Annotated in this window: 44 protein-coding genes; 20 read left to right on the plus strand and 24 right to left on the minus strand. The window is 64.5% G+C overall.

Annotated features, from left to right (window positions below; all coding sequences use genetic code 11):
• Window positions 1-35 precede the first annotated feature (35 nt).
• Window positions 36-1,712, plus strand: a complete 1,677-nt coding sequence (glgA, locus tag ACYPXD_RS21235) for a glycogen synthase GlgA (protein WP_459715798.1) — start codon at window positions 36-38, stop codon at window positions 1,710-1,712.
• 100 nt (window positions 1,713-1,812) lie between these two features.
• Here glgA and glgX read toward each other — a convergent pair whose 3' ends face one another.
• A complete protein-coding gene (glgX, locus tag ACYPXD_RS21240; protein ID WP_459715482.1) occupies window positions 1,813-4,068 on the minus strand; it encodes a glycogen debranching protein GlgX in 2,256 nt (751 codons plus the stop codon).
• Between the two features lie 479 nt (window positions 4,069-4,547).
• On the opposite strand from glgX, the gene ACYPXD_RS21245 reads away from it, so the two are divergent.
• Window positions 4,548-4,964: a response regulator gene (locus ACYPXD_RS21245; protein WP_459715484.1), complete on the plus strand. Its 417-nt coding sequence runs from the start codon at window positions 4,548-4,550 to the stop codon at window positions 4,962-4,964.
• Between the two features lie 50 nt (window positions 4,965-5,014).
• Here the strand turns inward: ACYPXD_RS21245 and ACYPXD_RS21250 are convergent, their stop codons facing one another.
• The 4 genes from ACYPXD_RS21250 to ACYPXD_RS21265 all read right to left on the minus strand — a co-directional run bounded on the left by ACYPXD_RS21250 (window position 5,015) and on the right by ACYPXD_RS21265 (window position 9,094).
• Complete coding sequence (locus tag ACYPXD_RS21250) at window positions 5,015-6,403, minus strand: hypothetical protein (protein WP_459715486.1); 1,389 nt, start codon at window positions 6,401-6,403, stop codon at window positions 5,015-5,017.
• Between the two features lie 401 nt (window positions 6,404-6,804).
• On the minus strand, window positions 6,805-8,043 hold the full coding sequence (locus tag ACYPXD_RS21255) for a patatin-like phospholipase family protein (protein WP_459715490.1): 1,239 nt from the start codon (window positions 8,041-8,043) through the stop codon (window positions 6,805-6,807).
• A gap of 116 nt (window positions 8,044-8,159) precedes the next feature.
• On the minus strand, window positions 8,160-8,435 hold the full coding sequence (locus ACYPXD_RS21260) for a hypothetical protein (protein ID WP_459715493.1): 276 nt from the start codon (window positions 8,433-8,435) through the stop codon (window positions 8,160-8,162).
• 284 nt (window positions 8,436-8,719) lie between these two features.
• Complete coding sequence (locus tag ACYPXD_RS21265; RefSeq protein WP_459715495.1) at window positions 8,720-9,094, minus strand: hypothetical protein; 375 nt, start codon at window positions 9,092-9,094, stop codon at window positions 8,720-8,722.
• 1,035 nt (window positions 9,095-10,129) lie between these two features.
• On the opposite strand from ACYPXD_RS21265, the gene ACYPXD_RS21270 reads away from it, so the two are divergent.
• The 3 genes from ACYPXD_RS21270 (at window position 10,130) to ACYPXD_RS21280 (ending at window position 16,549) form a co-directional block, all read left to right on the plus strand.
• Window positions 10,130-11,620: a sigma 54-interacting transcriptional regulator gene (locus ACYPXD_RS21270; RefSeq protein WP_459715498.1), complete on the plus strand. Its 1,491-nt coding sequence runs from the start codon at window positions 10,130-10,132 to the stop codon at window positions 11,618-11,620.
• Window positions 11,621-11,823: 203 nt separating this feature from the next.
• Window positions 11,824-13,506, plus strand: coding sequence for an MFS transporter (locus ACYPXD_RS21275; protein ID WP_459715501.1), 1,683 nt, complete (start codon window positions 11,824-11,826; stop codon window positions 13,504-13,506).
• A 220-nt stretch (window positions 13,507-13,726) separates the two neighbouring features.
• Window positions 13,727-16,549 (plus strand): mechanosensitive ion channel family protein, encoded by a 2,823-nt coding sequence (locus ACYPXD_RS21280; protein ID WP_459715503.1) that lies wholly within the window; start codon window positions 13,727-13,729, stop codon window positions 16,547-16,549.
• A 25-nt stretch (window positions 16,550-16,574) separates the two neighbouring features.
• Here the strand turns inward: ACYPXD_RS21280 and ACYPXD_RS21285 are convergent, their stop codons facing one another.
• Both ACYPXD_RS21285 and ACYPXD_RS21290 read right to left on the minus strand, forming a co-directional pair.
• Window positions 16,575-17,990: an ATP-binding protein gene (locus ACYPXD_RS21285; protein ID WP_459715507.1), complete on the minus strand. Its 1,416-nt coding sequence runs from the start codon at window positions 17,988-17,990 to the stop codon at window positions 16,575-16,577.
• A gap of 49 nt (window positions 17,991-18,039) precedes the next feature.
• Entirely contained in the window at window positions 18,040-18,756 is a 717-nt protein-coding gene (locus ACYPXD_RS21290) for a response regulator (RefSeq protein ID WP_459715510.1), read from the minus strand.
• Between the two features lie 191 nt (window positions 18,757-18,947).
• On the opposite strand from ACYPXD_RS21290, the gene ACYPXD_RS21295 reads away from it, so the two are divergent.
• From ACYPXD_RS21295 to ACYPXD_RS21305, 3 genes are all read left to right on the plus strand, one after another.
• Window positions 18,948-20,084 (plus strand): porin, encoded by a 1,137-nt coding sequence (locus ACYPXD_RS21295; protein WP_459715513.1) that lies wholly within the window; start codon window positions 18,948-18,950, stop codon window positions 20,082-20,084.
• Window positions 20,085-20,182: 98 nt separating this feature from the next.
• Window positions 20,183-20,335, plus strand: coding sequence for a DUF3563 family protein (locus tag ACYPXD_RS21300; protein ID WP_459715515.1), 153 nt, complete (start codon window positions 20,183-20,185; stop codon window positions 20,333-20,335).
• Between the two features lie 88 nt (window positions 20,336-20,423).
• Window positions 20,424-20,576: a hypothetical protein gene (locus tag ACYPXD_RS21305; protein WP_459715518.1), complete on the plus strand. Its 153-nt coding sequence runs from the start codon at window positions 20,424-20,426 to the stop codon at window positions 20,574-20,576.
• Window positions 20,577-20,637: 61 nt separating this feature from the next.
• Here the strand turns inward: ACYPXD_RS21305 and ACYPXD_RS21310 are convergent, their stop codons facing one another.
• Complete coding sequence (locus tag ACYPXD_RS21310) at window positions 20,638-21,054, minus strand: DUF3597 domain-containing protein (protein ID WP_459715521.1); 417 nt, start codon at window positions 21,052-21,054, stop codon at window positions 20,638-20,640.
• 183 nt (window positions 21,055-21,237) lie between these two features.
• On the opposite strand from ACYPXD_RS21310, the gene ACYPXD_RS21315 reads away from it, so the two are divergent.
• On the plus strand, window positions 21,238-22,413 hold the full coding sequence (locus tag ACYPXD_RS21315; RefSeq protein ID WP_459715524.1) for a phytoene/squalene synthase family protein: 1,176 nt from the start codon (window positions 21,238-21,240) through the stop codon (window positions 22,411-22,413).
• 154 nt (window positions 22,414-22,567) lie between these two features.
• On the opposite strand, the gene ACYPXD_RS21320 is transcribed toward ACYPXD_RS21315, so the two are convergent.
• The 9 genes from ACYPXD_RS21320 to ACYPXD_RS21360 all read right to left on the minus strand — a co-directional run bounded on the left by ACYPXD_RS21320 (window position 22,568) and on the right by ACYPXD_RS21360 (window position 36,017).
• Window positions 22,568-23,821 (minus strand): DUF3734 domain-containing protein, encoded by a 1,254-nt coding sequence (locus tag ACYPXD_RS21320; protein ID WP_459715526.1) that lies wholly within the window; start codon window positions 23,819-23,821, stop codon window positions 22,568-22,570.
• 13 nt (window positions 23,822-23,834) lie between these two features.
• A complete protein-coding gene (locus tag ACYPXD_RS21325; protein WP_459715528.1) occupies window positions 23,835-24,617 on the minus strand; it encodes a 3-hydroxybutyrate dehydrogenase in 783 nt (260 codons plus the stop codon).
• A 66-nt stretch (window positions 24,618-24,683) separates the two neighbouring features.
• Window positions 24,684-25,463 carry an acetoacetate decarboxylase gene (locus tag ACYPXD_RS21330; RefSeq protein ID WP_459715531.1) on the minus strand — a complete coding sequence of 260 codons (780 nt, stop codon included), beginning with the start codon at window positions 25,461-25,463 and terminating at the stop codon, window positions 24,684-24,686.
• 285 nt (window positions 25,464-25,748) lie between these two features.
• Window positions 25,749-26,240, minus strand: coding sequence for an SRPBCC family protein (locus tag ACYPXD_RS21335; protein WP_459715534.1), 492 nt, complete (start codon window positions 26,238-26,240; stop codon window positions 25,749-25,751).
• Window positions 26,241-26,296: 56 nt separating this feature from the next.
• Window positions 26,297-28,585 carry an ATP-dependent DNA helicase gene (locus ACYPXD_RS21340; protein WP_459715536.1) on the minus strand — a complete coding sequence of 763 codons (2,289 nt, stop codon included), beginning with the start codon at window positions 28,583-28,585 and terminating at the stop codon, window positions 26,297-26,299.
• Window positions 28,582-30,366 carry a VRR-NUC domain-containing protein gene (locus ACYPXD_RS21345; RefSeq protein ID WP_459715539.1) on the minus strand — a complete coding sequence of 595 codons (1,785 nt, stop codon included), beginning with the start codon at window positions 30,364-30,366 and terminating at the stop codon, window positions 28,582-28,584. Before ACYPXD_RS21345 ends, ACYPXD_RS21340 begins: the two co-directional genes overlap by 4 nt.
• 122 nt (window positions 30,367-30,488) lie before the next feature.
• The gene (locus ACYPXD_RS21350) at window positions 30,489-32,165 is read right to left on the minus strand and encodes an MFS transporter (RefSeq protein WP_459715542.1); all 1,677 of its coding nucleotides are present in this window, start codon (window positions 32,163-32,165) and stop codon (window positions 30,489-30,491) included.
• A 276-nt stretch (window positions 32,166-32,441) separates the two neighbouring features.
• A complete protein-coding gene (locus tag ACYPXD_RS21355; protein WP_459715545.1) occupies window positions 32,442-34,127 on the minus strand; it encodes a methyl-accepting chemotaxis protein in 1,686 nt (561 codons plus the stop codon).
• 312 nt (window positions 34,128-34,439) lie between these two features.
• Window positions 34,440-36,017, minus strand: coding sequence for a complex I subunit 4 family protein (locus ACYPXD_RS21360; RefSeq protein ID WP_459715548.1), 1,578 nt, complete (start codon window positions 36,015-36,017; stop codon window positions 34,440-34,442).
• 453 nt (window positions 36,018-36,470) lie between these two features.
• Here ACYPXD_RS21360 and ACYPXD_RS21365 point away from each other — a divergent pair, with 453 nt between their 5' ends.
• From ACYPXD_RS21365 to oxlT, 3 genes are all read left to right on the plus strand, one after another.
• On the plus strand, window positions 36,471-36,719 hold the full coding sequence (locus tag ACYPXD_RS21365; protein ID WP_459715553.1) for a hypothetical protein: 249 nt from the start codon (window positions 36,471-36,473) through the stop codon (window positions 36,717-36,719).
• 139 nt (window positions 36,720-36,858) lie between these two features.
• Window positions 36,859-37,809, plus strand: coding sequence for a S66 peptidase family protein (locus ACYPXD_RS21370; protein ID WP_459715555.1), 951 nt, complete (start codon window positions 36,859-36,861; stop codon window positions 37,807-37,809).
• 408 nt (window positions 37,810-38,217) lie between these two features.
• A complete protein-coding gene (gene oxlT / locus ACYPXD_RS21375; protein ID WP_459715802.1) occupies window positions 38,218-39,456 on the plus strand; it encodes an oxalate/formate MFS antiporter in 1,239 nt (412 codons plus the stop codon).
• Here the strand turns inward: oxlT and ACYPXD_RS21380 are convergent.
• Complete coding sequence (locus ACYPXD_RS21380; protein ID WP_459715557.1) at window positions 39,453-39,788, minus strand: DUF4148 domain-containing protein; 336 nt, start codon at window positions 39,786-39,788, stop codon at window positions 39,453-39,455. The genes oxlT and ACYPXD_RS21380 overlap by 4 nt on opposite strands.
• Before the next feature lie 201 nt (window positions 39,789-39,989).
• Between ACYPXD_RS21380 and ACYPXD_RS21385 the strand changes: the two genes are divergently transcribed.
• From ACYPXD_RS21385 to ACYPXD_RS21415, 7 genes are all read left to right on the plus strand, one after another.
• Complete coding sequence (locus ACYPXD_RS21385) at window positions 39,990-40,364, plus strand: hypothetical protein (RefSeq protein ID WP_459715559.1); 375 nt, start codon at window positions 39,990-39,992, stop codon at window positions 40,362-40,364.
• A 337-nt stretch (window positions 40,365-40,701) separates the two neighbouring features.
• On the plus strand, window positions 40,702-41,625 hold the full coding sequence (locus ACYPXD_RS21390; protein ID WP_459715562.1) for a LysR family transcriptional regulator: 924 nt from the start codon (window positions 40,702-40,704) through the stop codon (window positions 41,623-41,625).
• Window positions 41,626-41,655: 30 nt separating this feature from the next.
• Window positions 41,656-42,330 carry a response regulator transcription factor gene (locus ACYPXD_RS21395; protein ID WP_459715564.1) on the plus strand — a complete coding sequence of 225 codons (675 nt, stop codon included), beginning with the start codon at window positions 41,656-41,658 and terminating at the stop codon, window positions 42,328-42,330.
• Between the two features lie 46 nt (window positions 42,331-42,376).
• Window positions 42,377-45,712: an efflux RND transporter permease subunit gene (locus ACYPXD_RS21400; RefSeq protein ID WP_459715566.1), complete on the plus strand. Its 3,336-nt coding sequence runs from the start codon at window positions 42,377-42,379 to the stop codon at window positions 45,710-45,712.
• Entirely contained in the window at window positions 45,702-46,952 is a 1,251-nt protein-coding gene (locus ACYPXD_RS21405) for an efflux RND transporter periplasmic adaptor subunit (RefSeq protein ID WP_459715568.1), read from the plus strand. Before ACYPXD_RS21400 ends, ACYPXD_RS21405 begins: the two co-directional genes overlap by 11 nt.
• Complete coding sequence (locus ACYPXD_RS21410) at window positions 46,945-48,516, plus strand: efflux transporter outer membrane subunit (protein WP_459715571.1); 1,572 nt, start codon at window positions 46,945-46,947, stop codon at window positions 48,514-48,516. Before ACYPXD_RS21405 ends, ACYPXD_RS21410 begins: the two co-directional genes overlap by 8 nt.
• Before the next feature lie 140 nt (window positions 48,517-48,656).
• Complete coding sequence (locus ACYPXD_RS21415) at window positions 48,657-48,935, plus strand: DUF4148 domain-containing protein (protein WP_459715575.1); 279 nt, start codon at window positions 48,657-48,659, stop codon at window positions 48,933-48,935.
• A 23-nt stretch (window positions 48,936-48,958) separates the two neighbouring features.
• On the opposite strand, the gene ACYPXD_RS21420 is transcribed toward ACYPXD_RS21415, so the two are convergent.
• The 3 genes from ACYPXD_RS21420 to ACYPXD_RS21430 form a co-directional block, all read right to left on the minus strand.
• On the minus strand, window positions 48,959-49,702 hold the full coding sequence (locus ACYPXD_RS21420) for a response regulator transcription factor (RefSeq protein ID WP_459715578.1): 744 nt from the start codon (window positions 49,700-49,702) through the stop codon (window positions 48,959-48,961).
• A 75-nt stretch (window positions 49,703-49,777) separates the two neighbouring features.
• The gene (locus ACYPXD_RS21425; RefSeq protein ID WP_459715804.1) at window positions 49,778-51,121 is read right to left on the minus strand and encodes a sensor histidine kinase; all 1,344 of its coding nucleotides are present in this window, start codon (window positions 51,119-51,121) and stop codon (window positions 49,778-49,780) included.
• An 89-nt stretch (window positions 51,122-51,210) separates the two neighbouring features.
• Window positions 51,211-51,900: a response regulator transcription factor gene (locus tag ACYPXD_RS21430; RefSeq protein ID WP_459715581.1), complete on the minus strand. Its 690-nt coding sequence runs from the start codon at window positions 51,898-51,900 to the stop codon at window positions 51,211-51,213.
• 338 nt (window positions 51,901-52,238) lie between these two features.
• Between ACYPXD_RS21430 and ACYPXD_RS21435 the strand changes: the two genes are divergently transcribed.
• Window positions 52,239-53,525, plus strand: coding sequence for a porin (locus tag ACYPXD_RS21435; RefSeq protein ID WP_459715584.1), 1,287 nt, complete (start codon window positions 52,239-52,241; stop codon window positions 53,523-53,525).
• An 8-nt stretch (window positions 53,526-53,533) separates the two neighbouring features.
• Here ACYPXD_RS21435 and ACYPXD_RS21440 read toward each other — a convergent pair whose 3' ends face one another.
• The 3 genes from ACYPXD_RS21440 to ACYPXD_RS21450 all read right to left on the minus strand — a co-directional run bounded on the left by ACYPXD_RS21440 (window position 53,534) and on the right by ACYPXD_RS21450 (window position 56,977).
• Window positions 53,534-55,270, minus strand: coding sequence for a hypothetical protein (locus ACYPXD_RS21440; protein ID WP_459715587.1), 1,737 nt, complete (start codon window positions 55,268-55,270; stop codon window positions 53,534-53,536).
• A 36-nt stretch (window positions 55,271-55,306) separates the two neighbouring features.
• Window positions 55,307-56,548 (minus strand): hypothetical protein, encoded by a 1,242-nt coding sequence (locus ACYPXD_RS21445; protein WP_459715589.1) that lies wholly within the window; start codon window positions 56,546-56,548, stop codon window positions 55,307-55,309.
• Window positions 56,549-56,665: 117 nt separating this feature from the next.
• A complete protein-coding gene (locus ACYPXD_RS21450; protein WP_459715592.1) occupies window positions 56,666-56,977 on the minus strand; it encodes a DUF4148 domain-containing protein in 312 nt (103 codons plus the stop codon).
• Between the last annotated feature and the right edge of the window lie 166 nt (window positions 56,978-57,143).

The raw sequence follows: 57,143 nt of genomic DNA on the forward strand, positions 1-57,143 counted from the left end.
GTCCCCTACTGAATTTCTTTCGCGCGGAGTCGATCTTGACGCTGAATGTTCTTCTCGTCGCCTCGGAGGCGATGCCGCTCGCCAAATCCGGCGGGCTCGGCGATATGGTGAGCGCTTATGCGGCGGCCCTGCGCGACGCGGGCGTCGACGTGTCGATCCTGCTGCCCGCGTACCCGGGCGCACTCGACAAGGCGGTGGACGTCGCACCGCTTACGCGGATCGGCGGGCTGCCGGGTGGCGACGCGCGCCTTTTGCGTGCGCAGATGCCCGATACCGGTGTGCCGGTGCTGCTGTTGCAGATGGATCATCTGTTCAGGCGCGAGCAGTTGTATGTCGATCAGCGCGGCCGTGATTATCTCGACAACACCGTGCGTTTCGCCTCGCTGGCCGCAGCGGCCGCCCGCATTGCGCGCGGCGTGCGCGGCGTCAAGCGCCCCGATATCGTGCACGCGCACGACTGGCATGCAGGACTCACGCCGTTGCTGATGAAGCTCGCGGGCGTGCCCGCGAAAAGCGTGTTCACGATTCACAATCTCGCGTTCCAGGGCAACTGCCCGCTCGCGCTCGGCAGCTGGCTCGGCGTGCCCGACGAACTGCTCGCGCCCGCGCTTGCCGATGAGCGGAGCATCGAGTTCTACAACACGTTGAGCCCGATGAAGGCCGGCATCGTGCACGCCGACCGCGTCACGACCGTCAGCGACACCTACGCGCGCGAAATTCTCACACCGCATTTCGGACACCGGATGGAAGGCGTGCTGCAAGCGAATGCGCACAAGCTTTCCGGCATCACGAACGGGATCGACGAGCACGCGTGGAATCCGGCGAACGACGCGCATCTTGCGCGTCACTACTGCGCCGCCGACGTGCGCGGCAAGCAGGCCTGCAAGCGCGATCTGCAGCAACGCTTCGGCCTCTCGGTCGATCCGTTCGCGCCGCTCGTCGCAATCGGCAGCCGGCTGACGTCGCAAAAGCTCGCCGATGTCGTGGCCGCCGCCTTGCCGATGGCGCTTGCGCGGCATCCGCGGCTGCAGGTGGCGATTCTCGGCAAAGGCGACGCGCATCTCGAACAGGCGATGCGCGCGCTCGCCGCGCTGTGGCCGCAACGCGTCGGCGTGCAGGTCGGCTACGACGAAGCGACCGCGCACAAGCTGCATGCGGGCGCGGACATGCTGCTGCACGGCAGCCGCTTCGAGCCGTGCGGGCTCACGCAGATGTATGCGATGCGTTATGGCACGATTCCGATCGCGTCGCGCGTCGGCGGCCTGGCCGATACGATCGTCGATTACGAACCGGCGCGTTCGCCCGAGCTCGGTTTGCCCGAAGCGGGCGCGACCGGATTTCTGTTCGAAGGCGAAACCGCGGGCGATGTCGTCGCGGCGCTGGAGCGCGCGCTCGAGGCGTTTATGCGGCCGTCGTCGTGGCATGCGCTGCAACGTAATGCGATGCAGGGCCACTTCGGCTGGGCGCGGCCGGCTGCACGCTATCTGCAACTGTATGCGGAACTCACCGATGCGCGTCCGGCGCGGCGGCGCGATCTGTCCGAAGCGGCGCCTCATCAGGCACCGGCGGCAGTCGCGCATGCCGCGCACGAAGTCGACGTGGTCACGCAGCGGCGGCCGGCACGGCGGGCCGCGAACGCCGCGCAGAACGGCGCGTGGAACGGCAATGCTTCGGCGCAGACCGCGCACGAGGAGGTCGCGCGGCGCGCGTGACCATCTGCGTTATGCAGCATCTGCATCATGCAGCCGCGCGATACAGGTACGCGGCTGCATGATCGTTGTGCAAACAACGATATCGCTCACTACTCGCTCACTACTGCGTGAGCCGCTCCTCGAGCCGATCGAACACGTGCTGCGTCTCGCCTTGCGCATGCAGCGCGAACAGCAGCAGCGAACGTCCCGTCACCTGATACACATCGCCCGAACCGAACTCCGGCAATTCGTCGCGCTCGGGCGCGTTCGTATCGATCAGACAACTCCATTGATCGCTGCCCGGCACCTCGGGCAACGTGAAGTCCACCACGTCGTGATACGCGTTGACGATAACGAGCAGCGTCGCATCCGATGCCGGCCGGCGAATACCGCTCGCCTGCGCGCGACCGTCGATCACCAGACCGAAGCAGCGCATCGCCGGATCGCCCCACTGCTCGTCCATCAGTTCGACGCCGGCAGGGCTCAGCCACTTCACGTCCTTCACTTCGAGGTCGGCTTCGCTTTCGGCTTCGCCCGTATGTTCGCCCGCACCTTCGCTTTCGCCTTCCATCCGGCCCGGCAGTTTCAGCACGCGCGTCTCGCCGGTCAGGAAACGGCCGCGCCGCAGCACCGGCAACGCATGGCGCAACGCGGTGAGCTTGCGCACGAAGCCGATCAACGCACGGCCGCGTTCGTCGATGCCTTCCCAGTCGACCCAGCTGATCTCGTTGTCCTGGCAATACGCGTTGTTATTGCCCTGCTGCGTGCGGCCGAACTCGTCGCCGGCCAGCATCATCGGCGTGCCTTGCGAGAACAGCAGTGTGGCGAGCATATTGCGCTTCTGACGCTCGCGCAGCTCGATCACGTCCGCGTCATCGGTCGGTCCTTCCGCGCCGCAATTCCATGAGCGGTTATCGCTGTGGCCGTCATTGTTGTTCTCGCCGTTCGCGTCGTTGTGACGGTCGTTGTACGAAACCAGATCGTGCAGCGTGAAGCCGTCGTGCGCGGTCACGAAGTTCACGCTCGACCACGGACGCCTGCCGCGCCGGTTGAAGAAGTCGCCCGACGCGGTCAAACGCGTCGCGAGATCCGCTGCGCAATTTTCGTCGCCCTTCCAGAACGAGCGCGCCGTATCGCGAAAGCGGTCGTTCCATTCGGCCCAGCCCGGCGGGAAACCGCCGACCTGATAACCGCCGGGCCCGCAATCCCACGGCTCGGCAATCAGCTTGACGCTCGCGAGCACCGGGTCTTGCCGGCAACTGTCGAGAAAGCCGCCGCCTTCGTCGAAGCCGTACGGCTCGCGGCCGAGAATCGTCGCGAGATCGAAACGGAAGCCGTCGACGTTCATCTCGGTCACCCAGTAGCGCAAGCTGTCGGTCACCATCTGCAACACGCGCGGATGCGACAGGTTCAGCGTATTGCCGGTGCCCGTATCGTTGATGTAGTAGCGGTTCTGCTCCGGCATCAGCCGGTAGTACGACGCGTTGTCGATACCGCGAAACGACAGCGTCGGTCCGCGCTCGTTGCCTTCGGCCGTATGGTTGTAGACCACATCGAGTATCACCTCGAGCCCGGCGTCGTGCAGCCGGTCCACCATTTCCTTGAACTCGGCGACCACACCGGGGCCGCGCGCGAAGTAGCGCGGATCGGCCGCGAAAAAGCCGATCGTGTTGTAGCCCCAGTAGTTCGTGAGGCCTTTGTCGAGCAGATAGCTGTCGTTGACGAACGCGTGTATCGGCATCAGTTCGACGGTCGTGACGCCGAGCCGCCGGATATGATCGACCACCGCTTTCTGGGCAAGACCGTCGAACGTGCCGCGCATCTTCGCGGGCACGGCGGGGTGCCGCTTCGTGTAACCGCGCACGTGCGTCTCGTAGACGATCGTGCGGTCCCATGGCACGCGAATGCGCGTGGGGTGCGTCCAGTTGAACGTCTGATCGACGACCTGACACTTCGGCATATAAGCCGCGCTGTCACGCTTGTCGAACTCGAGATCGGGATCGTCGCCGGGTGCGTTCAACGTATAGCCGAACAGCGACGGATGCCATTTGAGCGCGCCGACGTGTGCCTTCGCATACGGGTCGAGCAGCAGCTTGTGCGGATTGAAGCGATGTCCCGCCTCCGGCTCGAACGGCCCGTGCACGCGATAGGCGTAGACCGTGCCCGCGGACAGTCCCGCGACATGCACGTGCCACACTTCGTCGGTGTATTCGGGCAGTTCGATGCGTTCGACTTCGCGCTTGCCTTTCGCGTCGAACAGACACAATTCGACCTTCGTCGCATGCGCGGAGAACAGCGCGAAATTCACGCCCTTGCCGTCCCATGTGGCGCCGAGCGGAAACGGCAGGCCTTCGGAGATGCGTCGATCGTATGCCATGGAAAGCCTTTGTTGATGAAATGCGTTGTGGAGGTGCGCGCGATGGTGCGCGAAAACCAAATAGATGAATGGCGGCCAGGAGGCGGATTAGCAAACCATGTGCCCGCGGTACGCGCATCGCCTTGTGGGCCCGATAGCAGGCCGCGCATCGTCACGCCATCCTTACTCAGACTTACAAACGAAGATAGATTTTGCGTGTTCGCCACACGCTTTTCAGGCCGCCGGCGCACGCGCGGCACGCTAAATGCATCGGCTCAGATAGCGAAACGTGTCATACCGCGGTCACATAAACTGGCACACGCGTCGCACGACGTCCCGCCCAGCGCCCCGCAGCGACAGCATGGGCCAATGCGGCGAGGCGTGCCGCGCGTGGCGTGGCGTCGCCATGCTGCGCCGATGGCATGGGTCATGCATGCGTGTGAAATATTTAAGCCACCCCCGACCGCGCATCGTTCGATGCACTCAATAGTTGACCGATGATGGATGCCACTGCACTTTCGGACACCCGCCTGCCCACTATTCTGCTTATCGACGACGAACATGAACTGCTCGTTGCATGGGCGCTTCTGCTCGAACTGGAAGGATTCCATGTGGTCACCACGGGCGAGGCGCGCGAAGGCGTCGAACTCGCGCATCGCCTGCACCCGGCCCTCGTCATTACCGACCTCATGATGCCGGAGATGAATGGCGTGGAAGTGTGCCTTGCGTTGAAGGCCGACCCGTCGCTCGACGATGTGCCGGTCATCTTGTGGAGCGCGTCGCCCGATATTCCCGACAACGTGATGTGCGAGTGCACGCTGCACAAGCCCGTTGCGCGCGAGACGCTGCTCGCCAACGTTCAAGGCTTGCTGCGCACGACATTCGACGCACGACAGCGCAGCGCGCCGGGGCAATAGCGCCGGCCCGGCGGTGTGCGACGGCGCAACGCAGCGGCGAGCCGCGCGCCTTACGTTAGCGCCTTACGCCGGTATTCGGGCGACGCGATAAACGCTTCGATCGCCGCTGGCGGAACCTCGGCATGCAAATGCATCGACAGGTACGTGGACAGACTGTCCGGCCTCATCCCTCGCGGAGCCCATTCGAGCACCACCGCCTTTTGCGCGTCCGTGAGGAACGCTTGCGATCCCGACGGCCCGGGCTGTGGCGACTGCTGCGCCCGCCCCGATGCGCAAGGCGAGGCAGCGGGCGGCGGCAGGTATCCGGCCGACCTCCTATACGCATCGATCACGAATGTGGGCATCTTCATCACGATGGCCAGATTCGTCGCGGACAGGAGGTCACCCCATTGCCTGATGAACTGCTTCGCACCGTCCGGCAGCAGCGCGCCAAGTTCCGGCCGGTTGTCCGCGATGTCCTGCTGGTAAATCGCGTTCCAGTCTGCCCGGATCGGCGCGAATTCGTGCCGAAGCGCCCTCACCCACGCTACTGGCAAGCGGTATTGCTCCGCGAGTTCTCTTGCTCCGGTGCCCGGAAAAAGCACGAAATCGTCGAACAGGTCGTCGCGTGCGTTCGCGGTCTGCGATTGCCTGTCGCGCAGCAAGCCATGCGCTCTGGCCACGCCAATCACGCTGCTGCAAGAAACCGAACAGGCCTTCGCGACTGCACTGTAAGACATCGTGGGATTGCTCGACAGCATGCGAACGACCCGCGCCTTCTTTGCGGGGATCATCTTCGCACCGCGTCGCGACCGAGCTTCAGCGATGTCCTGATTCGTCGAAGCCGCTTCTCCCGACGCGGCCGCAGGTCGAGATAAAGACGCCAATGCGCTGCGGTGTTCGTCGCTTTGCAGGTAAGTATCGATACGCCTGCGTGGATACTGCATCAACTCCGCAAAATTGTTCGCGCTCATCGAGTCCGCCCATCGGTCGATGAATGCCCTTTCGCCTGGCGTCAGCGGCGCATCCGCCAGCACCTGTGCCGGTGCGCCCAGCGTACCCGCCGCGCGCCAGGCGCGTCGTGCAGCGTCCACATCAGCCGCGATCTTCCGGATCGTGCTGATCGGCAGCGCGAGGCGGGCGGCCAGTACCGCTTCGGAGGCTGAAGGATGCCTGAGCATGCAGGTCGCCGCGTACTGGCGCTTCTGGGCGTCGCTTCGTACGGCGTCGAGGTCTGACGGACGCCCGGTTTGCGGCAAGGCGACATCCTCGCGTATCTCCCAGTCGCCGCGCGCATTGCGTGTGATCCGTTGTCCCATTTGCGAACGATCGCCGGGCGCCGCGAGCCGCCAGCTTGCGAGGGCAACGTCGAGCGCGACCGCATAGGCTTTGCCGCCATGCAGAACGAACGACTCCCCGCCATGCAGGTCCGAATATATGCCGCGGCGGTCGATGGACACATACTCGCCCGGAATCTGTGGGAACGCATAGGCGTCCGGCCACGCCGTCGGTCGTGCCGCGCCGAAGGACTCCGATGTTCGCCCCCGGGTCAAGACAGGCGCGGCCTGCACGGTCGAACTCGCCTGCGCCCGCGGCAGGCGCTCGAAGCGTTGCGATGTTTCCACCGGCGCGGGGACGCGAATCGGCGAGGGCTCGTTGCGAACTTCGGGCGCGGTGAGTGCCGGACGCGGGCGTATCGGCGGCAAGACCATTGGCTGTTCCCTCGGCGAAAGATGCGTGAGCATCGATGCACACGATGGTACGAAAGCGCCGTTTGCCGTTGGGATATCAGCGCACTACATTGCGCACTGCGTCGTGCATCAAGCGAGCACCGCGTCGCTCGCGCGGGCCGCGCGAGCCGTTACACCGACGCCGGATCCGATCGATGTATCGCAATGCCCTCCATCGGATCGAGCGCCGCAAGCCACGGTTCGCGCTCGATCATGTTGCGCGTGTCGTCGTAACCGGCTGTCCAGCGCCGCTCGATGCCGCTTGCGGAAAAGTCGATGTCCTTGTGCAGGTCGTGGCCGCACGAGCGCGGCGCATCGAGTTCGATCACCTGCATCGTCGTGCCGCAGCCCCAGTCGAGCAACTGCTTGATCGCGTCGTTTTCGCGCTGCTCCTGTGTCATATGCTTGCCCAGCTCGCGAATCACATGGCGCAGGTTGTGAATCTGCTTCTGCCGCTCGAGATGGCTTTCCGCGCGGCTCGAATACTGGATGTCGCGCTGGCGCGTCATCGCTTCGCGTATCGAGGCCGGCTCGGGCCCATGCACGGGCCATAACTGCACGGTGAAGATGATCGAATCGCGGCGCGGGCGGTCGTCGAGCACCGCTTCGAGCGGCGTATTCGAATAGATGCCGCCGTCCCAGAACGCCTCGCCGCCGATACGCACCGACGGAAAGCCGGGCGGAAACGCGGCGGACGCCATCACGTGATCAACCGCGAGCGGCATATCGCGATTCGTGAAGTAATGCATATGCCCGCTCGCCACGCCGACGGTGCCGACCGTCAAGCGCATCTGCCGCGCGTTGAGGAAATCGAAATCGACGAGCGACGTAAGCGTTTCGCGCAACGGCTCCGTATGATAAAACGCGGCACGTTCGGGGCCGACCGCGCCGTAGAGGCCGAACCATGCATCGGCGCGCGGCGTGAAGAACGACGGGATGCCGTGCGTGACGACCGACAGATCGCGCAGCCACTCGGCCACGCTCAAGGGCACGCCACACAAGCCCGGCGGCCATTCGCCGACGCCGGTGCCCGGGCCGCAGCCGCCCTGCCACGTGACACGCTGCCAGAATTCATGCAGCCGCTCGAGGCGTTTGCCGCCGGGGTTCCCGGCGATAATCGCGCCGTTGATCGCGCCGATCGACGTGCCGATCACCCAGTCGGGCTCGATACCGGCATCGTGCAACGCATGAAAGACGCCGGCCTGGTACGCGCCGAGCGCACCGCCGCCTTGCAACACGAGCACCACCTGCCCGGGAAGACCGGCGCGCCGCCGGGCAGGCGCCGCGTATTCCGCTTCATTCGGGCGTCCCGCCAATTCGGCATGCGCTCGCGGCGCACTGGCGCCGCTCCCCACTGCATGTTTTGCCATCGCGCTTCTCCGTCGACGAAACGTCGCCTTCAGCGAGGCAGTCACGATAGCGCACCTTCCTGTCCGACGCAGCGGGGGATGCCCGGCGTGGCCAGGCAGCGAGGCACGTGGCCGCGTCAGTGTCCGACGAGGCGGTAGGTAAAGAACAGCAGCGCGACAGCGGCAGCCGTGCAGGCAAATCCTTTCAGCAGCGCAATGCACGCCATGGCGGCGCGGTGCGAGCCGAACCGCGCGCGCCGCGGTTGCGCGGGGTTCAGCGAGTCTTCGGCAAGCAAGGTTGTGAAGCGCACCGTTTCGTCGATCATTCGCATGGTCCGTTTCTCCTCTGGGCGAGAGCCAAGGCTCGCGCTGTCTTCCCTGTTTTCGCTGTTTGCATTCTGCACGGCGGTCACCGTTTGCTTCGCTTGCATGTTTCGACTGGCTGCTTCAGTGGCGTACTTCGGTCGCGTACTTCGGTCGGCTACTTCGATATCCGCAGAATCTGCGAGGCGATCTGCGAATAGCAGGGTCTCAGGTCATCGGTCGTTGCTGCATAACGGTACACGCCGACCGGCTGCTTCGGGTTGTAGCAGCGCGACGGGCCATCCGGCACATTCGCGATGCATTTGACTGCCTGCTTGCCGGGTTGCGTCTCTCAGTTGCGTCTCTCAGTTGCGTCTCTGATTGCGCTCGCGGCCTACGCGGTCGCGAAGCGCCGGATCACATCGCCCGCATGCCCGGGCCGCGCCGGCCGCGTCTGTGGCGCGCCGCTGCTGTTGCCGCCGCTTGCGAAATAGCTGTTCCATGCGCGCTGCAGCGTGTCCGGGGTCGCGGCCGGCGGCTCTTCGCGATACGTTGCATGCGCAACCACCAGGCTCAGCAGATCGCGCGGATAGCACGCCAGCAACGGACGGCGTGCCGGCTGATGCAGCCGGTGCACGAGAAAATCGAAGGCGTCGTCGTCGCCGCGGATGCCGAGTCCGTCGCAGCATCGTGCGCGGCGGTATCGCGCAGCCCAACCTCGCCATCCCGAGAACCAGACGGACAGGCCATCGGCTGCGCCATGCAGCATCCCCTGCGTGGGCAACGCGGCGACGCAGAGTGAAGTGGAACTACCGTTAGCTGCCGCTGCGCCTGAAACGCCTCGGCAAAACCGCCTGTCAGACATGGGCTGCCACGACAACTCGCCCCGAGCAGGCAAAACGGCATCGCCATCCGGTTGCGCCGTCAAGGTGGTCGCGAATGGTCCGTACGGCGTACGAACCATTCGCTCCACTCTTCTTCGACGTTTGCCCCCCATTGGCTCCGCCGCCTTCCCGATTCGCGGCATGCCCCGACCGCGAACCACGAAGTCCCCCGTGTTGCCGCCCGGTATCTCTTCGGATCGATGTTTCCGGACAGCAACGAATCCGTTGTGGCCGATCTATCGCAATGGGTATGCCATGCGGGCGCAAAGCCTTGTCGCGCCGTGTTTCGTGCGCTGGCGAACACGTTGGAAACCCGCTTTCAGGTTGCCGACGTTTCGGGTTCGCAACATTTTTCGAGGACGGTTCGGCATGCGTCATGCGTACGGAAGCGCTGCCGCTCAACGGCAAAAAAGACGGCGCGTCGCGCGCAAACCCAGATTGGCCAAGGCTTTGCGATCAAAACTGCCGGATCGGATAAGGGCTAGGTTCGCCCGGCACGAGTTATGCCCAATGTGTCGCAACATTGAGACAAGACGCATATTGCGGATCCGGAAAGGCACGTCGCGCGATACCGGTCTGCTACGCCCCACGCGGCGAAGCCTTATCCAGCTTGACTTCGCCCCTGTTCGCCGATGAATCGTCAATGAACCGGCGCGTGCGCACGTCCACGCGAATCGTTTCTGCATCCTGATTTGTGCTTATACAAACGCGTGTTCGTTTCCTTTATTTTTTGATCACATGCCGTAATCATGCGACGATAGGACCGTCGCCCGTACGGCGACGGAATGTGCAGGACCGGGCCAATAAAAACCGCTGAGAACAAGGCTGAACTGCCGACGCTGAAACCGCTGTCGCTATCGAAGGATCACTGGCTTACGCGCTCGCGCTGCGCTGCGGCCACACATCCAACCGGGGGTACCATGCATTCCACCTCAACGTCGCCCGCCGCCGAACGCAGCGTGATTTTCGTGTCTTCGGCGCCAGACGGGCCGCTCGCCGAATTCCTGACCGCTGCCGGCTGGCATGTCGTCCATGCGAAAACGCCTGCGCTCGCCGAGCGCCTGCTCGACCGCGGCGATATCAAGGTCGGCCTCGTCGACCTGCCCGACGATTGCACCGCGCAACATCTGTCCGCGCTCGAGGCCTGCATGCGGCGCAGCGAGACGAACTGGGTCGCGCAAATCGCGCCGGGCCGCTCGGACGACGAGGTGACAAGCCGCTTTATCCTCGACTACTGCTTCGACTTCGTCACGAAGCCGTGTCTGAACGACCGGCTGATCTTCGCGCTCGGCCATGCGCATGGCCTGTCGAGCCTGCGGCGCACGAGCGTGAAACCCAGGCCATCGCTGGGCAAGCACGGCATGGTCGGCCACTGCGAGCCGATGGAGCGGCTCTACCGGCGCCTCGACAAGTGCGCGCAAACCGACGCGCCCGTCTTTATCGCCGGCGAATCGGGCACCGGCAAGGAACTCACCGCGCGCGCGGTGCACGACTGCTCGTCGCGCGACAAGCAACCGTTTGTCGCGATCAACTGCGCGGCGATTCCGCCCACGTTGTTGCAAGCCGAGTTGTTCGGCCACGAGCGCGGCGCGTTTACCGGCGCGCTGCAGAAGAAGATCGGCCGCATCGAGCACTCGGACGGCGGCACGCTCTTTCTCGATGAAATCGGCGACATGCCGCACGAGTGCCAGGCGGTGCTGTTGCGCTTCCTGCAGGAAGGAACGATCGAGCGCCTCGGCAGCAATACGCCGATCAAGGTCGATGTGCGCGTGATCTCCGCGACGCATGTGGACCTCGAAGCCGCGGTCAGCGACGGGCGCTTTCGCGCGGACCTCTATCACCGGCTCTGCGTGCTGCGGCTCGACGAACCGCCGCTGCGCGAGCGCGGCAGCGATATCCGTCTGCTTGCCGACTACGCGCTCAGCATGTACCGGCAGGACGGCACGCATAAGATTCGCGGCTTTTCGAGCGGTGCCGTGGTCGCGATGTCGAACTATGCGTGGCCCGGCAATGTGCGCGAACTGATCAACTGCGTGCGGCGCGCGGTCGTGATGGCCGAAGGGCGCTTCATTACCGAAGCGGACCTCGGCTTGCCGGCCGCAAGCAACGAGCGGCCGAAGACGCTTGCCGAAATTCGCATGCAAGCCGAGATCGAAGCGATCGAAGATGCGCTGCGACGGCATGGGCACAATCTCTCTTCGGCGGCCGCGGAGCTCGGCGTGTCGCGCGCGACGCTGTACCGGCTCATGAACGCAAACCGGATCCAGAGCGATATCAGCTCGATCCGGCAAGGGCGGCGGCAGACGCAAGGCGGCCATAGCGACGCCGAAGCGGACCCTGACGAGCCCGAGGCTGCAAACGAAGACGATACCCACGCGCGGACGCCGCCGCGGTCCGCTGTGGCGGTCTGAGCTAACGAGAGACCGCTGCGTTGGCTCGCGCGGGTTGTCGCGGGTTGTCGCTTTGGCGCGCGGTCTGCGCGGGTCTGCGCGGGTCTGCGCGGGTCTGCGCCCGGTACCCAAACGGCTCGCTGCTTCACCGTTTAAGTCCCTCCGCAACCGCGCGGGCGCATGCGCGCTGCCCTCGTCGCTGCAAGCGGCCCGCCGCCGTTGCTATGCTTGTCCGTGTTACCGGCACGGAAGCGAACTTGTCCCCTCCCCCTCTCTCCGACGCGCCCGCGCGACGCGCGCCCTATCCGCCGGCCGTGGCGGTCAGCGCGAGCCCCTGCGACGAAGTGGCGATCTGCGGCGCGCGCTGCTCCGCGTACGACCGGCCCAGCCGCTACAAGCGGCTCGCGCTTCTCGCGACGATCCTCGGTTCGAGCATGGCGTTTATCGACGGCTCGGTCGTCAACGTCGCGCTCGCCGCGCTGCAGTCCGAACTGCATGCGAGCGTCGCCGCGATTCAGTGGGTGGTCGATGCATACCTGCTGATGCTCGCCTCGCTGGTGCTCGTTGGCGGCGCGCTCGGCGACCGCTACGGGCGGCGCCGCATATTCGTCTGCGGAATCGTGGTTTTCACGCTCGCGTCGGCCGCGTGCGGCCTCGCGCCCAATCCGGCGACGCTGATCGCGGCGCGCGCCGTGCAAGGCATCGGCGCGGCGCTGCTGGTGCCGAGCAGCCTGTCGATCATCGGCGCCGTCTTCGACGATCGCGAGCGGGGCCGCGCGATCGGCATCTGGGCCGGATTCGCGTCGATCACCTCGGCACTGGGGCCGATCGCCGGCGGCTGGCTCGTCGATGCCTTCTCGTGGCGCGCGATCTTCTTCCTGAATCTGCCGATCGCGGTGGCCACCGTCGTGCTCGCGCTGATCGCGGTGCCCGATAGCCATCAGCCCGACGCGCCGCGCCGCATGGACTGGGCCGGCGCGATCGCCGCCGCGGTGGGCCTCGGCGCCGTTGCGTATGGCCTCACGCTTGCGTCCGAGCGGGGCGTGGCCGGCTTCGCGGCGCCGGCCGTACTCGCGTCGGTGGCCGGCGGCGGCATCGTGCTGATTGGTTTCGTCGTGATCGAAGCCGGCAGCAGGCAGCCGATGATGCCGCTCGACGTGTTTCAATCTCGCGACTTCAGCGGCGCCAATCTTGTCACGCTGCTGCTCTATTTCGGCCTCGGCGGCACGCTGTTCTTTCTGCCGTTCACACTGATCCGCGCGCATGGGTTCAGCGCGACGCAGGCAGGCGCCGCGCTGCTGCCGATTCCGCTCATCATCGGCGCGCTGTCGCGCTTCGCGGGCGGCGCGCTCGCGGAGCGCTTCGGGCCGCGCCTGCTGCTGGTGGCCGGCTCGGTCGTCACGGCGGCGGGCTTTGCCCTCTTCGCGCTCGTGCCGCTCGCGACCGGCGACGGGTCGTACTGGACTGCGTTTTTCCCGGCGCTCGTCGTGATGGGTCTCGGCATGACGCTGACCGTGACGCCGCTCACCACGACCGTCATGGCGTCGGTGCCAGGCGCGCGAACCGGCATCGCGTCGGGCATCAACAACGCGGTCGCGCGCGTCGCCAGCCTGATTGCGGTGGCGGCGCTCGGCATCGTGTTTACGTGGACGCATGAAGCGGTGTTGTCGACGCGGCTCGACGCGCTGCATATTCCTCATCGCGCGGGACCCGTCATGCACGCCATCGCGCCCGGCGCGGAATCTTCCGACGGCGTCGCGCGGCACGACGCACCGGTGGCGCAGGCGGAAAATGACGCCCTCGACGCCGCGTTCCGCGCGGTCGCGCTCGTCTGCGCGGTCGGTGCGCTCGGTAGCGCGCTGTGCGCGGCGCTGATGATCGGACGGCAAAGCGCCGCCGGCGACTGACCGGCTTGGCAGCCGACCGTGCGGGCGGCGCCCCGCGGCGCGGGCACACGCGTTGCGTCCGCCATCACGGATTGCGCCCCTCCGAGGAACTTGCAGCCCGACAATCAGTCGTTTTTACTTTTCCCTGGATCGAAATCCGACCTGGCGCCGTCCGCGGCTGAGTGAGGTGGCGAATCGAAGCCGCCGAGTGACACCTGCATCACGACGCCTCAATGTTTCTATGCGCAAACTATTTATCGCCTGGTTTTTGATCGTACTGGCGCTGCCAGCCCTCGCGACCGCTGCACCGACGAACGCTTCGGCGCCGACGGTGCCGGCCGCCGCATCCGCTGCGCCCCCCGTCAAGCTGACCCCCGACCAGGCTCGCCAGGCGCTCGAGGTTCTCAACGATCCGCAACGACGCGCGCAGGTGACCAACACGCTGCATGCGATCGCCGCCGCGGGCGCACTGGCCGCGCCGCCCGTCGCGGCGAGCCCCGCCACGGCCGCGAGCGCAGCGCCGGCGGCCGCCGCAAGCACGCCGCTCGCGCTCAAATCGAACGGCCTCGCGGCGCAGATCGCGCGCCAGGGCGCGCGCTGGCTCGAGCAGGCCGGCATGTCGCTCAAGCACTCGCTGATCGTGCTGCTCGATACGGCGTCGGTGCGCGCGTGGTGGCGCGACGAGATTCAGAACCCGCAGGAGCGCGCGAAGCTCGCGACGATTCTGTCCGCGATCCTCGGCACGCTGCTGCCGGCGATCTTTATCGAATGGGTGGTGCGGCGGCTTCTGCGCCGCGCGCGCGCAGCGATTGCCGCGCGGCGTTTGCATCGGGAAACGATGCAGCAGGCGGCCGAGCAGCGCGAGGCCCGGCGGGAGGCAGCGGCGAACGATGCTGCCGCCGCCTCGTCGGCCGCGCGTGCCGCCGGAACGGCCGACGAGATCGATGACGAAGCCGCGCAAGCCGCCCAGGCGGCCGGTGTGCCTCTACAACCCAGCGGCAACGCCAGTGCGGCAGAGGCCAAAGCCGCCGCGGACGCCGCGGCAGCAACTGCGTCTGCGAAAGCCGCCGCGACCCCATCGGCTGCATCGACGCCGCCTGCGGCGCCCACCGCGTCAGCCCCGGCAGCGAAAGGCGAAACACCCGGGCAGCAGGCCAAGGAAGCCCGCAGCCAGCGCCACGCGCTCGCGCACTGGACCTTGCTGCAACGATTGCCGCTCGCCGCGCTGCAGCTGTTCTTGCGCGTCGTGCCGCTTGTCGTGTTCGTCGCCGTCGCAAGCGTCCTGATGTCGATCCTTGCCGAAGACGGCTCGCCGCAAGACAGCGCGCTCAGCACTCTGATCGATCTATACGTGATCTGCCGGACCGTCGTTATCGCATGCGGCCTGTTCCTGCAGCCCGACGCCCCCGCGCTGCGTCTCTTGCGCATGCCGGACCGCTGGGCGATTTTTATCCAGCGCTGGGCCATCTGGATTGTCAGCGCGATCGGCGGCGGCGCCGCGCTCGTCGAAATCGCACTCGCGCTCGGTCTTTCGGAGTCCGCCCATGTCGCGCTCGTCAAACTCGTTGCACTCGCGGGCCACGTGCTGCTGTCGGTGATGGTCCTGCAATGCCGCAAGCCCGTTGCCGAAGCCATCCGCGCGCGCGCGCAGGACAGCAGCAGCCCGATGAAACTCGTCGGCGAAGGCTTCGTCGATCTGTGGGCCGGCGTCGCGGTGTTTATCGTCATGGCGCTGTGGTTCGTCTGGGCGCTCGACGTGCAGAACGGTTATCGCACACTGCTGCATCTCGGCGGCATTTCGGTGGCCGTGCTGATCGGCGCGCGTGTCGTATCGATTGTCGTGTTCGGGGCGCTCGGTCGGGTCTTTCGCGCCGAAGAGGAAGAGGGACGCTCGCTGGTTCACCAGCATGCGTATCGCTACTACCCGTTCGTGCGCAGAATCGTCTATCTGCTGATCGCGGTGGTGACCGTGATCGTGCTGTTGCAGGTCTGGCACGTCGATGTCTGGCAGTTCTTCGCGACCGGCACGATCGGGCATCGGCTTGCGTCCGCGATCGTGACGATCTTCGTGGCCGCCGTGATCGCGCTGTTCGTCTGGGAAGCGGCGAACGTCTCGGTCGAGCGGCGCCTCGCGCGCTGGACGCAAAGCGGCGATCTGATGCGCGCGGCGCGCCTGCGCACCTTGCTGCCGATGCTGCGCACGGCGCTGTTCGTCGTGATCGCGCTCGTCGTCGCGATGACGGGATTGAGCGAACTCGGCGTGAACACCGCGCCGCTGCTGGCGAGCGCGAGCATCTTCGGCGTCGCGCTCGGCTTCGGCTCGCAAAAGCTCGTGCAGGATTTCATCACCGGCATTTTCCTGCTGATGGAAAACGCGATGCAGGTCGGCGACTGGGTCACGCTCGCGGGCGTGTCGGGCACCGTCGAATATCTGTCGATTCGCACGGTGCGGCTGCGCGGTGGCGACGGTTCGTTGTACACCGTGCCGTTCAGTTCGGTGTCGACCGTGAACAATACCAATCGCGGGCTCGGCAATGCGGCGGTGAGAGTCAGCATCGTATTCGGCGCGGACCTCGATCTTGCGATCGCGACGTTGAAGGAGATCGGCGCGTCGCTGCGTGAAGACGACCAGTTCAAGGACGGCATTCTGTCGGACTTCGCGTTCTGGGGCGTCGATGCGGTCGACGGCGCGTCGGTCACGCTCGCGGGCCAGGTACAGTGCCGCGACTCCGCGCGCTGGGGCGTGCAGCGCGAGTTCAACCGGCGCATTTTCCAGCGGTTCAGCGAGCGGGGTATCGCCATGTTGAATCCGCAGCGGCAGGTGCTTGCGCCTGAGGATGGAAGGCTGCCGGTGGCGCAGCTGAATGGGCGTGGCGAGCTCGACAATCACGATGATGCGGGCGGCGCGCGCGATGCCGGCGGGCACGGTGGGCGCGCGCATCGTGCCGATAACGAAATGCAGGCCGAAGGGAATGGCGACGCGAATCGCGGCGCGAGCCAACACGCCGACGAAACGCCGGACGCTGAAGCGGATCGGCCGCGGCGGCCTCGTCGTCCGAATTGAAGCCGGTGTGGGGCGCGCGCGGCGGTCAGTCTTCGCGCGGCAAGATCAGCACCGCATCGAGCCCGCGCTCCACGCGGTCTTCCAGCGTCAGCGTGCCGCCGTGCGCGGCAGCAACACTGCGCGAGATGGTCAGCCCAAGCCCCGTGCCCTCTTTCGACGCCAGCCTGAAGTACGGCTCGAACACGCGCTCGCGCAGCGTCGCGTCGGCGATACCGGGCCCGCGGTCGCTAATCACAATGCGCACGCTGCGTCCCATATCGGCGACGTGCACGTCGGCGCGTTCGCCGTAACGGATCGCGTTGTCGAGCAGGTTCTGCAGGCAGCGCTTCAGATTGCGCGCATAACCGGGCACCGGCCGCCCCGCGTGGCCCGCAATGCTGACCGCGTGACCCGCCTCGCGCAGATCCTGGGCAAGGCCTTCGAGCATCGAATCGAGATCGATCTCGTGACGCGTTTCCGTGATCTCGATGCCTTGCACCGCATCGAGCGTCGATGTCACCATCGCTTCCATCTCGTCGAGGTCGCCGCGCAAACGCTCGCGCCACACCGGGTCCGGCAGCATTTCCGCGCGCAGCCGCAGGCGCGTGAGCGGCGAGCGCAGATCGTGCGATACGGCCGTCAGAAAGCGCGTGCGTTGCGCGATGCTGTCGGCGAGCTGCCGCTGCATTGCGTTGAACGACTGCGCGGCGCTTCGTACTTCCGATGGGCCTCTGACCGGCAACGGCGGACGGTGAATGTTGCGGCCCAGCGCCTCAGCCGCTTTCGCGAGCCGACGCAGCGGCTGCACCGCGAAACGCACGGCAATGAAGGCGAGCACGCAGACCGCGGTAAAGCGGATCAGATAGATGCGCACCAGATAGTCGAGCGCCAGCGAATGCGGTTCGGTCAGCGCGTCGGCCTGGCCTTCGTTGGCGTGCACGTCGAGCCAGCCGCGCCACGCGTCGCCGCGCAGCCTCAGCTGGACGTGGAAGTCGCCGGTCGGCATCGGCGAATCGAAGAGGCTCAGGATGCCGCCGCGCTTGCCCGAGTCGTCGTGCACTTCGGCTTCGAGCAGGCGCATCTCGGGCGGCGCGCCAAGACGCCGCGCGAGCACGCCGCGAATCAGGTCGCCGGTCACGCGTTGCACGATCGGCTCGCGGTGAAACCCCGTGGCGCCGGTCGAGTCAGTGCCGGGCCCATCGGCCGCAATCCACTCGATCCGATACTTCGGATCGCCAAGCTGTTGCGCGAGCGCGCGGCGTGCCGCATCGTCCGGGGCAAGCGCGATCAGCCGCGCGGTATCCGCGAGACGGCTTGCAAAGAGCCGCGCCGGCATGTCGAGCGTGCGGCTTTCGTGTGTGTCGAACCAGATCGTGCTCGTGAGCAGTTGCCCCGCGAACATGCCGATCGCGAGAATCGTCACGAGGCGGCCGAACAGCGAGTCGGGCCATAAGCGAGGCAAAAAACGCGGCCTCCAGCGCATGCTCATCGGCAAACGGTCCACGCCCGTCTCACGCGTCGTAAACGACGTCGGCCACGAGCATATAACCCTCGTTGCGCACCGTGCGGATCAGCGCCGCGCGCCGCGCCGCGTCCTTCAGATGATGGCGCAGGCGGCTGATGCAGACATCGATCGACCGGTCGAGCGGCGTATGTTCCTTGCCGAACACGTGATCGAGCAGGAATTCGCGCGACAGCGGCCGGTTCGGATGATCGAGCAGCGTGCGCAAGGTCCGGTAGTCGGACCCGCCGAGCGACACGACAATGCCGTCCGGCGACAGCATCTGCTTCATACGCGTGTCGAGCCGCCAGCCGGCAAAACCGACGAACGCGCTCGCGTCGGCGGTGCGCTGCGCAGGCGCCATGCCGCGCGCGCGGCGCAGCACGACCTTGATCTTCGCAACGAGCTCGCGCGGATCGAACGGCTTAGGCAGGTAGTCGTCGGCGCCCATTTCGAGGCCGAGAATGCGGTCGAGCAAGGCCCCGCGCGCACTCAGAATGATGATCGGCACGTCGCGACCGCGCCGCAGTTCGCGCGTGAGGTCGAGGCCGTCCTCGCCGTCCAGCATCAGATCGAGCACCACGAGATCGACGCGCGCGCCGCGCAGCACCTCTTTCATCTGCGCGCCGCCGCTCGCGATGCTCGCCTCGTAGCCCATGCCGCGCAGGTAGTCGTGCAGTAATTGCCGGATATTCGGGTCGTCGTCGACGACGAGTATGTGGTCCATCTGAAGCTCGAGCCTTCCGTTCTCTTTCGTTCGATCACGCGCGTCGCGCAATCGCAAGCGCGCCAACACATTCCATTACAAAACTGCGCCGCCCCAACACATTGCCATTACATCGAGCCGCTACAGTTGCCGCCTCAAATGGCAATCATTCTCATTAACTCAAACTATAGCATGGCGGTTTTCGGACACACATGAAGCACACATTCATCGTCGCGGCCTGCGCGGCCGCCTTCGCGTGCCAGGCGCACGCGCAATCGGCGGTTACGCTGTACGGCCTGATCGACGCGGGCATTTTCTATACGAATAACGTCAAGGGCCACAGCGCGTGGCAGGAAGCGAGCGGCGACGTGACGGGCAGCCATTGGGGGCTGATCGGGCGCGAAGATCTCGGCGGCGGCACGAAGGCTGTATTCGAAATCGAGAACGGCTTCAGCGCGACGAACGGCACGCTGCGCCAGGGCGGACGCCTGTTCGGCTATCAGGCGTACGCGGGGCTGTCGAATACGCGCCTTGGCACCGTGACGCTCGGACGCCAGTACGATTCGGTCGTCGACTATCTGGCCGCGCTCAGCCTGACCGGCATCCACCCGGGCGGCAACAACCTCTCCGCGCATCCTTACGACAACGACAATCTGAACAACTCGTTTCGCGTGAACAACTCGATCAAGTACGCGAGCGCGAACTATGGCGGCCTGAGATTCGGCGCGCTGTACGGCTTCTCGAACGACCCGGGCTTCGACAACAACCGGCTCTACAGCTTCGGCGCATCGTTCGACGCGGGGCCGCTCACCCTCGGCGCCGGCTACTTCCAGGCCAACAACGGCGGCGGCAGCAATACGAACGGTGCGCTGACGCTGACCGATCGCACGTTTATCGCCGCGCTGCAGCGCACCTACGGCGCGGGCGCCGCCTATGCGTTCGGACCGGCGCGCGTCGGCCTCGTGTGGACGCGCACGCAGTTGGGCGGGCTCGATACGATCAACGGCCCGAATAGCCTCGGGCTCGCACAGAACGGCCAGGGCGCCAGCTTCACGAACTACGAGGCGAACGCAAGTTACTTCGTGACGCCGGCGTTCAGCGTGAGCGGCGAGTACACCTTCACCGATGGCGCGCTATCGACGGCAAGCGGCTCGCATCGTCCGAAGTGGCATGAGGTGTCGGTGCAGGCCGACTACCTGTTCTCGAAGCGCACCGACGTCTATCTGCAGACGAGTTATCAGCATATCGACAGCGACGGCTCGGGCCTGACCGCCGATATCGCCAGCCAGAGCCCCTCGTCGAACGATCAGCAGCTGGTGGTCGCCGTGGGGTTGCGGCACCGGTTCTAGTCGTGCTGCCTGCTTCGCCAACCTCATTTTCTGCTCATTCTCGGCCAATACGATACGTCTCATAGAAGTGTTTCACCCCTCACTCACTGGAGACGATCATGTTTGCGCACCTCATCGAAAAGATCGGCAGCTGGTTCGAACGCAATGAACAACGTCAGCTGAACCGCTATCTCGAAGGCTCGACGGACCTCGCTGAAGTCGAACGCCGTCTGCGTCATTACCACTCGCGCGACTTCGCGAGCAACCTGTAAAAAAGCGAGCCGTGCGGCAGCAAAGTGCCGCGTTCGGGCTCGCTTGACCGAATCGCCGGTGAAGGCCGGCTAGAAGTCGGAGGCTGTCATGACCTACATCTTTATGCTTTTGGATCTGCTCGCGCCCCGCTATCCGGAACTGGACATGCCCCTCGATAGCGACTACTCATACGAAGCGCGCCACGCCGACTTCGTACGCCGCCATGCGTTCGGCATCAATCACGCGTGGCATCGGAACTGACCGGCGGCGGCACGACACCCGCACCGGCTTCGTGCGTGCGGTCCGTGCGTTCGGCGTTTCATTAGTTCTTCAGATCGTCGGGCACCTTGCCGCCGTTTTCGGCGAGCTTCACCATCACCTGCTTGTGCAGCCAGACGTTCATCGACGCCGAATCGTTGGTATCGCCCGTGTAGTGCAGCTCTCCCGCAAGCTCCTTGCGTGCATTGAGGCTGCTGTCCAGATTAAGCAGCTTCATCAGATCGACAATCGACGTACGCCAGTTCAGCGTTTCCGAGCGTTGCGCGGCGAGCCCGCTCAGCACCGCTTCGACGTCGACAGGTTGCGCAGCCGCGGCAGGCGCCGCCGACGGCGCATCGCTTGCCGGTGCGGCCGTGGCGGCTTGTCCCTGGGCCGGCGCACTGGCGGCATCCGCTGCCTTCTGCGCGGCGGGATGACCGATCGGGAAGATCTTGCTGAGGATCGTGCCGAAAATACTCATGACTTTTCTCCGCTAAATAGAGAGGATTGCTGAAGCGCCCTCGTGCGAGGGCACTGCCTGCGCGAGCAGCGAGTGCGAAACGGAGACCGCCGCCTCATTGCACGATTTGGCGGGGGCCGAATCTAGCATAGTCAAAGAATCCGCCGTATCGAAAACATGCCGCACACAACTCACCATCCCGTGATGAATCGTGCGAGTCCGAATGAGCGTTCGCGAAGCGGTTTGCGCTCTCGCAGGCCTCGTGCCGCTTTGCCGTATACAATGCGGCAGCCTTTTAATCCGCTTAGCATTCATTCGACTCCGCTCATGCCCAATCCGACCCGGGCCTTCCTGCTCGGCCCGCTTCTGAAAGGTGTTTCGCGTTCGTTCTATCTGACCTTGCGCGTGCTGCCGGCCGGCATGCGCGATCCGATCGGTCTCGCGTATCTGCTTGCGCGCGCCGCCGATACGATTGCGGATACATCGATCGTGCCGCCCGCCGACCGGCTATCGCTGCTGCTCTCGCTGCGCGCCGCGGTGAACGGCGCACCGGACCAGAACGCGCAATTGCAGCGCGTCGCCGTACAGGTCGCCGCGCAACAGACGCAATCGGACGAACGCGTGCTGCTCGAATCGCTCGAGCCCGCGCTCGCGATCCTGCCGCAATTGAGTGACGACGATCGCGGTGCGGTTCGCGAGATCGTCACGACGCTCACACAAGGGATGGAATTCGACCTGCGCACGTTCCCCGACGAACAGTCGGGCGAGATCGTCGCGCTGCGCGAATGGGAAGAACTGGATCGCTATACCTATATGGTGGCCGGTTGCGTCGGCGAATTCTGGACGAAGATGACTTACGCGCATCTGCCCGGCACGCTTCGCGAAGCGCCGGACGTGATGATCGGGCGCGGCGTGCGCTTCGGCAAGGCGCTGCAAATGACAAACGTGCTGCGCGATTGCAGCAAGGACCTGCGCATCGGCCGCTGCTATCTGCCGTCGACACTGCTCGATCGCTTTGATCTCACGCCACGAGATCTGCTCGAACCTGGCGCTTCGTTGCGTGCGCAACCGTTGATGCACGAACTGGTCGGCAAGGCGCTCGACCACTACCGAGCTGCCGTCGACTACACGCTGGCCATTCCCGTGCGTGCGGTCCGCTTGCGGCTTGCCTGTGTATGGCCGATCCTGATCGGCCTCGAGACGCTCGAACTGCTCGTGGCCAACCCGGCCTGGCTCGAACCGGGCCGCGCGTCGAAGATCAGACGCGGCGATGTGTACCGGATTCTTGCGCTGTCGATCCCGGCGGTGATGTCGAATACGCTGTTGCGCGGGTGGATGCAGCGGCTGATTGCGCGTGTCGATGCGCTACGGCGCGGTTGATCGAATACCGAAGTGGAGGTCGACATTCACGCCGTCGCCGATGCCTGTGGCGACCGCCGTGCCTGTAGCGACGTACGGCGACGTTTAGCGACGCGTGGCGATATATAGCGATGCCGGCCTGCGATCGAACCGCGGGCCGGCACCAAAGCGTCGCTCAAGCCGCCTCTTCTTCGCGTGAATCGCCGCTCACCTCGCGCAGGCCCTTGTCCGGTTCCGGCTGCTTGCCTTCGAGCCGGTGTACATCGTGCGTAACGAACCCGATGTCGCGGCTCGGCACATCGAACCAGTCGCGATGCGAAAACGAATCGCGAATGTCTTCGAGCCCGCTGTCCCAGTGCTCGTTCATCGTGTCGATGCTGAACTCGTAGTCCTTGTAGTGCCCTTCGTATGACTTGTTCTTGTAGATCAGGTGCACGACGTTGATCGCACTGCCGTCGGCGAGCTTCTGCGCCTGCCGGAACAGCGGATCGGCCTTGACTACCGAACTCGGCACGTGTTTGAGCAGTTCCTTGATGAAGCACGCGTTGCGCTGGCGCTCGGCGAGCATATTGGTCACCGCGCGCGTACGGCTCGAGTACTGGATGTCTTTCGCGCGCTCGGACACATCGAGAAAATCGCCGGGCAGATTGCCTTGCGCGCTCCACAAATCGACCTGAAAAACGAGCGTATCTTTCTGGTCCGCGTCGCGCAGCACTTCGGTAAGCGGCGTGTTCGACACGAGCCCGCCGTCCCAGTAGAATTCGCCGTCGATTTCGACCGCGGGAAAGCCCGGCGGCAATGCGCCCGACGCCATGAAATGCTCAGGCGTCAGACGCATCTTGCGATTGACGAAGCTCGTCAGATTGCCGGTGCGCACGTTGACCGCGCCGACCGACACGCAAATGCCGCCATCGTTGATGCGATCGAAATCGGCGAACGCGAGCAGTGTCTCCTTCAATGCGGCCGTGTTGTAGTAGCTGATGTCGCTCGGGCTCACTTTCGAGAAACCCGCGAGCGGCAACGGAAAGCGCGGCGCGAAGAACCCCGGCTGCCCTTCGGTCAGCGCACGCCCTGCCGCAAACATGCTCGCCCAGCGGCGCGCGAGATCGTGCTGCTCGAGCCCCGGCAGGGCCCACGCGCTCAGATTGCCGAGCCAGCCGCGCGGATGGCAGATCGCATTCCAGAACCCGCGCAGCGCTTCGACACGCTTTTCGGGCGGATTGCCCGCGATAATCGCCGTGTTCAGCGCGCCGATCGATACGCCCGCAATACGGTGCGGCTCGACGCCCGCTTCGGCGAGGCCTTGGTAGACGCCCGCCTGATACGAACCGAGCGCGCCGCCGCCTTGCAGCACCAGCGCGATTTCGTCATAGCGCGGCAGCACGAACGACTCCGGCTGCCGTGCCGGCTTGTTGGTCTTGCTGCTCATGCGTGCGCCTCCGTTACTGCATGTACCAGCCGTGGCTGACAACGATCGATTGCCCCGTCAATGCCGCCGATTCGAAGCCCGCGAGGAATGCCACGGTGTTCGCGACGTCGTCGACCGTCGTGAATTCGCCGTCGACCGTATCGCCAAGCATGACGTGCTTGATCACGTCCTGTTCGGACATGCCAAGCTCTTTCGCCTGTTCGGGAATCTGCTTGTCGACGAGCGGCGTGCGCACAAAACCCGGGCACACGACGTTCGCGCGCACGCCGCGCGGACCGCCCTCTTTCGCGACCACGCGCGCGAGCCCGAGCAGGCCGTGCTTCGCGGTAACGTACGCGGACTTCAGCTTCGATGCCTCATGCGAGTGCACCGAGCCCATATAGATAATCGAGCCGCCGCGGCCGCTGTCGTACATATGGCGGATGGCCGCTTTCGTGGTGAGGAACGCGCCGTCCAGGTGCACGGCGAGCATCTTTTTCCAGTCGGCGAACGCGTAGTTTTCGATCGGGTTCACGATCTGGATGCCCGCATTCGACACGAGCACGTCGATGCTGCCGAATTTTTCAACCGCTGCGTCGATGCCGCGATTCACCGCGTCTTCGTCGATCACATTCATTTCGACCGCGAATGCATTGCCGCCGGCGTCGTTGATGCTGGCCGCAACCTGTTGCGCATTTTTCAGCGAGAGATCGGCGATCACGACTTTCGCGCCCTGCGCAGCGAGCTTACGCGCGCACTGCTCGCCGATGCCGCTTGCCGCACCGGTGACGACGGCGACCTTGTTGTTCAACGTCATAGGAGAAGTCCTTAGTCAATAAGCTGGAAAATAAGCTGGAAAACAAGCGGGAGACGGTTCGCCGATTTATTCGTTCGCGGCGGGCTTTAATGTATCGACGGCCGCGAGGTAGTCGAAGGCGACTTCGCCGATATCGAGCGTGAGGTCGGCGATGAAATGCCGTGCGCCGATCACGCGCCGCACCGGCAGGTCGGCGACAGGCGCGAGCGCGTGCGGACGCAGTTCGAGCGCGGCCGGGCCGCTCCATGCGCCAAGCACCGTCACGTCGCGCAGGAAGAAACGCACGAGTTCGCATACGCGAGCGGTGCCGTCGACGTGCGGAATGACCTTCAGCACATAGTTCGGCGTTTCCGCGAGCTTGCGGCGCTCGGTCTCGACATCGCAGAAGTTGTGCTTGTAACCCATCGTGCCCGTTGCGATGCGCTGCGTGCCGTAATCGACCGTGCCGAGCAGCGTGTCGTTGCCGTCCACCGAAATACGCGGACGCGCGAGCTTTTTCGGAAAGCCCCAGATTTCGCGGCCGCCCGCAATCGGGCTTTCGTCGTCGAGATACATCGCGTGCGTGTAGTTGCCGATTCTGCCTTGCGGATCGCGCACCGCGATCACCTGGCCGCTTTCGGTGTAATCGCCGAAGCCCGACGAATCGGGCATGCGGATGAATTCGTAATGGACAAGACCGTCGGCGGGCTGCAGCGGCTCGGGCACAGCGGCGCGCAGCGCTTCAGGGTCGGTTTCATAGGAAATGACGAAGTACTCGCGATTGCGATAACGATACGGCGGGCGCGGATACGACGGGTTATGAACTGGCATCGCAAAGGCGCCTTTGCGAATCGAATCGATGTCCATGAAGTCCTCTCCTTGTGGGTTTGGCGTGCGTGGGCACATCTGCATCGTAAAGGAACATGTCGCGTTACTGCTCCCGCTTTTCAAAAAAATACATTGATGCAATTGCAACATTAGCGGTTCGTTTTCGCACCTCGATGTAAGGTCGATGTGTTAACGACAGATGTCCGCACCGGCCCGCGCGTGCTTTCAGAAGCCACTTACCCAACGCGTGTGAATGGGGTAGTGCCTTTGGAGAGGCGCCATGCTTTCGCAAGGCATTCATTGAGGAACGCCAACATCATAGTGTCACGAACGGTGTTCGATACTGACGAGCCGCGCATCGAGCCGGCGCGCGAGAGAAACGCCGCCTTCGCGCATGACGAAGTCGTGATTCCATTGAAACAGCGGTTTCGCGAGCGGCGCGAACACGTTCATCCAGCCGCGCCTCGTGTGCACACGCCATTCGTAGCGCACGACGGTGACGCCGTCGCGCTCGCTTGAAAAGCGCCAGCAGCCGATGCCTTCCAGATCACCGCTCGCGATACCTTCGAGCGCGACAAGCGGCTCGATGCGTGTGACACGTACGTCGAACACGACGCGATAGGGCAGCCGTCCCTTCCACGTATAGCGCTGCAGCGCGCCGATGCCGTCGCCCGACCCGGTTTCGAGTTCCGCCACCTGCTCGACGTTCTTCCACCACTCGGGCCAGCGTGCCGAATCGTGAATCGCATTCCACACTGCGTGGAGCGGCGCTTCGAGACGCCAGACTGTCGATAGCCGGTACTCGCTCGCTTGCATGCCGCCCTCATGGTTGCGGGTTGCGGGTGGGTTAGTGGCGCGTCAATTACCGTGAATCATGGCACATGCCACCAGCGCGGCAGCAGGCGCCGCACGTCGGCGCGCCGGTAGCGGTCGTCGATCAGATGCACGACGCCGGCATCCTGCTCGGTGCGAATCACGCGGCCCGCGGCCTGCACGACCTTTTGCAAGCCCGGATACAGGTACACATAGTCGTAACCGTTGCCGAACTGCGCATGCATCGTACGGCGCATCTGCTCGTTGACGTCGTTGATTTGCGGCAAACCGAGCGTGGCGATAAACGCACCGATCAGTTGCTCGCCGGCAAGATCGATCCCCTCCGCGAACGCGCCACCGAGCACGGCGAAACCGACGCCGCACGTCGAGGTCCGGAAACGCGCGACGAATGCGTCGCGCGCCGCTTCGTCCATGCCGGGCTCCTGCGTCCAGATCGGCACATGCGGATGTTGCATGCGCAACGATGCGACGACTCGCTGCAGATAGTCGAAGCTGCTCAGAAAGCAAAGGTAATTGCCAGGCCGCGTGCCGTACTGGCGCGCGATCAGCTCGACGATCGGCGCGATCGACTCTTCGCGGTCGCGCCAGCGCGTCGATATGTGCGACGCAACGTGCACGGCCAGCTGCTCGGCCCTGAATGGACCTTCGACATCGAGCCAGCCCGCGCTTTCGGGAAGACCGAGCGTGTCGCGGTAATACTGCTGCGGGCCGAGCGTGCCCGAAAACATGACGGTCGTGCGCGCGGCCGCGTGGCGCGAGGCGAGAAACGGCGCGGGAATGACGTTGCGCACGCACAGCGATGTCGCGGGCTTGGCGCGCGAGCTTTCCGCGCGCGCCGGTGTGGAGAGCGTTACATCGCATAGCGAATGGCTACCGAATTCTTCGGCAAGCGACATGAAATGCAAGGCGTCGAAGTAGAAGCGCAGTACGGCCTCATCCGCGCCGAGCGGTGTTTCGGATAGCTGATCGGTAATGGCGGAAATCAGGTTTTGCACGGCCGCTTGCATGCGCGCCGGAATGTCGGGCAGCACTTCGTAGTGCGTCGTGCGTTCGCGCGTCAACGCGTTCCATTCGCGGTTCAGCCGGTCGAACGGTTTGCGCAATGCGGCCGGCGCAGCGTGGCGCGCGGCCTTGAATGCGTGTTGATCGAGCGTCACGGTGTACATGCGGCGCGCGCGGTCCGGCAGGTTGTGCGCTTCGTCGACGAGCACCGCGATGCGCCACTGGTTGAGCTGCGTCAGCGCATAGAGCAGCGCGCCGCTGTCGTAGTAGTAGTTGTAGTCGCCGATGACGAGGTCGCACCAGCGCGCGAGTTCCTGCGCGAGATAATACGGGCAGACGTCGTGGGCAAGCGCGGCGGCGCGCACGACGTCGCGCGACAGGCGCGTCGAGCGCAATGCGGTGTCGCGTGCGGCCGCGATGCGGTCGTAGAAGCCGCGCGCGAGCGGGCACGATTCGCCGTCGCAGGCGTTGCCCGGGTGCTCGCAGGCTTTGTCGCGCGCGACGAGTTCGAGCACGCGCAGCGGAAACGTGTGGCCTGGTGTGCTGGCCGCGCACGCGCGCTCCAGCACATCGAGCGCGTCGAACGCAAGCGCACGCCCCGGCGTTTTCGCGGTCAGGAAGAACACGCGATCGACGTGACCTTCCGCGCACGCCTTCAGCAACGGGAAAATCGTGCCGAGTGTCTTGCCGATGCCGGTCGGCGCCTGTGCAAGCAGTGCGCGGCCGTCACGTGCCGCGCGATAGACGGCGACCGACAGTTCGCGCTGGCCGCTGCGAAATGCGCCGTATGGAAACGCCAGTTCGCCGAGAAACGCATTGCGCGCGACGCGATGGGCTGCTTCTCGTTCGGCCCACGCAATAAACCGCTCGCATTGCGCTTCGAAGAAGCCGCGTAACGCGGCCGCCGTGTGACGCTCGGTCAAAAGCGTCTCTTTCTGACTCACGATATCGAAGTACACGAGCGCGATGTCGAGTTCCGCGAGCGCGCGCGTCTCGCACAGCAAATGCCCGTATATCAGCGCCTGCGCCCAATGCAGCGCGCGATGGTTCTCGCGCATGCGTTCGAGGTCGCCGCGATACGTCTTGATCTCTTCGAGCCGGTTGCGCGCGGCATCGTATCCGTCGGCGCGACCGCGCACCGTGAGGCCGCGATAGATGCCGCTCAACGTGATCTCGGTTTCGTAACCGCTCGCGCGCCGGCCGGCTACGGCGGCGTGCCCCGCGATGCCTTCGGCCGCGCTCGGCGCCGGCGTGAAACGCAGGTCGAGATCGCCGCGCTTCGCGGTGAATTCGCACAGCGTGCGGACGGCGACGACGTAGTTCATGCGCTCGTCTCCGTGGCGAGTGCGGCGGCATCCACAGCATCGCCGTCGACACTATCGGCCCATCGCACATCGAGCACGCGCACCGGAATACCGTGCTGCCCGCAGTACGCCAGCCAACGGATCTGATTGTCCTGCAGGCGGTCGCCCGGTCCTTTTACTTCGATCAGTTCGTAACGCCGCTCACGCGGCCAGAAGCGGATCAGATCCGGCAACCCCGAACGATTGCCGCGAATGTCGCGCAAAAGCCGCTCGCAAAACCGCTTCAGATGCGCGGCCGGCACGCAATCGAGCGCGAGATCGAGCAACTCGCGCGTCAGCAGGTTCCAGAACACGAACGGCGATTGCCGCCCTGCCTTGCTTTCAAAATGCCGCCATATCGTTTCGCGATAGCGGTAACCGGTATCGTCGAGTTCGGCGAGACACGCGTCGAACAGCGCGGCGCGCTTGGCGTAAAAATCCGGCGCATGCAGGTCGGCGGGGCCGCGTTGAAACGGGTGAAAGAACGCACCGGGCAACGCCGCGAACACCGGCTCCCAGCACAGCAGTCCGAATAACGAATTGATCAGCGCGTTTTCGACGTAGTACACGGGCGCGTCGCGCTCGCTCAGATATTCGAGCACGACGTATTCGACCGAGGCCGCTTCAAGGGGCCGCGCGAGCGTCAGCACGCTGCGCTCAACCGCGCTTGCCGGCGCCGCGGCGGCCGCTGCGTCGCGCGAAGCACGCGCAACCCGCACAGACGATCGCGCCGAAACGCCCGCTTGCCGCCGCAGCCGCGGCAACATGCGCGCGACGCGCTGGCTTTCTTCTTCACTCTCCGGTTCGCTTGCGGCTTGCAGCGCAAGCGTCAGCGCCTCTTGCGGCCGGCCATGCAATTCGAGCACACGGATGCGCCGGTGGCGTGCGCCGGGCCATGCGCAACGCGCGTAAACGGTCGTGGCGGTGTGCCATTGGCGGCGACGTTCCGCGCAGTGTCCGATGCGATACAGCAGCTTCGCGCGGCGCGTTGCGAGCCATGCGTTGTCCGTCGCGATCTCGTCGACGGCGCGCAGCAGTGCATCGAGCAGCATTTCGAACGATCCATCGTCTTCGTTCGCGTCGAGTGTTTCGAGTGCGTAAAGCGTCTCGCCGCATGCATGCAAAGCGAGATAGATATCGACGTCGTCACGTTTCTGAAACGCGCGCGACGACGGTGCAAACGCCACCGGCTCGTATTGATACACACCAAGATCGGCCAGCACGAACTCGGACCAGTCCTGCTGAAGATTGCCGAAAAACATCAGCCTGAACCGTTCGCACAGTGGCGCGATGCTCACCTGCAACACATGCTCGGCCGCTTGAGCGTGCCATTCGGCATACGTGCGTGCATCGGTGTACGCCTCGCGCAGCAGCACGAGCCATTCGTGCTTGCGCGCGGATTTCGCGCCGGCCAGTTCCGCGGAAAAGCGCGCAAGCAATTCGGCTCGTGTGGAAAGATCGAAGAGTTCGTCGAGCGTCAACCGCGCATTTGCTTCGATCCAGCCCGCCGCGGCGAGCGGCCCGGCGGCCGCGAGTGGGCAGCCGATCTCGCGATACGCAAGGCGGCTTGTGCGAAACAGCGTGCCCTTGCGCATCAGCATGCGCGTCAGTAGCGCGCGCGACGCCTCGGGCAGACGCGGGAAACCGTGCAGAAACGCCCGCTCGGCGTCGTCGAGCAGATCGGCGTAGCGCCTGGCGAGCCATTCGAGCGCGCGTTCGAAATTGCGCAGGTAGTAGAGCGGGTCCGGGGTGTCGTTGGGCACGGCGCTAACAGACGGAGGCCGAGCAAGCCTCGGTCGGGCAAATAGGCGAAACAGACGAACTGTATATTTATACAGCCATGCTGGCAATGCGCACGATTTACCGGTCCGTCGCCGGCCCCGTTTTATTCGGGCTGCGCCGCCGCCCCGTCCGCCGACGCCTGCGCCGCCCCTGCCCCCGCTGCCCCCGCCGTCCCTGCCGCTGCGGCCGCGCTCTGCTCCTTGCCATCGGCCGGATAGACAACGCGCACCGCCGGCACGAACCACGCGAGGCACAGCCCAATGATCGCGGCTGCCGCCGCGAGCGCGAGGCCCACGTGAATCGAGTCGATCAGGGCCAGACGCGCCGCCTGCATCATCGGTCCGCCGACATGCCCCGCCATGATCAGATGTTCGATCAGCGCGGCCTGCTGCGACTGGTCCACCCGCAGATCGGGGCTCGAGAACGACTGCAGCCACTGCGTCGCCTGATACGAATCGAGCGACCGGTGCACGCCACGTACGTACAGATGGCTCAACAGCGCGCCCGTCATCGCGGTGCCGAGCATGCCGCCGAAAATCCGCAGCGACTGCAGCAGCGCGGTCACCGCGCCGATGTGGTCGCGCGCAACGATCTGCTGCGAACAGATCGTCAGATTCGTCGCGACGAGCCCGAGTCCGAGGCCGCTTAACGCCATGCACAACATCCAGACGTAATGCGGCTGATGGCCCGTAATCGCGACGAGCGCGAGACACGCCGCCGCAAACAGCGCGAAGCCGATATACATGAGCGTATTCGCGCGCGGAATGCGCGTGACGAGCCGGTTGTTCAGCACGCTGCCGACCGACGTGCCGAGCAGCAGCGGCGTGATCAGCATGCCCGATTCGTGCGGCGACATGCCGAAGCCGCCCTGGAACAGCAGCGGCACATAAAACACCATCGAAAACAGCGCAAACCCGCCGAGCGTGGACATCGCGAACAGTGCGGCGAGCCGCCGGTCGAGCAGCATATCGATGGGCACCACCGGGTAGCCCATCCGCTTTTCCCAGAACCATAGCGTCGTGCCGCATGCGACGGTAATGAGCATCAGCACCATCGTCATCGTGCTCACGCCTTCCTTCGGCAGCAGTTCGATCAGCAATTGCAGCGCGCCGAAGGTCGCCGCGACGACGAATGCGCCGAGCCAGTCGAGCTGCACCGGGCCCGCCTTGCGCAGATGCCGCAGCGGCGGCACGAAACGCAGCACGAACAGCAGCGACGCCACGCCGACCGGCACATTGACGAAGAACACGAAGCGCCAGCTCGCCGACTGCGTGAGCATGCCGCCAAGCGTCGGCCCGACGACGTTCGCCAGCCCGAACGCCGACGTGACGAACACGAGCCAGCGCAGCCGTAGCTTAGGATCGGGAAACAGATCGGCGACCGTCGCGAATACGGTGCCGATCAGAATGCCGCCGCCGATACCTTGCAGGCCGCGCGCGATCACGAGAAACAGCATGTTCGAGGCGATGCCGCACAGCACCGATGCGCCGGTAAACAGCGAAATCGCGGCAATCAGAAACGGTTTGCGGCCGAACAGGTCGCCGAGGCGCCCGAAGATCGGAATTGTAATGACCGATGCGAGCATGTACGACGTCGCGACCCACGCATAGAGATCGAACCCCTTGAGGTCCGCGACGATGCGCGGCAGCGCGGTGCCGACGATCGTCTGATCGAGCGCGACGAGCATCGCGACGAACGCGATGCCGAGCATGGCAAGCAGCGATTCGCGAAACGGCAGCAACTGCCTGCCCGGTTCATACGCGGCGATAGCGGGAGTCATGATGGCGTCGGCGAGAGTGGAGAACGCTGAGCGGTGCACAGCGCAAGCGCTGTGCAGACTGTGGCACTGCCGCTGCGAATCGGCAAGTCACAATCTGTAAGTCGCTGAAAGCGCAAGAAAATGACAGCCGATTGCGCGACAGGCACGGCTATGGCCGTAGTCTGCGTCGTGCTAGTCGGTTCGCGTCGTCTGCACCGCTTGCACAACTAACATCGCCTTTGCAGCGTTTATTCCCGCGACCCGAAGGTCGTCAGCCTGGCAGCCCCGATGCAACGTTCAGGCCGCGGCCGCATATTCCGCTGCGTCGCCGTGCCGCGCAGGGCCGGCCGCACCTTGCGCCGAGGCTCCGGCGGCCCGCCCCTGCGCGCCTCGATGCCGCGCCTGCCCCCTATCGTCTTCCCGCAGACGAAATGCGCGCAGCGCGTTCTGCAGGATCACCGCCTGCTCGGTCAGCGAATGCGCGGCGGCCGCCGCTTCTTCGACGAGCGCGGCGTTTTCCTGCGTCAGCGTGTCCATATGCGTCACCGCGAGGTTCACCTGTTCGATGCCCGAGCTCTGCTCGGACGCCGCCGCGGCGATCTCCTGGATCAGCGTCGTGACCTGCGCGATCGCATCGCGCGCGCCGTCGATCGTGCCGCCGGCCTGCTCGACAGGCTGGGCGCCGCTGCCCACCTTGCTGACCGCATTGCCGATCAGCTCGCGCACTTCCTTCGCCGCCGCGGCGCTGCGATGCGCGAGCGAACGCACTTCCGCCGCGACCACGGCGAAACCCCGCCCTTCTTCGCCCGCGCGCGCCGCTTCGACCGCCGCGTTCAGCGCGAGGATATTGGTCTGGAATGCGATACCTTCGATCACCGCGATGATTTCGACCATGCGCTGCGAGGCGGCCGAAATGTCGCGCATGGTCGCCACCGCATCGGCAACCAGCCCGCCCCCGTCGCCGGCGATCTGCGCGGCCTTCACCGCGAGCTGGCTCGCCGTCTTCGCGTGCTCCGCCGTTTGCCGGACCATCGACGTCACCTCTTCCATGCTCGCCGCCGTTTCCTCGAGCGACGCCGCCTGGTTTTCGGTGCGCACCGACAGGTCCGCGCTGCCGGTCGCGATTTCGCGCGCGCCGGTCGCGACGCTATCGGCGGCGGCACCGATCTGGCGCACCGTGCCGGTCAGTGCGTCGCGCATACGCTGCATCACATGCAGCAGGCTGTCGGCGTTGACGTTGCGGTCGCCGCGACTCGCGCGCATGTCGATCGCAACCGTCAGATCGCCCTCGGAAATCGCCCCCGCCACTTGCGCCGCGTAGCGCGGGTCGCCGCCGATCGTGCGCAGAATGCTGCGGTTGATGATCCACACGAGCGACGCGAGCACGAGCGCGAGCACGACGAACACCGCGCCGAGCACGTAGAGCGTCTCCATAAAAGCGGCGTCGATATCGTCGACATAGGCGCCCGTCGAGATGATCCAGTCCCACGGCGCATAACGCACGACGTAACCGATCTTGCCGACTGTTTCGGTCGAATGCGGATGCGGGAACACGTAATCGACAAAGCCGCCTGTCGGCGACTGCGCGACATGCGCGAAGCTCACGTAGTGATGGCGGCCGTCCGCGTCCGCGGTATCCGCGAGCAGTTTGCCGTTGGTCGCGGGCTTGATTGGATGCATGATCATGCGCGGCGTCGAATCGATCACGAGCAGATAGCCGTCTTCGCCGTAACGGATGTCGCGCAGCCGCGCGAGCGCCTCCTTGCGCGCATCGACGTCGGACATCGCCCCGCTTTTCGCAAGCGCCGCGTACTCCTCGACGATCGACAGACCGACGTGCGCGACATTGATCAGATCATTCTTGCGTTCGTCGATACGCGTCTGCCGCGAAAGCCATGCCGCCGACACCGACACCAGCAGCAGCGCCACGAGACTGACGACGAGCGGCAACCACAGCTTTTGCGCGAAACCTAGCTTGTGCATCTCCTGCGCCTCCGTCTTTATGGTGGATCGAACCACGTTTCTAATAAGGCACATCGTTCCGGCCGCATGCGGTGAGCGCTCAAGCGCCAGCTTGCGGCGGAAAGGAAAAACCCGGCATCCACGCGATAACGGGCTCTACCCGTTCCGTATAACGACCGGAACGGGCTGAGGATTTGTAGAGGGAAACCCTTGCCTGGCGATGAATCTTTCGGCAAGGGCTAGAGCGATATGGGGATAGGGCGATACAGGGCGGCGCCACGCTCACGCGCGCGCATCAAGCGGCGCGGTGCGCGTGACGCCTGCGGCACGCAATCAGCCGCGCGGCTCGCGATCGACGACGACCATATGCTGTGCGCCCGAGGCCGGCGCAGCATGCGTATCCGGCGCCACACGGCTATCGGCGACACGCGTCGCGCCGTTCGCGACCGTGCCTTCGGCCTGCGCGAGCACTTCGCCGGCCGTTGCATCGATCGCATCGGTGAACGGCTTCGGATAGATACCGATCCCAAGCACGAGCACGGCCAGCGCGCCCAGCAGCACGAACTCGCGCTTGCCGACGTCGGCGAGTTTCGCGACCCGCGCATTGGCCACCGCGCCGAAGATCACGCGCTTGTACATCCACAGCGTGTACGCGGCGCTCAAAATGAGCGTGAGCGCGGCGATTGCGCCGATCCAGAAGTTGAACTGGATCGTGCCCATCAGCACCATGAATTCGCCGACAAAACCGGACGTGCCCGGCAAGCCGACATTGGCCATCGAAAACAGCATCACGAACACGGCGAAGCGCGGCATCGTATTGACCACGCCGCCATATGCATCGATCGAGCCGCTTTGCGTGCGGTCGTAGAGCATGCCCGAGCACAGCAGCATCGCGCCGGACACGATGCCGTACGACAGCATCTGCACCACGGCGCCTTCCATCGAAATGCGCGTGAACACGAAAAGGCCCAGCGTGACGAGCCCCATATGCGCGATCGCCGAATAGGCGAGCAGCTTGCGGATGTCCGTCTGCACGAGCGCGACGAGGCTGGCGTAGATGACCGCCACGAGCGACAGCGTGATGACCGCCGGCGCGAAGAAGTGGCTCGCCTGCGGCACGATCGGCAGCGCGAAGCGCAGCAGGCCGTAGCCGCCGATCTTCAGCATGCCGAGCAGCACGGCCGCCGCGGTCGGCCCTTCAAGGTGCACATCGGGCAGCCACGTATGCACGGGCCACATCGGCACCTTCACCGAGAAGGCCGCGAAGAAGCACAGGAAGATCAACACCTGCGGCACGAAGTCGATTTGCAGCGAACGCCATTGCGCGATGTCGAAGCTATGCGACTGCGAGTACAGGTACAGCATCGCCGCGAGCATCGCGAGCGAGCCCGTCAGCGAAAAAAGGAAGAAGCGCAGCGCCGCATGCGCGCGATTCGATTGGCCCCAGGTGCCGATCAGCAGATACAGCGGAATCAGCGTCGCTTCGAAGAACACGAAGAACAGCATGCCGTCCTGCGCCGTGAACACGCCTTGCATAAAGCCCGACAACAGCAGGAACGCGCCGAAATACTGCGCGACGCGCTTCGTGATGGACTGCCACGATGCGATCACGACAATCACCGTGGTCATGGCCGTCAGCACGGTAAACCAGAGCGAAATGCCATCGACGCCAACATGCCAGGCCACGCCGAACGACGGCAGCCACGGCCTGTTTTCGACGAACTGCATCGCGACGAGATTGTTGCGGAAGCCTTGCACCAATGGCACGACCGGCACTAAAGCGACGATTGCGCCGATCAGCGCGAGCCAGCGGGTTCGGTTGAGCGCGCGATCCGAACCCGCGCGCAGCACGACGAGGCCAGCCGCGATCGGAATCCAGATCAGCAGGCTGAGTAACGGAGGGAATTGCATGAGATTGACTGGGACTTTAAGCACAGCGACAGCCCGGCTGTCGCAACCGAAAGAAAATGATTACAAAATTATTGCGGAAATAAAACGGAAAGGAGGACAACAGACGGGTCCGGCTGAAATGAACCCGTCAGGGTTAACGAGCATAACCGTTTAGACAATGTTTTGCAGCGCACCAAAAAATAGTGATGCGCGCAACGGGTCATTGCTGCCGTTGGGGGTTGTCAGATCGATGACTGTTGTGCTCCGCACAACGGACAACGCTGAGCCGGAAATTGACGGGCGCGCGGCGCGATATTTTCAGGCAGTAACGGGACTTTTTGCCGCGCCGGCGTGTCGTCCAATTACCACGCGTTCATGGCGATCGTTACGAAAAAAATCACATGAAAACGGGAAATCCCTGGCATGGGGCGCGCGTGCTTCGCGTTAGGCTCTAGCAAGGGAGGAGACAACCCGATGAGACGAGCTTTCAATATCGCAGTCGTCGTGCTGGTCGGCTTTCTGATTGCCGACCGGACCGCGATGCACGTGCAGGCACGCGAGCAGGGATCGATCAGCTGCGCCGCGGGCGCGGACCTGGTGCGGCTCGATGCACTGAACAAGGGCTTTTCCGACGCCGCGGCAACCAATCAGGGCGACGCGTTCAAGTCGGGCTGCTTCGTGACCGGACGCGCGCAAGTCGGCGATCTGATCGCGCGGGATTGAGCAGCGCCCTATTCCTTTGCCTTAAAACGGCTATCGCGCATCGCCGCTTGCCTGCGATGCGCGACACCCTGTCCGCTTTCCCCGATCCTGCACAATAATGGACGGCGATCGATTCGCCATTCGATAAGGGGACACGCGTATGCATCTGAAAGGACGGACCGTCGGCGTCATTGCGCCGGCCGGCATACCGGATATGCACAACGTCGCGCGCGGCATCGCGCTGATCGAGAGCTGGGGGCTCGAGGTGCGCGTCGGCGCGCATGTGACAAAGCGCTTCCGCACGTTCGCCGGCACGCATGAAGAGCGTCGCGCGGATCTCGCATGGGCATTGACGGACCCATCGATCGATATCGTCTGGGTCGCGCGCGGCGGCTACGGCTGCGTGCATTGCCTGCCCGCCATTCCCGCCGCGCTGCCGTGCGAAAAAACGGTCATCGGCTTTTCGGATGCGACTTCGCTGTTCTGCGCGATGAGCGGCATGGAAAAGGCGCGGCTCATACACGGCCCGTCGCTAGGCAGTCTCGCCGGGCATGTCGACGACGCATCGCGACACAGCGTGCTGAACGCGCTGACGAACGGCACCGCGGACCCTGCGGCCGCCCTCCCGCTCACGCATCTGCACGGACCGCATACGCCCGTGAGCGGCCGCCTGCACGGCGGCAATATCACGACGCTCGCGAGCATCGCCGGTACGCGCTGGCAGGCCGACTGCCACGGCGCGATCGTGCTGCTCGAAGACATCACCGAGCTCGGCTACCGGCTCGACCGCAGCATCATGCTGCTCAAGGAAAGCGGCACGTTCGACGGCGCGCGCGCTTTCGTGTTCGGCGAATTCGTGCGTTGCCCGCTGCCCGAGGGCGCCGACTATACGCTGCACGATATCTTCGTCGATCTGCTTGCGCCGTATGGCGTGCCGATCTTTGCCGGCATGCCGATCGGACATGCCGCGCGCAATATCGCATGGACCTATGGGTCTCCCGCGCGCATCGAGGCAGATCGAATGCTGCTCGATGCGCCGTGCGATGCCACTGCGGTCAACCTAGCGGATGCCGCGCCGCTGCTGTCAAACTTGTCGGACTTGTCAAAGTAATCACGCCGACCTTGCGCCGGCTTTACAACACGCGCGCTAACGGTGCGCGCGGCACTTCGTATCGCGCACCAGCCCGGGGCTCGCGCACCGCGCGCAATCATCCCTCCCCTCCGCTCGCTCCGCGCGAGCGCGTCGAGCGCTGCGTGCACGCTCATATCGCGACGCCTGCGATTCATACATCGACCCGCATCGCGCCTCGCTGAGCGCGTGCTCGCGCCATCCGCGGCGATGCCTTTGGCATGGTTCTCGCTCATGTCGGCCGTCCTGGTGCAGGACTCACACAACAACAGCACGAAATAACGCACCGCCCGGCCCACACCGCAATCTCGCAACGGAGAACCATCGATGAACACCCCTGTACGGTCGCTCGATCACGCCGCATCATCCGGCGCGCGGTCCGCGACTTCCATGCGCTGGCTGCAGCTCGCGCTCGGTCTCGTCTGCATGATGTCGATCTCGAGCCCGCAATACGTGTGGACGCTGATGACCAAGCCGCTGATGGCGAAGCTCGGCATCTCGCTGCCCGAAGTGCAGGTCACGTTTTCGATTCTCGTCTTTCTGCAGGCTTTCTTTTCGCCGTTCCAGGGCGCGCTGATCGATCGCTTCGGTCCGCGCCGGCTGATTTCGATCGGCACGCTGCTCGCGGGCGTCAGCTGGATGCTCGCGTCGCATGCGTCGAGCACGACGATGCTGTATCTCACGTATGGCGGCCTCGGCGGTCTCGGCACCGGCATTGTGTATGTCGGTGTCGTCGGCCTGATGGTGCGCTGGTTCCCGGATCGCCGCGGCATGGCGGCCGGCGCGGTCGCCGCCGGCTACGGCATGGGCGCGATCGTCACGACGTTCCCGATTTCGGCTTCGCTTGCCGTGCACGGCATCGAATCGACGCTGTGGCTATACGGCATGATCTTCGCCGTAATCGGCTTCGTCGCATCGCAGGGGTTGCGCGTGCCGCCGCAGGCCCAAGCGAGCGCGGCGGGCACGCTTCACGCACCGTCGTTGTCGACCGCGCGCGAGTTCCGTCCGTCCGAAATGCTGAAGACGCCGATCTTCTGGCTCATGTTCGCGATGATGACGATGATGTCCACCTCGGGCCTGATGGTCACCTCGCAGATGGCAAGCTTCGCCGCCGACTTCGGCGTCAGCAAGGTGCTCGTGTTCGGCCTCGCCGCCCTGCCGCTTGCGCTGACCATCGACCGCTTTACGAACGGCCTGACGCGACCGCTCTTCGGTTGGGTTTCCGACAAGCTCGGCCGTGAAAACACGATGGGCTTCGCATTCGCGCTCGAAGGCGTGGCGATGACGCTGTGGCTGCTCACGCGCGACGACGCCGTGCTGTTCGTGCTGCTGTCGGGTGTCGTGTTCTTCGGCTGGGGCGAAATTTTCTCGCTGTTCCCGTCGACGCTGACCGACACGTTCGGCACGCGCTTCGCGACGGCGAACTATGGCTGGCTCTATATCTCGTTCGGCGTCGGCTCGATTTTCGGCGGCCCGCTGGCCGCGCTGCTGCATCAGCATACGGGCAGCTGGGTGCCGGTGTTCGCCTGTGCGATCACGCTCGATATCGTGACCGCGGTGCTGGCGCTCTTCGTGCTGAAGCCGGCGCGCGCGAAGTTCGTTCGCACGCAGCCGCACATTCAGCATTAATAAGAGCCGAACGTGTTTTGCCACACGCTCGACGTCTTCGGCACCTTCACATTCTCGCCGAGACAATCGGCGCGGTACTTCACCTGAAGCCGCGCCTCCGCCGCCTGAATCTCCGACGGATAGTAGTTGTCGCCGCTCGCTGAAGGATCGTAGCCGACCGATTCGAGTTCGCGCAGCTCCTGCATCAGCTGCGCATGCGTGACAGGTCCCGAGAGCGGCTTGAAAGGATAGTCGTTGCACTCGCTCGGCGTCAGCTTGCCACTTGCTGACGCCGCGCCGCTTGCGAGCAGCACGCAAAGCGTCGCTGCCGATTTGATCCAGAAGGGTTTCATGTCGTCCGCTCCTTGCGGGATGTTGTGACGGTGCAAGGATGCTCGGTATGACGTATCGAACCGCGATGAAACAGATGAACGTTCTGTTAGGCTCACGCGCCGGTTCATAAAACAAGTTTCATCTTTTCACTGTCCGACTTCCACGCGCAGCGCACGGCTTCGCGCGCATACTTCTGCCGTTCAGCCGCGGCAGGAGCCTATATGCACCACCCCATGCAAGTGGAACTCGTCAACGATTACGGCGCGCAGGCGCTTCGTGTGACAATCGACCGCAGCGTGTCGATACTCGACGTGCCCGACCTCGATGCCCTGATCGAACATCTCGCCGTTTTGCGCGCGAAAATGCAGCCCGCTATCCCGTCAGAGATTTCGCGCCAGCATCGCTATGTGGTCGAAATCGATCCATGCTGGTACACGGAGAAGAACCCCATCTTCGAAGGCGCCGTGCTGTTTTTCCGGCATACGGGTTTTAACTGGACCGGTTTCGCCGTGCCGAAAGAGAGCCTCGTCAAACTGATCGACGCGCTAACCGAGCATGCGGACGCTTCTCACGAAGCGTACAGCATGCCGAACTGATTTTCCTGGCTCTCTCACACCGCGTTCATCCGACACGTGCGGGCACGGCTTGACGCCGCAGCCCGCATGCGGGCGTTGCCGATGCAGCGCCCCGTTGCCGCCCCGCTTCCTTCATCGCGTACGCCGAGACAGTCGCACGCGCAATTTTCCCGTTTTCATCGTCTTCATGTTCGGCATGTCGATGCCAATGTTTTCGCGTCTGCTCGAAACGCGAAACCGCGTTCGCAATAAGACGACAAGCATTCCGAAATATAAAGAATCGTTCACGTTGAAGGCGATCCGCTGTTAGGTCGGCTGGACGATCATTCGCAACGTCCAACGTAGAGGGCTTGCCGAAATGAATCAACTCCAGTCCATGCGTGTTTTCATGCGCGTCGTCGAACTGAGCAGCTTCTCGATTGCCTCGCGTCAGCTCGGCATGTCGGCGGCAGCGGTCACGCGCAGCGTCAACATGCTCGAAGCGCATCTGAACACGCGCCTGATCAATCGCTCGACGCGCAGTCTTTCGCTAACCGAAGCGGGTGCACGCTATCTCGACGGCTGTCGCGCGATCGTTGCGAATGTCGACGAAATGGATGCGAATCTGACGCGCACCGCGCATTCGCCGCACGGCACGGTACGCATCGCCGCATCGACCACCTTTGCGAACACCGAGCTCGTCGCGTTGCTTGCCGACTATCGCGCGGCCGAACCGGGCGTCGACTTCGAAGTGGCGACCTTCGAAGCCAATCTCGATCTGATCGAAGGCGGCTTCGACGTCGGCTTCACCGACGACGACCGCCTCGTCGGCAGCTCGCTGGTCGGCCGCACGCTGATGCAGTACCGCAGCATGCTCGTTGCGTCCCCGTCCTATCTTGCGCGGCAAGGCACGCCGCTCAATCCGTCGATGCTCAATACGCATGCGCTGCTGGGCCCGGCGAACGGCGCCGCCCGCGCGTGGGAGTTCACCGATGCGCATGGCGCGTATCGCGTGCCCGTGCGCTACAGCTTGCGCGCGACCAACACCGCAATGCTGCGCGCGGCCGCATTGAATCATATGGGTATCGCGCTGCTGCCCGCGCCCGCGGTCGCGCGCGAACTCGCAAGCGGTGCGCTGTCGCCGGTGCTCGAGCGCTTTCCGCTCAACGACGGCGCGCGACAATTTTCGATTGTCTATTCGGGCCGCAATCATCTGACGGCCAAAGTGCGCGCGTTCGTCGACTTCACCGTCGCACGGTTCCGCTCCGACGAGCGCAAAACATCGTTGCGCGCTGTCGCGTAACGCCGCGCATACAGCCGGGCACACGAGCGTATGGCCAGAATCCTCACTATCGAAGACGACGAATGGGTCGTCGGCGACATCGTTCGCGCCCTGAGCGCAAGCGGGCTTGCCGTCGACGTTGCGCGCACCGGGCGTGAAGGTCTCGTCAAGGCGATGTCCGACGCTTACGACGTGATCACCGTGGACCGCGTGCTGCCGGATCTCGACGGCCTGAAAATCGTGTCCACGATGCGCGGCGCCGGCATCGAGACGCCGGTGCTCGTGATGAGTTCGCTGGACGGCGTCGAGCAGCGCATCGAGGGCCTGCGCGCGGGCAGCGACGACTATCTGATCAAGCCGTTTTCCGCCGACGAAATGTCGGCGCGCGTCGAAGTGCTATTGCGCCGCCGCCCACGCAACGCACCCGAGCCGATCGTGCTGCGCGTCGGGCCGCTCGAACTGGACCGCATGCGCAGACGCGTCACGGCACGCGAACGCAACGTCACGCTACAGCCGACCGAGTTCCGTCTGCTCGAATTCATGATGCGCCACGCGGGCCAGGTGATGACGCGCACGATGATTTTCGAAGGCGTCTGGGGCGGCAGCTACGACCCGGGCACGAACCTGATCGATGTGCATATCGGCCGCCTGCGCCGCAAGCTCGAAGCGGACGGCGAGCCGCCGATGATCCGCACCGTGCGCGGTTCCGGCTACCTGCTCGGCTAGCTCACCCGAGCATCCGAACTTTCGACCATCACACACTGCCTGCCCGATGCTGAAGATCGTCCGCCTCGCATTGACCCGGCCTTACACGTTTATCGTGCTGGCGCTGCTGATACTGCTGTTCGGCCCGCTCGCCGCTTTGCGCACGCCGACCGATATTTTTCCGGACATCCGCATTCCCGTGATCGCGGTGGTCTGGAACTACCAGGGCCTGCAACCGGACGACATGTCGGGCCGCATCGTCACGTATTACGAGCGCACGCTGGGCACCACTGTCAACGATATCCAGCATATCGAGTCGCAATCGTTTCGCGGCTTCGGTGTCGTCAAGATCTTCTTTCAGCCGACTGTCGATATCCGCACGGCCACCGCGCAAGTGACTTCCGTCTCGCAGACGGTATTGAAGCAGATGCCGCCCGGCACGACGCCACCGCAAATTCTCAACTACAACGCGTCGACCGTGCCGGTACTGCAGATCGCGCTGACGAGCAATACGCTCAACGAACAGCAGTTGGCCGACTACGCGACGAACTTTATCCGCCCGCAATTGCTGAGCGTGCCGGGCGTCGCCATCCCCACGCCTTACGGAGGCAAGATCCGCGATGTGCAAATCGACCTCGACCCGCTCGCGTTGCAACAGAAGCATTTGTCGGCGCAGGATGTGGCGAATGCGCTCGCGCAGCAGAACCAGATCATTCCGGCCGGCACCGAGAAGATAGGCCGTTTCGAATACAACATCCAGCTGAACAACAGCCCGCATCGCATTGCCGCGCTCAACGCGCTGCCGATCAAGACCGTTGACGGCACAACCATCTATATTCGCGATGTCGCGCACGTACGCGACGGTTATCCGCCGCAAACCAACGTCGTGCGCGTCGATGGTCACCGCGCGGTGTTGATGAGCATCCTGAAGAACGGCAATGCGTCGACGCTCGACATCATCGCGGGCGTCAAGGCGAAGCTGCCGCGCATCGAGGCGACGCTGCCGCCGTCGCTCAAGCTCGTGACGATGGGCGACCAGTCGACCTTCGTCAAAGGCGCGGTCAGCGGCGTCGCGCGCGAAGGAATTATCGCGGCCGCGCTGACCTCGCTGATGATTCTTCTCTTTCTCGGCAGCTGGCGCTCGACGCTGATCATCGCGACGTCGATTCCGCTCGCGGTACTGAGCGCCATCGCAGCCCTGGCGGCGACCGGCGAAACGCTCAACGTGATGACGCTCGGCGGACTCGCGCTCGCCGTCGGCATACTGGTCGACGACGCGACGGTGACCATCGAAAACATCAACTGGCATCTCGAGCAGGGCAAGGACGTGAAGAGCGCGATTCTCGAAGGCGCGTCGCAGATCGTGCTGCCGGCGTTCGTGTCGCTGCTGTGCATCTGCATCGTGTTCGTGCCGATGCTGCTGTTGAACGGTATCGCGCGCTTCCTGTTCGTGCCGATGGCCGAATCGGTGATCTATGCGATGGTGGCGTCGTTTATCCTGTCGCGCACGTTCGTGCCGATGATGGCGCACTATCTGTTGCGCGCGCACGCATCGGGCGGCCATGCGTCGGGCGAACTGGCCGCGGTGATGGCGACGCATGGCGGCGACCCGCACCACCAGGCACATCACGTGCACGGCCCGCAGCCTGCGCACCGCCCTCACGAACGGCCGCCGCGCAATCCGCTCGTGCGCTTCCAGCACATGTTCGAGCGCGGCTTCAACACGGTGCGCGGCACCTATCGCGCCTTGCTCGGCGCCGCGCTAACGAACCGCAAACGCTTTCTGGCCGGTTTCGCGCTGGCCGTCGCGTCTTCGCTGCTGCTCGTGCCGTGGCTCGGCCGCAACTTCTTTCCCAATGTCGACTCGGGCGAAATCGAGATTCACTTTCGCGCGCCGCTCGGCACGCGCATCGAAGACACGGCCGCGTTGGCCGATCATATCGAAGCGGCCGTGCGGCAGACCGTTCCGCCTGACGAGCTCGCCAATATCGTCGACAACCTCGGCCTGCCGAACAGCGGCATCGACCTCGCGTATAACAACAGCGGTACGACCGGCTCGCAGGACGGCGATATCTACGTGACGCTCGCGGCCGACCACGCACCGACGGCCGGTTATGTGCGCACGCTGCGCGCCACGCTGCCGCATGCGTTTCCCGGCACCACGTTCGCGTTTTTGCCAGCCGATATCGTGAGCCAGATTCTCAATTTCGGCGCGCCCGCGCCGATCGACGTGCAGGTGTCCGGACCCGACGAGGCCGCGAACCGCCGCTACGCGGTCGAACTGCTGCGCCGGATTCGCGGCGTGGCCGGCATTGCGGACCCACGCATCCAGCAGGCGTCGACGTATCCGCAATTCACGGTCGCCGTGGATCGCTCGCGCGCCGATCAGCTCGGCATTACTGAAGACAACGTGACCGATTCGCTCGTCGCGAGCCTGACCGGCACGGGCCAGGTCGCGCCGTCGTTCTGGCTCAATCCGCGCAACGGCGTGTCGTATCCGATCGTCGCCGCGACGCCGCAATACAGAATGACTTCCCTGTCGAGCCTCAAAAACCTCACGGTGACCGGCGCGGACGGCCGCGCGCAACTGCTCGGCGCGATCGCGAGCGTCACGCGCGGCGTCGGCGACCTCGTCGTCTCGCACTACAACATCGAACCGCTCTACGACGTGTTCGCCACCACGCAGCGCGCCGACCTCGGCTCCGTTGCATCGGGCATCGAACGCATCCTGCATGCGACCGCGCACGATGTGCCGAAAGGCGCGCGCGTCACGCTGCGCGGTCAGGTGCAGACGATGAATAGCGCCTTCACGGGTTTGCTGTTCGGCCTCGTCGGCGCGATCGTGCTGATCTTCCTGCTGATCGTCGTCAATTTCCATTCGTGGAGCGATGCGGGGGTGATCGTCGGCGGCTTGCCGGCCGCGCTCGCGGGCATTATCTGGATGCTGTTCGCGACGCACACGCCGCTCTCCGTGCCTGCGCTGACGGGCGCGATTCTGTGCATGGGCGTCGCCACGGCGAACAGCATCCTGGTTGTCAGCTTCGCGCGCGAGCGGCTGCACGCGACCGGCGACGCGCGTATCGCGGCGCTCGAAGCGGGCTTTACGCGCTTTCGCCCGGTGCTGATGACCGCGCTCGCGATGATCATCGGCATGGCGCCCATGGCGCTCGGTCTCGGCGACGGCGGCGAGCAGAACGCGCCGCTCGGCCGTGCGGTGATCGGCGGCCTGCTGTGCGCGACCTGCGCCACGCTGCTCGTCGTGCCGGTGCTGTTCAGCATCGTGCACCGGAACGACGCGCACGCCCCCAATGCGCATGCGGACACCCGCCCGCACGCCGGCGCCGATCCGGATTCCGCTGCAACCGGTTCTGATTCCGAAAAAGGAAACGCCCATGTCCACTGAAGTCGACATCGCCGCGCCGAAGCGCCCTGCTCATCTCAAACTGGCGGGCATCGCAATCGTGCTCGCCGCCGTGGCGGTGCTCGCCGACGGCATCGCGAGCCGCGTGCACACGCGGCACGAAGTCGCGAGATGGACCACGCAACAGGCGTTGCCGACGGTTGCGACCGTGCAACCGCAGCCGCTTGCCGCGACGCAGCAGCTCGTCTTGCCGGGGCATCTCGCCGCATGGATCAACGCCCCGATCTATGCGCGCGTGTCCGGCTATCTGCACGCGTGGTACGCCGATATCGGCACGCACGTCAAAGCCGGGCAACTGCTCGGCGTGATCGATACACCGGACCTCGACCAGCAACTCGATCAGGCCCGCGCGGACTTGCGCAAATCGATGGCGACCGAAAAGCTCGCGGCCGTGACGGCGCAACGGTGGACGCAGATGCTTTCGCAAGATTCGGTCTCGCGGCAGGAAACCGACGAAAAGACCAGCGACCTCGCCGCGCAGCAGGCGACGGTGGCGGCCGAGCAGGCGAATGTGAATCGCCTCGAAGCGCTCGAATCGTTCAAGCGCATCGTCGCGCCTTTCGACGGCGTGGTGACCGCGCGCGAAACCGACGTCGGCGCGCTGATCGATGCGGGCGGCGGCAACCAGCCGCAGCTCTTCACGGTGTCGGACGCGAAACAGTTGCGCCTGTATGTGAGCGTGCCGCAAAGCGAGGCGGCCGCCGTGCGGCCCGGCATGCAGGCCACCCTTAGCGTGCCCGAGCGGCCCGGCATGACGTTCAATGCAACGCTGGTCGATACCGACGATGCGATCGCGCCGTCCTCCGGAACGTTGCTCGTGCAACTTTCCGTCGACAATCATGCGGGGCTGCTTTTTCCCGGCGAGTATACGGAAGTGCGCTTCGCGCTGCCTACTCATTCGCACGCGCTGCAAATTCCGGCGAGCGCGCTGATTTTCCGGCACAACGGCTTGCAGGTCGCGACCGTCGGCCCGCAGAATCGCGCGGTGATGAAGCCCGTGACGATCGCGACCGATCTCGGCGCGCATGTCGTGATCGGCTCCGGTCTCGCGGCCGGCGACCGGGTGATCGACAATCCGCCCGATTCGCTTTCGGCGGGGGACGTGGTGCGGGTGGCGGCAACGGCGGCAGCGCCCGCCGCGGGTTCGCCCGCCGCGGGTTCCCGCGTCACGCCCACTCACACCGCCGATACGCCAATCAATGTGGAGCAGGCGCATGGGTAGGCGGCGACTTCTCAATGCGCCGGCCGCTAAAACCGCGCTCGCGCTCGTCGCCGCCCTCGCGTTGAACGCGTGCTCGCTCGCGCCGCCGTATCACGTGCCGCCCACCGCGATCCCAACCTCGTTCAAGGAAAGCGGCCCCTGGCAGCTCGCGCGTCCGGCCGACCGCATTCCACGCGACGGCTGGTGGAGAGTCTTCGACGACACCGAACTGAACGCGCTCGAAAGCCGTGTCGATGCCGCCAATCCGGACGTGGCCGCGGCCGTGGCGCGCCACGACAAGGCCGACGCGCTCGTCGACCAGACCCGCGCCGGCCTCTTTCCGACCATCGGCGCCAATCTCGACGCGACACGCGCACGGCAGTCGGACCGCCGCCCGCTGCGCGGCGCGAACGAACCCGACGACTTCTATTCGAACACGTTCGCGCTCAGCGCCGATTTCGATCTCGACCTATGGGGCAAAGTGCGTAACGAGGTGAAAGCCGGCGTCGCGAACGCACAGGCCAGCGCGGACGATCTCGCGTCGCTGCAGCTCGACCTGCAGGCAAACCTCGCCGACGATTACTTCATGCTGCGCGGCTTCGACGAACAGCAGCAACTGCTCGCCGATGCGGTCGACACCTATCGCCGCGCGCTTGCGCTGACGGTCAGCCGCCATCACGGCGGCATCGCGTCGGGGCTCGACGTGTCGCGCGCGCGCACACAACTGCAAATGGCGCTCGCCGCCGCCGACGACACGCGCGCGCGGCGCGCCCTGCTCGAGCATGCGATCGCCACCTTGACCGGCACGCCGGCATCGAGCTTCACGCTGGCGCCCGATGCGACGCGTTCGCGCCTGCCGTCCGTGCCGGCGGGTGTGCCCGCCGTGCTGCTGCAACGGCGCCCTGACATCGCGGCCGCGGAACGCCGCGTCGCGGCCGCCAACGCGCAGATCGGCGTCGCGAAGGCCGCGTACTACCCCGACATTTCACTCGACGCGCAGGCGGGCTATCAAACCAGCGTGCTGTCGCCATGGTTTATCGCGCCCGACGAAATCTGGTCGATCGGTCCGAACCTCGCGCTCACGCTATTCGACGCGGGTCGCCGCCGCGCGGTCACGCGCGAAGCGCGTGCGCAGCTCGCGCAGAACGGCGCGCAATACAAGGCGACCGTGCTGCTCGCGTTCCAGCAGGTCGAAGACAATCTCGCGCTGCTTCATCATCTGGGCAACGAATCGGTGCACGACGACAACGCGCTCGCGGCTGCGCAACGCACGTTGACGCTCGCGACCTCGCGCTACAAGGACGGGGTGGTCAGCTATCTCGATGTCGTCACCGCGCAGACCACGGCACTCGATACGCAGATCGCATCGTCGGACCTCTACACGCGCCGGCTCACGGCGTCCGTCGGTCTGATCCAGGCGCTCGGCGGCGGATGGCGAAACAGCACCCACAGCGGCACCCACAGTGGCACCCCGAGCGGCTCCCTGAGTGGCACCCTGAGCAGCACCAGCGACGCGCACGACCCGCGCATGGCCCACGCTGCGCCCGCCGCGCAAACCGCTGCCCCACGCGCCGCCGCAGGATGAACGAGTTTTCATGGTCATACGGCCGAACGGCTAGGGGCCGCTGCTTACACTGAATCCAGACCGTTAGCGATTCACCTGCCCATATCGGCGACGGTCGATTTCCTTCCGATCCGTTTATTTTTCTTAGGATGGCGAATATCATGAAACTCGTACTGATCACTTTCGCAGTCGCCGGCGCCATGCTGTGCAGCCCGGCCTTCGCACAAACTTCCGCGCCTGCCGGCGCAAACACGGCGACCCGTGCCGCGCCCGCGCCTGCCGATCCCCCGCCCGCCACTTCGCAAGCGGGACAATGGGTGCCGCCGTACGGCCAGCCGGTGACAGGCCTCACGCGCGCACAGGTCTATCAGGATCTCGTTCATTCCGAGCAGGATGGGCAGCTGCAGTACCTGAACAAGACGCTGTACTCGCACGGTTAAGCCGTGCGCGTAGCGCGCTCGGTTCATGCTTGCGCCGACAGCTGATAGCCGAAGCGGCTCACCGTGTCGATCCGCACCTGCGGACAGCGTCCGGCGAGCTTGCGGCGCAAGCGCGATACCACGAGATTCACACATGCGGGGTCGACCTCTTCCTTCTCCGACCACGCATAGCGGATCAACTGGTCGCGCGGCACCGGCGCATCGAAACGGCGCAGCAGGCATTCGAGCAACTGGTACTCGCGCCTTGTCAGCGCGACCCGACCTAAACCGGCCACCAGTTCGCGCGTGGCCGCATCGAGATGCACGGCGATCTGCAGCGCCCCTGGAGGCGGCACGGACTGCGCGGGGCGAACGCCGGGTGGCGTCGTTTGCAGCGCTTGCGCCGATCGTGCAGGCACCGCCGCGGCCATGCGCTGCAAAGCGGAAATCCGTTCCTGGATCTCGACGAACGAATAGGGCGGCGTCAGGCACGCGTCCGCGCCCGCGCGCAGCATACGCACGCGCTGCGCCGCATCGAGCCCGCGCACGAGCGCGATAATGACCCGCGCTTCGTCGACCGCCGATAGCGCGGGTAGCGCATCCAGCAGATCGATCTGCGCGCCGGGCTCCATCGCAAGCGCAACGACGGCATCGAACGGGTCGTGCGCGGCAACGAAGGCGCCGTCACGGCTATTGTCGACGCGCTGCACGCTGTGCGCGCTTTCGCGAAAAGCCTTATGCAGCCATGTGGCTTCCGGATGATTCGTGGAAATCAGAAGTATGCGCATGCGAACGGTGACGAACAGTCACAAGGGTTTCTCGTGGTGAACGCGCGTGGGCGCGTCCAAAGTGTGCACGCCTCTTCATGCGAGCGTGTGCGGCCAGCATTCGACGCTCACGCGCGTGCCGGGCTCGGCACTGCCGATGCGTGCGGAAAAATCGTGCACCCGCAGCACCGCCGACACGATGCCGAGTCCGAGGCCCGAGCCCGCGATATGCCGTGTATGCTCGCCGCGATAGAAGCGCTGCATCACCGCATGACGCTCCTCGACCGGAATGCCGGGCCCGTTATCGATCACATCGACTTGCGGGCCATCGCGCGTTTCGGCAAGCGACACGCGCACCGCGCCGCCGGACGGTGTGAATTTCAGCGCGTTGTCGAGCAGATTGCTCAACGCTTCGAACAGCAACGCGCGATCGCCATGCACGACCGGCACCGCCGTGGCTTCGACGGCAAGCGAAATCGAACGGCTTTCGGCCAGCGGCTCATAGAGCTCGCAGACGTCGCGCACCAGCGCTTCGAGGTGGATTTCCGCGAAGCCGCCGCGTCGCTTCAGCGAACCGATTTCAGAAATGCGCAGCATTGCGCGGAAGCGATCGAGCAGCTGGTCGGTTTCCTCACGCGCGCGCTCGAGCATCGGCATCCATGCAAGCGTCCGTCCATCGCCGCTCATGCCGCGCGCGCTTTCGTCGATATGCGCAAGCAAGGATCTGACATGGGCGAGCGGCGTGCGCAAGTCGTGCGCAATGCCGTCGCACGCCCCTTTCACTTCCGTCATCAGGCGCTCGACTTCGTCGAGCATGTGATTGACGAGATGCGACAGCATGTCGAGCTCGTCACGGCCGCCAACGGGCAAGCGCTGGTTCAGATCGCCTTGCGCGATCAGTTGCGTGACCCGCCGGATTTCGCGCACGCGCCGCATCTGCCGCATGCCGAGCGCGAGCCCTGCCGCCACGCCCACCGCAAGACAAAGGCCGCTGCTGAGAAACAGCGCGTTCAGTATCGTGTCGCGAATGCGGATGATATGCGTGAGGTCGCGCGCGACCACCAGCACGTCGCCGTCGTGGCGCCGGTCCGCCATTGCGCGCACGACCGGCGCCGTTTGCCCGCTGGCCACCGGCAGCGTGTGATCGAGCGTGATGCCCTTGCGGTCGGTTGGAAGGCCTGGCGGAAGCCGGGTGACGTCGCCGGCCAGATGCTCGCCGTCCGCGCGAAACAGGCCGTAATACGCGGCATGCATGCGCTCGTGCTCGAGCCGGCGTCCGATCGTTTCGGCCAGCGCGGCACGCGGGATGGCATCGAAATAGGTGAGTTGCCAGTCCATCACGAGATCGTTCTGCCGCTCCATTTCCCCCGTGACGACCCAGCTCATGAAGCCGAGCAGCAGCATGACCGATACCGCGAAGATAAGCCCGTAGACGGACAGCAGACGGAACGTCGTCGCATGCCAGCGCCGGCCGATATCGGGCGTCCGCGTGCCTGACGAGGTCGATGAAGCAGTCGAAGAAAGCGTGCTCAACGTTGCTCCTCGCCGAACATATAGCCCGACCCACGCATCGTGTGGATCATGGCGCGCGCACCGGGTGGATCGAGCTTCCTGCGCAGACGTCCCATATGCACATCGATCAGATTCGTACCCGGATCGAAGTGGTAGCCCCACACCGCTTCGAACAGCATCGTGCGCGTGATCGTGCGTCCCGCATGGCGCATCATATATTCGAGCACGCGGTATTCGGTGGGCAGCAGCGCGATCTCCTCGCCATCGCGGCGCACCTTGCGCGAAACGAGGTCGAGTTCGATCGGGCCTACGTTCAGTACCGCTTCCGATTGCGGCATCGGCGCATTGCGTCTGCGCAGCAGCACTTCGAGCCGCGCGACCATCTCTTCGGGATCGAACGGTTTCGTCAGATAGTCGTCGCCGCCGGCGCGCAGGCCGCGCACGCGTTCGTCGACATCGCCGAGCGCGCTTAGCATCAAAACCGGCGTCGTGATGCCGATGCTGCGCATCGTCGTAAGAATGGACAGGCCGTCCATGCCCGGCAACATGCGGTCGAGCGTGATCACGTCATAGTCGTCGCTCAACGCGCAGACCATCCCCTCCTTGCCGTTGTCGATCCAATGCACGGAGAAGCCTCGGCGGCTCAGTTCGTTGACGATCTCGCCCGCGGCGATTTCGTCGTCTTCGATCGTCAGCACTTTCAACATGGTCTCAATCGCCTCGCCGGTCGCCGCTGGAGCGCATGCGCCCGGGTGCAACCGATGCCGTTTGCCGGGCATTCGCCCTGTTTCGTTACTGTCAGATTACGCACCGTTAACCGTCCGAACCGTTGCAATTTCATGAAGAAATTTTCATCTTTGCGCGATGCATGCAGCAAGCATGGGGCAATGCGCCGATTCACGTTTTCGAAAAAGTCCATTGCACGCGGCGCGTTTCGTTGACGCTGCTACATTGCGCCGCACCGGACGCACCAACGTCGCCACCTGGTTGGCGACTTCGGATTGCGGCAGACGGGGTCATTGAAATGAATGCACGGAGACGACACATGATGAAAACATCGAGGAGCAAGCACTGGGTTGCCGCCCTCGTGCTCGGATCGCTGATCGACGCCGCACACGCGGACGACAGCAACAGCATCACGCTTTACGGGGTGATGGACGTCGCGGTGGGTGTGGTCGAACATAGTGCGAATGCGAGTTCGTCGTTTCCGGCCACGGTGAATCCGGTCAGCAAGGTCGGCACGCAGTTTCAGAATCCTGTTTTCGGCCTTTTCAACGGCGGCATTTCCGACTCGCGATGGGGCATCCGCGGCAACGAAAACCTCGGCGGCGGACTCAACGCGTTCTTCGACCTCGAATCGGGCTTCAATGAACAGTCAGGTCAGTTGAATAACGCGGCCGCGTCGATTGCGGGCACGAAGAATACGGTTGGGGCCGCGTCGGCGCTGAACGGACAGTTATTCAACCGTGGCGCTTACGTGGGACTGCGCGACGGCAAATTTGGTTCCGTCGAATTCGGCCGGTCGACGACCTTCGCCTTCGACATCATCACCGCCTACGACCCGCTGTTCCAGTCGCAGCTGTTCTCGCCGCTCGGCTTCTCCGGATCGTACTCGGCAGGCGGCATTACCGAAGGATCCCGAACCGATAACAACATCAAATACACGAACCACGTCGGCGACTTCAACTTCGGCCTTTCATATAGCTTCGGCGGCGTCGCCGGACACTTCGGCGACGGCTCGACATTCGGCGCCGTGGCCGGCTATCAGAACAATGCGTTCGGCATCCAGGCGACTTACTACGAAGCACGCGACATCGTGCACTCGGGCGCGCTCGTCGGCGCGAATGCGATCGATAGCCCGCTGGTGGGCACGAACGTCGGCGCGCTGTCGCTCAACGACGACTACGACTATATGATCGCGGCCCGCTATGTTCTGGGGAATGCGACGCTCAAAGGCGGCTACGAGCGTTTCGTGATCAAGCCGCCGAGCGACCCCGTCTCTCCCGGCACGACAGTCGATTACTTCGGCTTTACAGGCGCGCTCAGCAATACGACCACGACGACCTCCACCAACGTCTACTTTTTCGGCGGCGACTACCAGTTCACGCCGGGTTTCGACGTCGCGGCCGGTATCTACGATACACAGACCGAGCAATCGCAAGGCGTGGCGGGCGGCAACCAGTGGCAGTACTCGCTGCTTGCCGACTATCACTTCACGCGGCGCACGGACGTGTACGCCGGATACATGTTCTCGAAGTTCAATGGCGCCGCGTTCAACGGCTTTCAGTCGACGAACTATATTCTTGCGACCGGCATACGCACCCTGTTCTGATCGATCGTTCAGACGAGATACCCTTTCGGGTCGAGCACGTAGAAGCTGTCCGTGGTGTCGGCCTTGCAGGCCGCAAGGTCGAATTTCACGGGCTGCTTCTCGTAGTCGAGCATATTGCTCAGGATCACGAGATTCTTTTTGCCGGCAGCGGGCGCCATTCCTTCGTTCAGCGCCGGCAGGCGAAACGTGCCATCGTGCTCTTTCGCAACGAACGTGCCGTGCACTTCGCCGCTTTGCCGCGAATACGTGAGCGCGACTGTGCGGTCGAATACTCGCATCGGCTGACCATCGGACGGCCAGCCGAACATTTGAGGCGAGCGCGAAATCAGCGTGACGGAGTCCAGTTGCCCGGTGTCGGCGACAGGCTTCAGATAGTCTCTTGCGGCCCCTTCGAGCGCCTGCACACGCTCGCGCAGCGCGGCGCCATAGTAATCGGCAACTACCGCGCCGGTTCGCGCGGACGGCGGCAGTTCGCCCATTGGCGGCTTGCCGGGCTGGTTACCCTGGGCAAGCTCGAAGCGCTCGATGTCGGGCCTCAGGCTCTTCGCATAGAACGACGAGAACCAGTTGACCACCGGCGTCGCGTCCAGCGCCGCCATCGTATGTCTCGCGTGCACCGCGTCGGCTTGCGCAGCCAGTCCGCGATTGCGCAGGTCGCGTTCTTCGTTGTCGAGTTCGATCGCGTGCCCGACTTCGGCGAAGTTCGGAAACAGCAGCGTCGCGAGTGCAGCAGGCGGATAGACGAACGATGCCGCCGCGGCCAGCAGGCCTCCGCCGAGCTGGGCTCCACTGTTGGCGACATTCCACTTCGCCTGGGCACTGTCCGGAGATCTGATCAGCTCGATCACATCGGACGTCAACTGGCTGATCGACGGCGCGAGACCCGCCGCGGTCGATATCAACGACAGTCCCTTTGCCGCGATCGTCAGCAGCTTGCATCCACGCAGATTGAAGGCAGCGATCGAGTCCCCCGCCGCGCCGATCGAGTCGGATGTCGCACTCGCGACATTCAGTGCGCCCGGGCTTCGTGCGACGTTGTTGATGCTTGATGACAACGCGAGCGCATCGATACCGAGCCAGTGGCCGTTGCTTCTCACGCTGGACGGAACCACGCCGCGGCGGGTCGGATGCGGTTCACCGCCATGCTGTGCCGATGAGGGCGGCGTGGTCCGAGCCGCTTGAGCGCTCGTCGGACCGGCGCCTTGCCCGGTTTGACGGAACGAGCGAAGCTGCACCTGCTCCCGCTGCCCGGGCGCAGCGCCGAACGAGTAGCTGTCCTGCCGGCGCGGTAGGCACACGTAGTTTCGCGCGGCTGCCTGTTTGTCGTCGACGCGGGCGAAGTCGATGCCGTAGCCCACGGCGTTGCCGATGGCTTTCGCGGTCTGCAAGGCGATCGAAGCCGGATCCTTTCCGCTCTGCGGATCGAATAACTGACCGATGCCGGACAGCGCGCGCGTCGCATTGCCGAGCATGCCGGTACCCGAATAGCCGACGCGATGGGCGGCAACCAGCACGCTCGGACGGGGGCCGAAATCGGCAACGCGGGTGCTGCCGAGCGCGGTCGCGAGTCCACCCGCCTTGAACTGCATACTGTTTGCTTGCGGCGGCGGCACCGACGAGCTGGCCGGTTCACTGTCCTGCGATTGAGAGGCAGGCGGCGCGAGGCCGGTGTTCTGCGTATCCGTCGTGTTCTCTCCGAATGCGCCCGACAACAGCGCGCCGCCGCTCAAGTCGACTTTACGCATTTGATGGTCCCCGTTATCGCCGATACTCAGCGGCATTTATTCGTGCAGCTTCAGCATTTCTTCCAGCTTTCCCGGATCGAGCATCCGCGAGAAATAGAACAGGTGCCCGTTGCTCTGCTGCAGCGGAATGTCGTGGTTGTACGGCGGCGCGCGAAAGCTGGCATCGACGTCCCGGCCGAAGAAAGTCGGGATGACCATATCGGTCTTGCGAGAATAAGTCAGCGCGATGGCACGATCGAAGGTCCGCATCGGATTGCCGCTCGATGGCCAGCAGAATGTTTGCGGCCAGTGGGAAATCAGCGTGACGTAGTCCTTGCCGTTTTTGTTCGCCGCGTCGCGCAAGAACGGCGTCATGTTTTCCGCCACGCGCTCGGCACGCTCCTTCATCGCCTCGGCGTAGTAGTCCGTGACGGTCCGATTGTTGCCCGTTCCTGGCGGCAGTTCGGCCGGTGGGAACTGGCCGTCGACATTGCCATGCGCATGCTCGAATGTTTCGACATCGGGCGTCAGCGCTTTCTGGTAAAACGGCGAAAACCAGTTCGCGACCGGCGTCGAGTTCAATGCCGCCAGCGCGTGCGCCTGACCTGTTGCGTTCGCTTCCGTTTGCTGGCCTTTTCGCTCGAGATCGGTTTTCTGTTCAAGCAGTTCGGTGGCCCGTTCGATTTCGCCGAAGTCTGGCAGCATCAACGGCACAAACGCGGCTGCCGGCGTAAACGGCATCAGTACCATCGCCGCGCCATTCGTGAGGAGGCGAACGGCCGTGTTCGCAAGACGCCATTTCGCCGGGTCCGAATCCGGATGGTCGCCGAGTTCCTTCGCGTCTACACCGAGGCTATACAAATCCATCCCCGTGTTGACCGCCAATCCCACCCACATGGCGCCGCGATACAGGCCATCGAGGGCCTTGCCGCCGCCTTTGTCGATCAGCGCGAGAAATTCCGCGCCGGTCATCGTTGTACCGGTCGCGGTCCCGAGCACATTAAAAGCGTTCGGATCGTCCGATGTCGCTTTTATCTGGCCCGGTAGCGAGGCCGCCCCGACGCCTAGCCAGTGGCCGTGTAAACCACCGATGGGACGCCCGTTCGCTGGCGCGGCTCCTTGCGTCGAGACGGTGCCCGTCGAGCCATCGTTGCCCGCACGTTGCCCGACCGCGTGGTGACGCGAAGCATTCGCGCGGCTGTCCGGCCTGCTGTTTTGTCCGGTAACCGTATAAAGCCGGCCATCGTCATCCGGACTGCCCGACGACGCGCCGCTAACACCATTTGCCGAAACTCGCACCCGACCATCCTTCTCAAGTTAGTGAACTGAAGCGATGGTCTGATTCTATGGATGCGAATTCGGTACCGGTCTTATCTATTTATGCTTGGGCGCCGTGTCGTGGAAAGCGCAGCAAGTTCAGTGATGCGCGTACACCGTCCTGTTCAGATACGCGAGTTGTCCGCTGCGCTGCGCTTCTACAAGTTCGGCGTACACCTGAGCGCGCGTTTTACCCGTGTAGGCGGCGTGGGGTGCGGCCCATTGCGGCGCCTGCGCGCCTGCGGGGCTCTGTTGCGATTGCGCCTGTTGCGGCGGCTGTTGCGGCGGCTGTTGCTGCGGCGGTTGTTGCTGCTGTTGCTGTAACGGCGCTTCGTTATAGGTCTGTGCGAAAACTGCCGTGCTCGCAGCGAGTGACACGATCGTGACCAACGTCCTGATGCTTGCCTTCATGAGAAATTCCATCCGTCGATTGAAATACTGTCCTGTCGATAACGACGCATGCGTGGCTATCGCCATCGGCTATTTCAATAACGTCCCGGGTTTCCCTGCTGTTCCATTCAACAAATCTCACCGCATCGCGCGGCACGCGCCGATTATTTGCGGCGCGCGCCGCGCG

It is taken from the genome of Paraburkholderia sp. 2C (assembly GCF_054589215.1).

Bases quoted from the DNA above. Each gene is read 5' to 3' on its own strand.
- glgX (WP_459715482.1), bottom strand. From the start codon at position 4,068: ATGGCATACGATCGACGCATCTCCGAAGGCCTGCCGTTTCCGCTCGGC.
- ACYPXD_RS21245 (WP_459715484.1), top strand. From the start codon at position 4,548: ATGGATGCCACTGCACTTTCGGACACCCGCCTGCCCACTATTCTGCTT.
- ACYPXD_RS21255 (WP_459715490.1), bottom strand. From the start codon at position 8,043: ATGGCAAAACATGCAGTGGGGAGCGGCGCCAGTGCGCCGCGAGCGCAT.
- ACYPXD_RS21265 (WP_459715495.1), bottom strand. From the start codon at position 9,094: ATGCTGCATGGCGCAGCCGATGGCCTGTCCGTCTGGTTCTCGGGATGG.
- ACYPXD_RS21270 (WP_459715498.1), top strand. From the start codon at position 10,130: ATGCATTCCACCTCAACGTCGCCCGCCGCCGAACGCAGCGTGATTTTC.
- ACYPXD_RS21275 (WP_459715501.1), top strand. From the start codon at position 11,824: ATGCTTGTCCGTGTTACCGGCACGGAAGCGAACTTGTCCCCTCCCCCT.
- ACYPXD_RS21280 (WP_459715503.1), top strand. From the start codon at position 13,727: ATGCGCAAACTATTTATCGCCTGGTTTTTGATCGTACTGGCGCTGCCA.
- ACYPXD_RS21290 (WP_459715510.1), bottom strand. From the start codon at position 18,756: ATGGACCACATACTCGTCGTCGACGACGACCCGAATATCCGGCAATTA.
- ACYPXD_RS21295 (WP_459715513.1), top strand. From the start codon at position 18,948: ATGAAGCACACATTCATCGTCGCGGCCTGCGCGGCCGCCTTCGCGTGC.
- ACYPXD_RS21300 (WP_459715515.1), top strand. From the start codon at position 20,183: ATGTTTGCGCACCTCATCGAAAAGATCGGCAGCTGGTTCGAACGCAAT.
- ACYPXD_RS21305 (WP_459715518.1), top strand. From the start codon at position 20,424: ATGACCTACATCTTTATGCTTTTGGATCTGCTCGCGCCCCGCTATCCG.
- ACYPXD_RS21310 (WP_459715521.1), bottom strand. From the start codon at position 21,054: ATGAGTATTTTCGGCACGATCCTCAGCAAGATCTTCCCGATCGGTCAT.
- ACYPXD_RS21315 (WP_459715524.1), top strand. From the start codon at position 21,238: ATGAATCGTGCGAGTCCGAATGAGCGTTCGCGAAGCGGTTTGCGCTCT.
- ACYPXD_RS21320 (WP_459715526.1), bottom strand. From the start codon at position 23,821: ATGAGCAGCAAGACCAACAAGCCGGCACGGCAGCCGGAGTCGTTCGTG.
- ACYPXD_RS21325 (WP_459715528.1), bottom strand. From the start codon at position 24,617: ATGACGTTGAACAACAAGGTCGCCGTCGTCACCGGTGCGGCAAGCGGC.
- ACYPXD_RS21330 (WP_459715531.1), bottom strand. From the start codon at position 25,463: ATGGACATCGATTCGATTCGCAAAGGCGCCTTTGCGATGCCAGTTCAT.
- ACYPXD_RS21335 (WP_459715534.1), bottom strand. From the start codon at position 26,240: ATGCAAGCGAGCGAGTACCGGCTATCGACAGTCTGGCGTCTCGAAGCG.
- ACYPXD_RS21340 (WP_459715536.1), bottom strand. From the start codon at position 28,585: ATGAACTACGTCGTCGCCGTCCGCACGCTGTGCGAATTCACCGCGAAG.
- ACYPXD_RS21350 (WP_459715542.1), bottom strand. From the start codon at position 32,165: ATGACTCCCGCTATCGCCGCGTATGAACCGGGCAGGCAGTTGCTGCCG.
- ACYPXD_RS21355 (WP_459715545.1), bottom strand. From the start codon at position 34,127: ATGCACAAGCTAGGTTTCGCGCAAAAGCTGTGGTTGCCGCTCGTCGTC.
- ACYPXD_RS21360 (WP_459715548.1), bottom strand. From the start codon at position 36,017: ATGCAATTCCCTCCGTTACTCAGCCTGCTGATCTGGATTCCGATCGCG.
- ACYPXD_RS21365 (WP_459715553.1), top strand. From the start codon at position 36,471: ATGAGACGAGCTTTCAATATCGCAGTCGTCGTGCTGGTCGGCTTTCTG.
- ACYPXD_RS21370 (WP_459715555.1), top strand. From the start codon at position 36,859: ATGCATCTGAAAGGACGGACCGTCGGCGTCATTGCGCCGGCCGGCATA.
- oxlT (WP_459715802.1), top strand. From the start codon at position 38,218: ATGCGCTGGCTGCAGCTCGCGCTCGGTCTCGTCTGCATGATGTCGATC.
- ACYPXD_RS21380 (WP_459715557.1), bottom strand. From the start codon at position 39,788: ATGAAACCCTTCTGGATCAAATCGGCAGCGACGCTTTGCGTGCTGCTC.
- ACYPXD_RS21385 (WP_459715559.1), top strand. From the start codon at position 39,990: ATGCACCACCCCATGCAAGTGGAACTCGTCAACGATTACGGCGCGCAG.
- ACYPXD_RS21390 (WP_459715562.1), top strand. From the start codon at position 40,702: ATGAATCAACTCCAGTCCATGCGTGTTTTCATGCGCGTCGTCGAACTG.
- ACYPXD_RS21395 (WP_459715564.1), top strand. From the start codon at position 41,656: ATGGCCAGAATCCTCACTATCGAAGACGACGAATGGGTCGTCGGCGAC.
- ACYPXD_RS21400 (WP_459715566.1), top strand. From the start codon at position 42,377: ATGCTGAAGATCGTCCGCCTCGCATTGACCCGGCCTTACACGTTTATC.
- ACYPXD_RS21405 (WP_459715568.1), top strand. From the start codon at position 45,702: ATGTCCACTGAAGTCGACATCGCCGCGCCGAAGCGCCCTGCTCATCTC.
- ACYPXD_RS21410 (WP_459715571.1), top strand. From the start codon at position 46,945: ATGGGTAGGCGGCGACTTCTCAATGCGCCGGCCGCTAAAACCGCGCTC.
- ACYPXD_RS21415 (WP_459715575.1), top strand. From the start codon at position 48,657: ATGAAACTCGTACTGATCACTTTCGCAGTCGCCGGCGCCATGCTGTGC.
- ACYPXD_RS21420 (WP_459715578.1), bottom strand. From the start codon at position 49,702: ATGCGCATACTTCTGATTTCCACGAATCATCCGGAAGCCACATGGCTG.
- ACYPXD_RS21430 (WP_459715581.1), bottom strand. From the start codon at position 51,900: ATGTTGAAAGTGCTGACGATCGAAGACGACGAAATCGCCGCGGGCGAG.
- ACYPXD_RS21435 (WP_459715584.1), top strand. From the start codon at position 52,239: ATGATGAAAACATCGAGGAGCAAGCACTGGGTTGCCGCCCTCGTGCTC.
- ACYPXD_RS21440 (WP_459715587.1), bottom strand. From the start codon at position 55,270: ATGCGTAAAGTCGACTTGAGCGGCGGCGCGCTGTTGTCGGGCGCATTC.
- ACYPXD_RS21450 (WP_459715592.1), bottom strand. From the start codon at position 56,977: ATGAAGGCAAGCATCAGGACGTTGGTCACGATCGTGTCACTCGCTGCG.